This is a genomic window from Pseudoxanthomonas sp. SGT-18 (genome assembly GCF_003931645.1).
Lineage (GTDB): Bacteria > Pseudomonadota > Gammaproteobacteria > Xanthomonadales > Xanthomonadaceae > Pseudoxanthomonas.
This window is the reverse complement of record NZ_RRYJ01000002.1, coordinates 442564-497746: the sequence shown is the minus strand read 5'-3', so window position 1 is coordinate 497746 and position 55183 is coordinate 442564. Positions and strand designations below refer to the sequence as shown.

53 protein-coding genes and 1 other RNA gene (1 of these 54 cut by a window edge) are annotated in these 55183 nt (G+C 70.9%); 22 read left to right on the top strand and 32 right to left on the bottom strand.

Features of this window, described 5'->3' with window-relative positions; genetic code table 11:
- The 4 genes from dnaJ to hrcA all read right to left on the bottom strand — a co-directional run.
- Positions 1-603 carry the 5' portion of a molecular chaperone DnaJ gene (gene dnaJ / locus EIM47_RS05335; protein ID WP_019399503.1) on the bottom strand. The gene continues 516 nt to the left of window position 1, outside the view, so only the first 603 of its 1119 coding nucleotides appear in the window; the start codon lies at positions 601-603; its stop codon lies beyond the left edge, outside the window.
- A gap of 120 nt (positions 604-723) precedes the next feature.
- Positions 724-2649, bottom strand: coding sequence for a molecular chaperone DnaK (gene dnaK, locus EIM47_RS05330; protein WP_019399502.1), 1926 nt, complete (start codon positions 2647-2649; stop codon positions 724-726).
- A gap of 105 nt (positions 2650-2754) precedes the next feature.
- Positions 2755-3270 (bottom strand): nucleotide exchange factor GrpE, encoded by a 516-nt coding sequence (grpE, locus tag EIM47_RS05325; RefSeq protein WP_019399501.1) that lies wholly within the window; start codon positions 3268-3270, stop codon positions 2755-2757.
- 70 nt (positions 3271-3340) lie between these two features.
- A complete protein-coding gene (gene hrcA, locus EIM47_RS05320; RefSeq protein WP_125076317.1) occupies positions 3341-4405 on the bottom strand; it encodes a heat-inducible transcriptional repressor HrcA in 1065 nt (354 codons plus the stop codon).
- 118 nt (positions 4406-4523) lie between these two features.
- Between hrcA and recN the strand changes: the two genes are divergently transcribed.
- Positions 4524-6260 carry a DNA repair protein RecN gene (recN, locus tag EIM47_RS05315; RefSeq protein WP_028915613.1) on the top strand — a complete coding sequence of 579 codons (1737 nt, stop codon included), beginning with the start codon at positions 4524-4526 and terminating at the stop codon, positions 6258-6260.
- A gap of 57 nt (positions 6261-6317) precedes the next feature.
- On the opposite strand, the gene fur is transcribed toward recN, so the two are convergent.
- Positions 6318-6725: a ferric iron uptake transcriptional regulator gene (gene fur / locus EIM47_RS05310; RefSeq protein ID WP_019399498.1), complete on the bottom strand. Its 408-nt coding sequence runs from the start codon at positions 6723-6725 to the stop codon at positions 6318-6320.
- Between the two features lie 117 nt (positions 6726-6842).
- Here fur and bamE point away from each other — a divergent pair, with 117 nt between their 5' ends.
- Complete coding sequence (bamE, locus tag EIM47_RS05305) at positions 6843-7235, top strand: outer membrane protein assembly factor BamE (protein ID WP_198006227.1); 393 nt, start codon at positions 6843-6845, stop codon at positions 7233-7235.
- 2 nt (positions 7236-7237) lie between these two features.
- Here the strand turns inward: bamE and EIM47_RS05300 are convergent, their stop codons facing one another.
- Positions 7238-7510 carry an RnfH family protein gene (locus EIM47_RS05300; RefSeq protein WP_026010713.1) on the bottom strand — a complete coding sequence of 91 codons (273 nt, stop codon included), beginning with the start codon at positions 7508-7510 and terminating at the stop codon, positions 7238-7240.
- Positions 7507-7935, bottom strand: coding sequence for a type II toxin-antitoxin system RatA family toxin (locus tag EIM47_RS05295; protein WP_028915615.1), 429 nt, complete (start codon positions 7933-7935; stop codon positions 7507-7509). The genes EIM47_RS05300 and EIM47_RS05295 overlap by 4 nt, the downstream gene beginning before the upstream one ends.
- Positions 7936-7982: 47 nt before the next feature.
- Here EIM47_RS05295 and smpB point away from each other — a divergent pair, with 47 nt between their 5' ends.
- On the top strand, positions 7983-8498 hold the full coding sequence (gene smpB, locus EIM47_RS05290) for an SsrA-binding protein SmpB (RefSeq protein WP_019399494.1): 516 nt from the start codon (positions 7983-7985) through the stop codon (positions 8496-8498).
- Positions 8499-8537: 39 nt separating this feature from the next.
- Here the strand turns inward: smpB and EIM47_RS05285 are convergent, their stop codons facing one another.
- Entirely contained in the window at positions 8538-9449 is a 912-nt protein-coding gene (locus tag EIM47_RS05285; protein ID WP_028915616.1) for a LysR family transcriptional regulator, read from the bottom strand.
- A 97-nt stretch (positions 9450-9546) separates the two neighbouring features.
- On the opposite strand from EIM47_RS05285, the gene EIM47_RS05280 reads away from it, so the two are divergent.
- The gene (locus tag EIM47_RS05280; protein WP_164514542.1) at positions 9547-10629 is read left to right on the top strand and encodes an efflux RND transporter periplasmic adaptor subunit; all 1083 of its coding nucleotides are present in this window, start codon (positions 9547-9549) and stop codon (positions 10627-10629) included.
- Positions 10619-11656, top strand: a complete 1038-nt coding sequence (locus EIM47_RS05275; protein WP_083852453.1) for a DUF2955 domain-containing protein — start codon at positions 10619-10621, stop codon at positions 11654-11656. The genes EIM47_RS05280 and EIM47_RS05275 overlap by 11 nt, the downstream gene beginning before the upstream one ends.
- 62 nt (positions 11657-11718) lie before the next feature.
- On the opposite strand, the gene ssrA is transcribed toward EIM47_RS05275, so the two are convergent.
- Positions 11719-12073: a transfer-messenger RNA gene (ssrA, locus tag EIM47_RS05270) on the bottom strand.
- A 148-nt stretch (positions 12074-12221) separates the two neighbouring features.
- Between ssrA and EIM47_RS05265 the strand changes: the two genes are divergently transcribed.
- Positions 12222-12875: a UdgX family uracil-DNA binding protein gene (locus EIM47_RS05265; protein ID WP_125076315.1), complete on the top strand. Its 654-nt coding sequence runs from the start codon at positions 12222-12224 to the stop codon at positions 12873-12875.
- Positions 12876-12970: 95 nt separating this feature from the next.
- Positions 12971-13207 carry a hypothetical protein gene (locus EIM47_RS05260; RefSeq protein ID WP_028915618.1) on the top strand — a complete coding sequence of 79 codons (237 nt, stop codon included), beginning with the start codon at positions 12971-12973 and terminating at the stop codon, positions 13205-13207.
- A gap of 7 nt (positions 13208-13214) precedes the next feature.
- Here the strand turns inward: EIM47_RS05260 and EIM47_RS05255 are convergent, their stop codons facing one another.
- The 7 genes from EIM47_RS05255 to EIM47_RS05225 form a co-directional block, all read right to left on the bottom strand.
- Positions 13215-13688, bottom strand: coding sequence for an MgtC/SapB family protein (locus tag EIM47_RS05255; RefSeq protein WP_125076314.1), 474 nt, complete (start codon positions 13686-13688; stop codon positions 13215-13217).
- A gap of 42 nt (positions 13689-13730) precedes the next feature.
- Entirely contained in the window at positions 13731-15182 is a 1452-nt protein-coding gene (locus tag EIM47_RS05250; protein ID WP_125076313.1) for a TolC family protein, read from the bottom strand.
- Positions 15176-15907, bottom strand: a complete 732-nt coding sequence (locus EIM47_RS05245) for an SDR family oxidoreductase (protein WP_125076312.1) — start codon at positions 15905-15907, stop codon at positions 15176-15178. The genes EIM47_RS05250 and EIM47_RS05245 overlap by 7 nt, the downstream gene beginning before the upstream one ends.
- A gap of 113 nt (positions 15908-16020) precedes the next feature.
- A complete protein-coding gene (locus EIM47_RS05240; RefSeq protein WP_125076311.1) occupies positions 16021-19203 on the bottom strand; it encodes a multidrug efflux RND transporter permease subunit in 3183 nt (1060 codons plus the stop codon).
- A gap of 114 nt (positions 19204-19317) precedes the next feature.
- Positions 19318-20520, bottom strand: a complete 1203-nt coding sequence (locus EIM47_RS05235; RefSeq protein ID WP_125076310.1) for an efflux RND transporter periplasmic adaptor subunit — start codon at positions 20518-20520, stop codon at positions 19318-19320.
- A 59-nt stretch (positions 20521-20579) separates the two neighbouring features.
- On the bottom strand, positions 20580-21377 hold the full coding sequence (locus tag EIM47_RS05230) for an SDR family oxidoreductase (protein ID WP_125076309.1): 798 nt from the start codon (positions 21375-21377) through the stop codon (positions 20580-20582).
- The gene (locus EIM47_RS05225) at positions 21374-21601 is read right to left on the bottom strand and encodes a hypothetical protein (protein WP_019399482.1); all 228 of its coding nucleotides are present in this window, start codon (positions 21599-21601) and stop codon (positions 21374-21376) included. Before EIM47_RS05225 ends, EIM47_RS05230 begins: the two co-directional genes overlap by 4 nt.
- Before the next feature lie 132 nt (positions 21602-21733).
- Between EIM47_RS05225 and EIM47_RS05220 the strand changes: the two genes are divergently transcribed.
- Positions 21734-22753 carry a LysR family transcriptional regulator gene (locus EIM47_RS05220; RefSeq protein ID WP_028915622.1) on the top strand — a complete coding sequence of 340 codons (1020 nt, stop codon included), beginning with the start codon at positions 21734-21736 and terminating at the stop codon, positions 22751-22753.
- Between the two features lie 108 nt (positions 22754-22861).
- Here the strand turns inward: EIM47_RS05220 and EIM47_RS05215 are convergent, their stop codons facing one another.
- The 6 genes from EIM47_RS05215 to EIM47_RS05190 form a co-directional block, all read right to left on the bottom strand.
- Entirely contained in the window at positions 22862-23542 is a 681-nt protein-coding gene (locus tag EIM47_RS05215; RefSeq protein WP_019398974.1) for an OmpA family protein, read from the bottom strand.
- Positions 23543-23647: 105 nt separating this feature from the next.
- Positions 23648-25063 (bottom strand): replicative DNA helicase, encoded by a 1416-nt coding sequence (locus EIM47_RS05210; protein WP_019398973.1) that lies wholly within the window; start codon positions 25061-25063, stop codon positions 23648-23650.
- Positions 25064-25265: 202 nt separating this feature from the next.
- On the bottom strand, positions 25266-25715 hold the full coding sequence (gene rplI, locus EIM47_RS05205) for a 50S ribosomal protein L9 (protein ID WP_019398972.1): 450 nt from the start codon (positions 25713-25715) through the stop codon (positions 25266-25268).
- A gap of 142 nt (positions 25716-25857) precedes the next feature.
- A complete protein-coding gene (gene rpsR / locus EIM47_RS05200) occupies positions 25858-26088 on the bottom strand; it encodes a 30S ribosomal protein S18 (RefSeq protein WP_019398971.1) in 231 nt (76 codons plus the stop codon).
- Between the two features lie 12 nt (positions 26089-26100).
- Entirely contained in the window at positions 26101-26529 is a 429-nt protein-coding gene (gene rpsF, locus EIM47_RS05195) for a 30S ribosomal protein S6 (protein WP_026010598.1), read from the bottom strand.
- Positions 26530-26702: 173 nt separating this feature from the next.
- On the bottom strand, positions 26703-27035 hold the full coding sequence (locus EIM47_RS05190) for an iron-sulfur cluster assembly accessory protein (protein ID WP_019398969.1): 333 nt from the start codon (positions 27033-27035) through the stop codon (positions 26703-26705).
- Positions 27036-27203: 168 nt separating this feature from the next.
- On the opposite strand from EIM47_RS05190, the gene asnS reads away from it, so the two are divergent.
- The 11 genes from asnS to EIM47_RS05135 all read left to right on the top strand — a co-directional run bounded on the left by asnS (position 27204) and on the right by EIM47_RS05135 (position 36715).
- Positions 27204-28604, top strand: a complete 1401-nt coding sequence (gene asnS / locus EIM47_RS05185) for an asparagine--tRNA ligase (RefSeq protein ID WP_019398968.1) — start codon at positions 27204-27206, stop codon at positions 28602-28604.
- A gap of 73 nt (positions 28605-28677) precedes the next feature.
- Entirely contained in the window at positions 28678-28983 is a 306-nt protein-coding gene (locus EIM47_RS05180; protein WP_019398967.1) for a hypothetical protein, read from the top strand.
- Positions 28980-29279: a hypothetical protein gene (locus tag EIM47_RS05175; protein ID WP_019398966.1), complete on the top strand. Its 300-nt coding sequence runs from the start codon at positions 28980-28982 to the stop codon at positions 29277-29279. Before EIM47_RS05180 ends, EIM47_RS05175 begins: the two co-directional genes overlap by 4 nt.
- A 3-nt stretch (positions 29280-29282) precedes the next feature.
- A complete protein-coding gene (locus EIM47_RS05170; RefSeq protein WP_125076308.1) occupies positions 29283-29915 on the top strand; it encodes an FMN-binding negative transcriptional regulator in 633 nt (210 codons plus the stop codon).
- A 37-nt stretch (positions 29916-29952) separates the two neighbouring features.
- A complete protein-coding gene (gene can, locus EIM47_RS05165) occupies positions 29953-30618 on the top strand; it encodes a carbonate dehydratase (protein ID WP_028915626.1) in 666 nt (221 codons plus the stop codon).
- A gap of 23 nt (positions 30619-30641) precedes the next feature.
- Entirely contained in the window at positions 30642-31199 is a 558-nt protein-coding gene (locus EIM47_RS05160; protein WP_019398963.1) for a 3-hydroxyanthranilate 3,4-dioxygenase, read from the top strand.
- Positions 31196-32464, top strand: a complete 1269-nt coding sequence (gene kynU / locus EIM47_RS05155; RefSeq protein WP_125076307.1) for a kynureninase — start codon at positions 31196-31198, stop codon at positions 32462-32464. The genes EIM47_RS05160 and kynU overlap by 4 nt, the downstream gene beginning before the upstream one ends.
- 81 nt (positions 32465-32545) lie before the next feature.
- Positions 32546-33928 carry an NAD(P)/FAD-dependent oxidoreductase gene (locus tag EIM47_RS05150; RefSeq protein ID WP_205948687.1) on the top strand — a complete coding sequence of 461 codons (1383 nt, stop codon included), beginning with the start codon at positions 32546-32548 and terminating at the stop codon, positions 33926-33928.
- A 73-nt stretch (positions 33929-34001) separates the two neighbouring features.
- Positions 34002-35441 (top strand): exodeoxyribonuclease I, encoded by a 1440-nt coding sequence (sbcB, locus tag EIM47_RS05145; RefSeq protein WP_125076306.1) that lies wholly within the window; start codon positions 34002-34004, stop codon positions 35439-35441.
- Positions 35438-36124 carry a DUF2461 domain-containing protein gene (locus EIM47_RS05140; protein ID WP_125076305.1) on the top strand — a complete coding sequence of 229 codons (687 nt, stop codon included), beginning with the start codon at positions 35438-35440 and terminating at the stop codon, positions 36122-36124. The genes sbcB and EIM47_RS05140 overlap by 4 nt, the downstream gene beginning before the upstream one ends.
- Before the next feature lie 3 nt (positions 36125-36127).
- Positions 36128-36715, top strand: a complete 588-nt coding sequence (locus tag EIM47_RS05135; protein WP_125076304.1) for a DUF2939 domain-containing protein — start codon at positions 36128-36130, stop codon at positions 36713-36715.
- 127 nt (positions 36716-36842) lie between these two features.
- Here EIM47_RS05135 and acnB read toward each other — a convergent pair whose 3' ends face one another.
- The 3 genes from acnB to EIM47_RS05120 are packed head-to-tail and all read right to left on the bottom strand — an operon-like array spanning position 36843 to position 40097.
- On the bottom strand, positions 36843-39434 hold the full coding sequence (gene acnB / locus EIM47_RS05130) for a bifunctional aconitate hydratase 2/2-methylisocitrate dehydratase (RefSeq protein ID WP_125076303.1): 2592 nt from the start codon (positions 39432-39434) through the stop codon (positions 36843-36845).
- A 37-nt stretch (positions 39435-39471) separates the two neighbouring features.
- Complete coding sequence (locus EIM47_RS05125) at positions 39472-39870, bottom strand: type II toxin-antitoxin system VapC family toxin (protein WP_019398794.1); 399 nt, start codon at positions 39868-39870, stop codon at positions 39472-39474.
- Positions 39867-40097 carry an AbrB/MazE/SpoVT family DNA-binding domain-containing protein gene (locus tag EIM47_RS05120; protein WP_019398793.1) on the bottom strand — a complete coding sequence of 77 codons (231 nt, stop codon included), beginning with the start codon at positions 40095-40097 and terminating at the stop codon, positions 39867-39869. Before EIM47_RS05120 ends, EIM47_RS05125 begins: the two co-directional genes overlap by 4 nt.
- Before the next feature lie 185 nt (positions 40098-40282).
- Between EIM47_RS05120 and acnA the strand changes: the two genes are divergently transcribed.
- Positions 40283-43036, top strand: a complete 2754-nt coding sequence (gene acnA / locus EIM47_RS05115) for an aconitate hydratase AcnA (protein WP_125076302.1) — start codon at positions 40283-40285, stop codon at positions 43034-43036.
- Between the two features lie 66 nt (positions 43037-43102).
- On the opposite strand, the gene EIM47_RS05110 is transcribed toward acnA, so the two are convergent.
- On the bottom strand, positions 43103-43573 hold the full coding sequence (locus tag EIM47_RS05110; protein WP_240626160.1) for a nuclear transport factor 2 family protein: 471 nt from the start codon (positions 43571-43573) through the stop codon (positions 43103-43105).
- A gap of 92 nt (positions 43574-43665) precedes the next feature.
- On the opposite strand from EIM47_RS05110, the gene EIM47_RS05105 reads away from it, so the two are divergent.
- Positions 43666-45372, top strand: coding sequence for a long-chain fatty acid--CoA ligase (locus tag EIM47_RS05105; protein ID WP_125076301.1), 1707 nt, complete (start codon positions 43666-43668; stop codon positions 45370-45372).
- A 170-nt stretch (positions 45373-45542) separates the two neighbouring features.
- Complete coding sequence (locus EIM47_RS05100; RefSeq protein ID WP_028915635.1) at positions 45543-46409, top strand: crotonase/enoyl-CoA hydratase family protein; 867 nt, start codon at positions 45543-45545, stop codon at positions 46407-46409.
- A 62-nt stretch (positions 46410-46471) separates the two neighbouring features.
- On the opposite strand, the gene EIM47_RS05095 is transcribed toward EIM47_RS05100, so the two are convergent.
- The 6 genes from EIM47_RS05095 to EIM47_RS05070 all read right to left on the bottom strand — a co-directional run bounded on the left by EIM47_RS05095 (position 46472) and on the right by EIM47_RS05070 (position 55163).
- Complete coding sequence (locus EIM47_RS05095) at positions 46472-48667, bottom strand: ATP-binding protein (protein ID WP_125076300.1); 2196 nt, start codon at positions 48665-48667, stop codon at positions 46472-46474.
- Positions 48660-49790, bottom strand: coding sequence for a two-component system response regulator (locus EIM47_RS05090; RefSeq protein WP_240626158.1), 1131 nt, complete (start codon positions 49788-49790; stop codon positions 48660-48662). The genes EIM47_RS05095 and EIM47_RS05090 overlap by 8 nt, the downstream gene beginning before the upstream one ends.
- A gap of 49 nt (positions 49791-49839) precedes the next feature.
- Complete coding sequence (lysS, locus tag EIM47_RS05085; protein WP_019398786.1) at positions 49840-51366, bottom strand: lysine--tRNA ligase; 1527 nt, start codon at positions 51364-51366, stop codon at positions 49840-49842.
- A gap of 124 nt (positions 51367-51490) precedes the next feature.
- A protein-coding gene (prfB, locus tag EIM47_RS05080; protein WP_125076298.1) for a peptide chain release factor 2 occupies positions 51491-52619 on the bottom strand; the annotation gives its coding sequence in 2 pieces (ribosomal slippage) (positions 51491-52543 and positions 52545-52619; 1128 coding nt in all).
- 69 nt (positions 52620-52688) lie between these two features.
- On the bottom strand, positions 52689-54551 hold the full coding sequence (locus EIM47_RS05075) for a hypothetical protein (protein ID WP_125076297.1): 1863 nt from the start codon (positions 54549-54551) through the stop codon (positions 52689-52691).
- Between the two features lie 15 nt (positions 54552-54566).
- Positions 54567-55163 carry an NfuA family Fe-S biogenesis protein gene (locus EIM47_RS05070; RefSeq protein WP_019397835.1) on the bottom strand — a complete coding sequence of 199 codons (597 nt, stop codon included), beginning with the start codon at positions 55161-55163 and terminating at the stop codon, positions 54567-54569.
- Positions 55164-55183: the final 20 nt, after the last annotated feature.

Below are 55183 nucleotides of genomic sequence, written 5' to 3'. Positions count from 1 at the left end.
CACGCGCCCGGCGCCATGGCACTTGCGGCACGGGTTGCGCACCACCTGGCCCCGCCCACCGCAATCGGGGCAGGTCTGCTGCATGGCGAAGATGCCGCGCTGGAAACGGACCTGGCCGTGGCCGTGGCAGGTGCCGCAGGTCTCGACCTTGCCGTCCTCCGAGCCGCTGCCCTTGCAGGCCTCGCACTCGGACAGGGTCGGGATCTCGATGCGCTTCTCGACGCCGGCGACCGCCTCCTCCAGGTCCAGCTCCATGACGTAGCCGATGTCCGCGCCGCGCCGTGCGCCGCGCCCACCACCGCCGCCGAAGATGGTCCCGAAGATGTCGCCGAAGATGTCGTTCATGTCCGGCGCGGGGCCACCCCCGCCACCCATGCCATGCTCGAACGCGGCATGGCCATGGGCGTCATAGGCACGGCGCTTGCCCGGGTCGGACAGGACCTCGTAGGCCTCCTTGCATTCCTTGAACGCGGCTTCCGCGGCGGCGTCCCCCGGGTTGCGGTCCGGGTGGTACTTCATCGCGCAGCGGCGATAGGCCTTCTTCAGCTCCTCGTCGCTGGCGGTGCGGGACACGCCGAGGACTTCGTAGTAGTCGCGCTTCATCGGGAGGCAGTGATTCGTGATTCGTTATTGGTGATTCGAGGGTACACGTCCACGGCGATCCGCCGGGAAAGAGCGGGGCCGGGGCCCCGCTCTTTCCAGCCACGAATCACCAGTCACCAATCACGGCTTCTTGTCGTCCTTGACCTCGGTGAACTCGGCGTCGACCACGTCGTCCTGGGCCGTGCCACCCGGGGCCGCACCGCCGGCCGCGCCGGCATCGCCCTGGCCGGCGGCCGCGGCCGCCGCGTACAGCGACTGCCCGGCCTCCTCCAGCGCCTTGGCCTTGGCCTCGATCTGGGCCTTGTCGTCGCCCTTGAGCGCGGTCTCCAGGTCGGCGATCGCCGACTCGACGCGGCCGATCACGTCGCCCGGCACCTTGCTGCCGTGTTCGGTGATGGCGCTGCGGGTGGCGTGGATCAGGCCATCGGCCTGGTTCCGGGCCTGGACCAGCTCCTGGAACTTCTTGTCTTCCTCGCGGTGCGCCTCGGCGTCGGCGACCATCCGCTGGATCTCCTCCTCGGACAGGCCCGAGCCGGCCTTGATCTCGACCTTCTGCTCCTTGCCGGTCTTCTTGTCCTTGGCCGACACGTGCAGGATGCCGTTGGCGTCGATGTCGAAGGACACCTCGATCTGCGGCATGCCGCGCGGAGCGGGCTCGATGCCGGTCAGGTCGAACTTGGCCAGCGACTTGTTGTAGCGGGCCTGCTCGCGTTCGCCCTGCAGCACGTGCACGGTCACGGCCGACTGGTTGTCCTCGGCGGTGGAGAACACCTGCGAGGCCTTGGTCGGGATCGTGGTGTTCTTCTCGATGATCTTGGTCATCACCCCGCCCAGGGTCTCGATGCCCAGGCTCAGCGGGGTCACGTCCAGCAGCAGCACGTCCTTGACGTCGCCGGCCAGCACGCCACCCTGGATCGCGGCGCCCAGCGCCACGGCCTCGTCCGGGTTGACGTCCTTGCGCGGCTCCTTGCCGAAGAACTCGGCCACGGCCTGCTGCACCTTGGGCATGCGGGTCTGGCCACCGACCAGGATCACCTCGCCGATGTCGGAGGCGCGCAGGCCGGCGTCCTTGAGCGCCACCCGGCACGGCTCGATCGAGCGCTTGATCAGGTCGTCGACCAGCGCCTCGAGCTTGGCCCGGGTCAGCTTGATCGCCAGGTGCTTCGGGCCGGTCGCGTCGGCGGTGATGTACGGCAGGTTGACCTCGGTCTGCTGCGCGCTGGACAGCTCGATCTTGGCGCGCTCGGCCGCGTCCTTCAGGCGCTGCAGGGCCAGCGGGTCCTTGCGCAGGTCGATGCCCTGGTCCTTCTGGAACTCCTCGACCAGGTAGTCGATGACGCGCGAGTCGAAGTCCTCGCCGCCGAGGAAGGTGTCGCCGTTGGTGGCCAGCACCTCGAACTGCTTCTCGCCGTCGATCTCGGCGATCTCGATGATCGACACGTCGAAGGTGCCGCCGCCCAGGTCGTAGACCACGATCTTGCGGTCGCCGCCGGCCTTGTCCAGGCCGTAGGCCAGGGCCGCCGCGGTCGGCTCGTTGATGATGCGCTTGACGTCCAGGCCGGCGATGCGGCCGGCGTCCTTGGTCGCCTGGCGCTGGCTGTCGTTGAAGTATGCCGGGACGGTGATCACCGCCTCGGTGACCGTCTCGCCCAGGAAGGCCTCGGCGGTCTTCTTCATCTTCTCCAGCACCTTGGCCGAGATCTCCTGCGGGGCCATCTTGCGGCCCTCGCTGGTCTCGACCCAGGCGTCGCCGTTGTCGTGCTGGCGGATCGCGTACGGGACCAGGCCCAGGTCCTTCTGGACTTCGGCGTCGGTGAACTTGCGGCCGATCAGGCGCTTGACGGCGTAGAAGGTGTTCTTCGGGTTGGTGACGGCCTGGCGCTTGGCCGGCGCGCCGACCAGCACCTCGCCGTCCTTGGTGTAGGCGACGACCGACGGGGTGGTGCGATCACCCTCGGCGTTCTCGATCACGCGGGCCTTGCCGCCCTCCATGATCGCGACGCACGAGTTGGTCGTGCCCAGGTCGATGCCGATGATCTTGCTCATTGATTGGGTGCTCCCTGGAATGTGTTGGGCCGGTGCTGCCTTGGCCTTTGATCGCTAGATAAGGGTGGGCCGGCGCCGTTCAAGTAGGCGCATTCAGCCGGATGTTCAGTCGTGGCGGGCCACCACCACCAGCGCCGGCCGCAGCAGGCGCTCGTTGAGCAGGTAGCCCTTCTGGAAGACCTGCAGCACGGTGCCCGGGGCGGCGTCGCCCGGATCGGCCTGGCTGATGGCCTGGTGGTGTTCGGGGTTGAACGGCTGGCCGGCAGGATCGACCACGACCAGGCCGTTGTCGGCGGCGACCTTCAGCAGCTGGCGCTTGGTCAGCTCCAGGCCCTCGCGCAGCGGGCTTTCCTGCTCGCCGGCGGCGGCCAGGCCGGCATCCAGGCTGTCCAGCACCGGCAGCAGCTCGCCCAGCAGCTTCTCGTTGGCGAAGCGGCGGGCCTGCTCGATGTCGCGCGCCACGCGCTTGCGCTGGTTCTCCAGGTCGGCTCGCTCGCGCAGGGAATCCATGCGCAGCTGCTCGATCTCGCCCCGCAGGGCCTCGATCTCCTCGCGCAGCTGGGCCTCGATGCTGGCCTCGGCTTCCTGCGGCTGGGGGGACTGGATGTCGTTTTCGGTCATTGCAAATCGGCTCCGTGGCGGCGCTCCCGGCCGCCCATCCCCGCCCCAATGGGGGCCGGAACGGAGCGATTCAAGGCTGGGACGGTCCGGCCGAGCCCTCCAGGGCCGCCCCGAGCACGTCGGCGGCCGCCTGGACCACCGGGATCACCCGGTCGTAGGCCATCCGCGTCGGGCCGATCACCCCCAGCACGCCCAGCACCTGCCCGCCGCTGCTGTAGGGGGCGGTGACCAGGGACACCCCGTCCAGCGGGGCCAGGCCGGTCTCCTCGCCTATGAATATGCGTACCCCGGGGGCACGCTGGGTGCGCTCCAGCAGCTGCAGGATCTCGCGCTTGCGGGCGAAGGCCTCGAACAGCTCGCGCAGGCGCTCCAGGTCCGACAGGTCCTGCAGGCCCAGCAACCGCGTCTGGCCGGCCACGACCATGTCGTCCCCCGGCGGCTCCAGGGCCTGTTCGGCCAGCTCCACCGACTGCGCCAGCAGCTGCTCCAGCTCGTCCCGGGCCTGGCGCAGCTCATGCACCAGGGTGGCGCGGATGTGCGCCAGCGGACGCCCGGCGAAATGGGTGTTGAGGTAGTTGGCGACCCGCTCCAGCTCGTCCTGGCCGAAGGCCCGCTGCGGCTCGACCACCCGGTTCTGCACCTCGCCGTCGGCGAACACCACGATGGCCAGGATCCGGCGCCCGCCCAGCGGCACGAAGTCGATCTGGCGGAAGGCGAACTGGCTGCGGCGCGGCGCGCTGACCACCCCGACAAAGTGGGTCATGGCCGACAGCAACTCCGAGGCGTTGCCGAGCAGGGCCTGGGTCCCAGCCGCGGCGGTCAGCTCCGCGCGCAGCCGGGCCAGCTCGTGCTCGCCCAGCGAGCGCACCTGCAGCAGGCTGTCCACGAACACCCGGTAGCCCTGGGCGGTCGGCACCCGCCCGGCCGAGGTGTGCGGCGAGCTGAGCAGGCCGATCTCCTCCAGCTCGGCCAGGATGTTGCGGATCGTCGCCGGGCTGACGTCCAGGCCCGAGTGCTTGGCCAGGGTCTGCGAGCCGACCGGCTCGCCATCGCGGATGTAGCGGCCGATCAGGGTGCGCAGCAGCTGGCGGGCACGCGGATCGAGCTGGACCTGGGCGGACGACGGGGTTGCCATGGGCAATAGATAGCGCCAGCCACCAGGGGGGGCAAGGCCGGCCGGGCCCTGCGTCTCAGCCGGCGCGACGGCCTGCGGCGAGCATCGCGCCGGTATCGGCCACCCCTACAATGTGACCATGCTGACCCATCTCGCCCTGAAGGATTTCGCCGTCGTCCGCGCCACGGAACTGGAGTTCGGACCCGGCATGACCGTGATCTCCGGCGAAACCGGCGCCGGCAAGTCGCTGCTGGTGGACGCCCTGGGGTTCCTGTCCGGACTGCGCGCCGACAGCGGCGTGGTCCGCCACGGCAGCGAGCGCGCCGAGCTGGCGGCCGGCTTCGACCTGTCCGGCAACCCCGCCGCGCGGCAGTGGCTGCGCGAACAGGAGCTGGACGAGGACGACGAGCAGTGCCAGCTGCGCCGGGTGATCCGCGCCGACGGCGGCTCGCGGGCCTGGATCAACGGCCGCCCGGTGACCCTGGCACAGCTGGCCGAACTGGCCGGGCTGCTGGTGGAGATCCACGGCCAGCACGAGCACCAGTCCCTGCTCTCGCGCGCCAGCCAGCTGGCACTGCTGGACGCCCATGCCCGCAACGAGGCCGAGCGCGCCGCCGTGCGCGCGGCGGCCGTGGCCTGGCAGGCGCTGCTGGACGAGCGCGCGGACCTGCAGTCGCGCGGCGACGTCGGCGACCGCATCGGCTGGCTGGAGCACCAGCTGGCCGAGCTGGAACGCGAGGACCTGGACCCGGCCGCGCTCGAGGCGCTGGACCAGGCCCACCGCCGCCAGGCCAATGCCGCCGGGCTGATCGCCGCCTGCGAAGAGGCGCTGGCCCGGATCGACGGCGACGAAGGCCCCTCGCTCACCGGCCTGCTGCAGCAGGCGCGCAGCGGCCTGGCCCGCGCCGCTGGCGACGAGCCCCGCCTGGGCGAGGTCGACAGCCTGCTGGAAGGCGCGGCGGTGCAGCTGGAAGAAGCGCTGGCCCTGCTCGGCCGGATCCGCGACGACCTGGACCTTGACCCGGACCGCTTCGAGGAACTGGAACGCCGCCTCACCCGGGTCCACGACCTGGCGCGCAAGCACCGCCTGCCAGTGGCCGAGCTGGCCGCGCACCGCGACGCGATCGCGGCCGAGCTGGAACTGCTGCGCGGCGCCGGCGACCGCCTGCTGCAGCTGGATGCGGAGATCGCCAAGGCCAGCGCCCGCTGGCAGGAAGCCGCGGCGGCGCTGGGCGCCACCCGTCGTGCCGCCGGCGAGGCCCTGGCCGCGGCCACCACGGCGCTGATCGACGAGCTGGGCATGGGCGGCGGCCGTTTCCTGGTCGAACTGGAACCGGTGGCCGACGCCGGTTCGCGCCCGGACCCGAACGGCGCCGAGCGGGTCGAGTTCCTGGTCGCGGCCAATGCCGGGCAGCCGCCGCGTCCGCTGCGCAAGGTCGCCTCCGGTGGCGAGCTGTCGCGCATCTCGCTGGCGATCGAGGTCGCCGCGCTGGGTTCGGACGCGGTCCCGACCATGGTGTTCGACGAAGTCGACTCGGGCATCGGCGGCGCGGTGGCCGAGATCGTCGGCCGCAAGCTGCGCGCCCTGGGCCGCTCACGCCAGGTACTGTGCGTGACCCACCAGCCGCAGGTCGCGGCCCAGGGCCATGCCCACTACCGGGTCAGCAAGGCGCCGGTGGAAGGCATCACCCGCAGCTCGGTCGAGCGCCTGGACGGCGAAGGCCGGCTGGCCGAGGTGGCGCGCATGCTGGGCGGCGTCGAGGTCGGCCCGGAAGCGTATGCCGCGGCGCGGCGCCTGCTGGAGGAGGCGGTGGCCGCGGACGCCACTGCAACCGCGCCGAAGCGGACGCGCCAGCGCGCCACCGCCGCCGGCTGAGGCCATGCATGGAAACGGCGCCGCAAGGCGCCGTTTCCGCATCGGGCACCGGGAGGATCAGCGGCGCGGCTTGCGCACGTACAGGACCAGCGAGTGGTCCTCCAGCTCGTAGCCGTGCCTGGCCGCGATCTGGCGCTGCAGCTCCTCGATCTCCGCGCTCTCGAACTCGATGATCTTGCCGGTATCCAGGTCGACCATGTGGTCGTGGTGGCCGCCGCGGTCCAGTTCGTAGATCGCCTGCCCGCCCTCGAAGTTGTGCTTGATCACCAGGCCGGCGGCCTCGAACTGGGTCAGCACCCGGTACACGGTGGCCAGTCCGATCTCGTCGCCCTGCTCCAGCAGGCGGCGGTAGATGTCCTCGGCGGTCAGGTGGTGCTGGGGCTGCTTTTCCTCCAACAGCTCGAGGATGCGCATCCGCGGATGGGTCACCTTGAGGCCCACGCGGCGAAGGTCGTTGGATTCCATTGGCCCTAGCTCCATTCACTACCGGTTTACCGCCGGCGGGCCGGCGACGGGCCGTTCGGCGCGCCGGGAGTGTATCATCGGCCCATTCTCCACCCCCGCGTAGACGCAATGCCAAGCCTGTCCCGCCTGCTGCTGATCGCTCCCGCCTGCCTGGCCCTCGCCGGTTGCGGCATCCTGTACAAGCAGCCGATCTACCAGGGCAACCTGATGGAAAAGGAGGCGGTGGACCAGCTGCGCCCGGGCCTGAGCAAGCAGCAGGTCGCCGGCCTGCTCGGCACCCCCTCGCTGGCCGATCCCTTCCACCACCAGCGCTGGGACTACGCCGCCAGCGAGCGCACCGACCGCCAGGGCAACGTGGAGATCAAGACCCTGACGCTGCACTTCGAGAACGACACCCTGGTGCGCTGGGAAGGCGAGTACTTCCCCGAGCAGGACCTGGAGCTGGCGCGCAAGTCGCTGCGCCAGTTCGGCCCGAACATCCCCAAGGACAAGGACAAGCGCCGCCGCTGAGGCTAGCGTCCGCCGCGCTGCGCGCCCGCCCGGCGCCGGCGCGCTTCCTTCGGGTCCAGCAGCAACGGCCTGAGCAGTTCCACCCGGTCGCCGTCGCGCAGCGGCGTCTCCGGCCGCGCCGCCGCCCCGAACACCGCGTAGCCGGCCACCTCGCCTTCGTGGCCCAGCGCCGCCGCGCGCACCGCGTCGGCCACGCTCGCGCCCTCCCGCAGTTCCAGCTCGCGCTGCTCGAAGCGGTGCGGCCAGGCGATGACGACCTGCACCCGCATCCTCAGGCCTCGCGGTCGGCCACGCGCACGAAGTCGTCGACCATGCGGTCGGCCAGGCCCTGGAAGCCCAGCGCGAACACCGGCCCCAGCAGGCGCGAGGCCGGCTCGAACTCCAGGGTCAGGCTGACCTTGCAAGCCGCTTCGTCCAGAGCCTGGAAGGTCCACACGCCGTGGAGCTTGCGGAACGGGCCGTCGCGCAGCTGCATGTCGATCCGGTGCGGCCGCTCCAGCCGGTTCTCGGTGGTGAACCAGGTGCGCAGCGAGCCCAGGCCCAGGTCCAGGCGGGCGACCATGCGGTCCTCGCCCTGCTCCAGGACCTGCGCCTGCTCGCACCACGCGAAGCGCCGCGGATAGGCGGCCACGTCGTTGACCAGGTCGAACATGCGGGCCGCCGTATGGCCGACCAGGGCACTGCGGGTGATGCTTGGCATTTGGACCGGGGCGTCTGCGGCCGCCCGATTTGGGCGACAATGGATGGATGAGCAAGAAAGCGCCCAATGATAAGGCAAAGGCCAAGTCCAAGGCCGAGCCGGCCAACCGCACCATCGCCCTTAACAAGCGCGCCCGCTTCGAATACCACCTGGTGGAACGGTTCGAGGCCGGCCTGGCGCTGCAGGGCTGGGAGGTCAAGGCGATCCGCGCCGGCCGCGCCAACCTCACCGACGGCTACGCCTACGTGCAGGACGGCGAGATCTACCTGATCGGCGCGCAGATCACGCCGCTGATCCAGGCCTCCACCCACGTGGTGGCCAACGACCGCCGCACGCGCAAGCTGCTGCTGCACCGGCACGAGATCGACAAGCTGATCGGGCGGGTCGAGCGCGACGGCTACACCATCGTGCCCACCGCCATGTACTGGAGCGGCAACAAGGTCAAGCTCGAGATCGCCCTGGCCAAGGGCAAGAAGGAGCACGACAAGCGCGATACCGCGCGCGACCGCGACTGGCAGCGCGAGAAGCAGCGCGCCCTGCGCCGCCACAACAAGGACGCCTGAGCCGCCGCGCGGGCCGGCCGCCGGCGGCGCCGGCCCGGCTCAGGTGCCGGCCTGCAGCTTCTCGGCGATGAAGTCGAGGAACAGCCGCATCCGCTGCGGCAGGTGGGCGCGCGAGGCGTAGACCGCGTACAGGTTGATCTGGTCGCATTCGAAGGCCTGCAGCGGGCGCACCAGGCGCCCCGCGCGGAGGTCGCTTTCCACGTCCCACAGGGCCTTGTATGCAACGGCGCGTCCCGCCAGCGCCCACTGGTGGACGACCTCGGCGTTGTTCGAAAGCAACGTTCCACCGACGCGGATTTCCCGCAGCTGGCCTCCCTCCCGGTACAGCCAGCGGTCGAACACCCGGCGGCCGCGCACCAGGCGCGCGCAGTCGTGTTGCAGCAGGTCCTCGGGCCTGCGGATCGGCGCGTGCCGCTCCAGGTATTGCGGCGAGACCACCGTCACCCGCTGGCTGCGCAGCAGCGTGCGCGTGACCAGGTTGCCGTCGTTGGGCAGGTCCAGCAGCAGGCCGATGTCGATCTCTTCCTCGACGATGTCGACGTGGGCGTCGTTGAGGAAAAGCTCGATGCTGATCCGGGGATAGCGCGCGGTGAACTCCGCCACCAGCGGCGCGACGCGGTTCCTGCCGATTTCCAGCGGCGCACAGATGCGCATGTGCCCGCGCGGGTCCCTGGCGCGCTCGGTGAGCTGGGCCTCGGCGGCGTCGAGCTCGCGCAGGATCGCCTCGGCGCGCTCGAGCAGGAAACTGCCTTCCTCGGTCAGGGTGAAGCGGCGCGGACCGCGCTCGATCAGGCGCACGCCCAGCCGCTGTTCCAGCGCCGCCAGGCGGCGGCTTACGACCGGCAGCGAGCTCTGCAGGCGCCGCGCGGCCTCCGAAAGGCTGCCCGCCGCGGCGATGCGCACGAACAGCCTGAGGTCGCCAAAAGCATCGGTCGCGCGCCAGCCTTCCATTTTCCGCAAGGCTATCTTCCTTTTTTTTCCCCTACAAGGCGCCAGGGGCGGCCACCACAATTGCGCCGGATCCAACGGAATACCGAGCGTTTCAACCATGGCCGACCAGACTTCACGCCCCGAGCCGACCCCCGAGCAACGCTTCCGCCGGAGCGTCTACATCGCCACGGCGATTGGGGTCCTGCTGCTGCTTTACGTGGTCGTCGCCGACCAGTTCATGCCCCTGACCCCGGAGTCGCGGGTGCTCTACGACACCACCCGGATCGCGCCGGAAGTGCCCGGCACGGTGGTCCGGGTGAACGTCGCCAACGGCCAGGCGGTGAAGGCCGGGCAGGTGCTGTTCGAGATCGATTCCACCCGCTACGAGCTGGCGGTGCGGTCCGCCAAGCTGGCCCTGGAGGAAACCGAGCGGACCATCCGCCAGCGCGACGCCGACATCGCCGCGGCGCGCGCGGCCGTGGCCAGCGCCAGGGCGGTGGCGGACGACGCGGTGCGCCAGGCCAGGCGGCAGGTCGCCCTGGCCCAGCAGCGCGTGGTGCCGGCCAGCGCCGCCGAGGCGGCCGTCGCCAGGCGCGACGAAAGCCTGGCCGCGCTGCGGGCGGCCGAGGCGCGGCTGCAGGCGGTGCTGGTACAGCGCGGCGAGCAGGGCCCGGACAACCTGTACCTGCGGGAAGCGAAGAACAACCTGGCCATCGCCCAGCGCGACCTCGAGCACACCCGCATCGTGGCGCTGGAGGACGGCATCGTCACCAACATGCGGTTGCGCCCCGGCAACTACGTGCCGGCCGGCACGCCGGTGCTGGCGCTGGTGGGGCTCAAGCCCACCATCACCGCCGATTTCCGCGAGAAGGCGCTGAACCGGGTCAACCCGGGCGACCCGGCCATCGTCAGCCTCGATGCGCTGCCCGGGCGCGTGTTTGTCGGCCGGGTGGTCTCGGTGGACGCGGGCATCGCCCAGGGACAGCTCAACCCGGATGGCTCGCTGGTGGAGACCGTGGAGACCGACCGCTGGATCCGGCGCGCGCAGCGCGTGCGGGTGAACGTGCAGCTGGAGGATCCACCGCAGCTGGTCAGCGGCTCGCGCGCCACGGTGCAGCTGGTGCCGCACAGCTCGACCATCGCCCGCGTCTTCGCGGAAGCCCAGATCCGCCTGCTGGCCGCGCTGCGCTATGTCTACTAACCCTGCCCAGGTGCTGACCGCCAACGACTGGCGCCAGGCCTGCCGCATGGCCTTCGGTGGCTTCGTCGGCTGGGCGCTGGCGACCCTGCTGTCCCTGCCCTACGCGGCCTATTACGCGGTCTACCCGCTGGTACTGCTCGGCCTGTCCCCGGTCTACGACCGGCACGTGGCGCTGCAGTTCATCGCCAGCGCACCGACCGGGATGATCGCCGCCAGCCTCATGATCGGCGTGTTCTCCACCCACCCGGTGGTGATGACCGCGATCTACCTGGGCTACGCCCTGTTCTGCTTCGCGGTCATGACCAGCCCGCGCAAGCTGTTCATGTACGGCGCCATGTGCCTGGCGGTGTGCAGCGGCCTGGTCCACTACGGCAGCTACCCGGAGATGGCGTGGCAGCAGCTGTTCTGGGCCATCGCCGGTTCGCTGGCCTGCAGCGTGGTCCTGTACGTGCTCTCGTTCGCCCTGTTCCCGGACGTGGAGCCGCGCGCCCCGCGCATCCCGCCGAAGCGCACCCCGACCCAGCGCCGCCACCTCGTCCTGCTGTGCGCGCTGGGCGCGACCGGCTCGTTCGCGTTCTTCCAGCTGGTCGAGATGAGCGATTCGCTGAGCGCGCAGATGGCCACGGTGCTGATCCTGCTGGGCCTGACCCACGAGGGCATCTGGAGCTTCGGGCGCACCCGCATCGTGGGCTCGGTCATAGGCTCGATCCACGCCTCGGTGACGCAGCTGCTGATCACCCACTACTCCAGCTTCTGGCCCCTCACCGCGAGCGCCCTGCTGGCCGGGCTGCTGTGGTTCAGCGCCAGCCACACCCGCGACAAGTCCGGTTCGATGACGGGTTTCTCGGCGGTCACGGCGCTGGCGATCCTGTTCGGCCTGCTCAGCCCCACCGACGACCTGATCGGCAACTCCCTCTATCGCGGCGTCTCGGTGGTGATCTCGGTCTCGGCGATGCTGGTGTTCATCTCGCTGCTGCACTACGCGCTCAACCGCTTCCCCTCGACCCGCTGGGAAACCCCGGCCTGATCGCGCCGGCCACCGCGCGGGCAAGAAAAAACCCCAGCCCGCGGGGGCTGGGGTTTCGTCATTGGTGGAGGTGGGCGGAGTTGAACCGCCGTCCGAAGGCACTCCATCTCCGGCACTACATGCTTAGCCCGCCGTTGGGTCTCGTCCCGTTGCAGCACGGCGTGCGAAGCGCGCCCCGGGACCAGCCTGTTTTGTTTTGACCATCAGCTGACAGGCAGCCGCCGATGGCGATCCCGTGATGATGACCCTACATCCACGAGCACGGGCACAAGTGGGTTCGGGGCTAGGCCTTAGGCGGCCAGAGCGTAGTTGTCGTCGTTGGCAACTATGAGTTTTGCCGCTGGATTAACGAGGAAAGCTGCCCCCTCGGCATGCGCCAGTCGACTTCGCAACCCCCGTCGAAACCAGGACACCCCCGGGAACTTCGGGCGAGCTTCATCGCCAGACGGTAGCCAGTGTAGGGACGCCGGCGGCGCCAGACAAGGCGTGCGTGGCCGCAGGCGCGGCCGCGGTTCATGCGCCGGCGTTCACCCGGCGCGCGCGATGCCTGCCCTAGCCTGCGGCCATGCCGCGACCAGACGATCCCGTGCGCGGCGCGCCGCGGCTGGCGCGCCCGGTGGACGACGTACCGGAAGGCAGCCTGTCCGCGCTGCGCCGTCAGGCCGCCGGATGCCGGCGCTGCCCGCTGTGGCGTCCGGCCAACAGGACCGTGTTTGGCGCCGGGCCGGCGGGCGCACGCACCCTGCTGGTGGGCAAGCAGCCCGGCGACCGCGAGGACCTGGAGGGCAAACCCTTCGTCGGCCCGGCGGGGCAGCTGCTGCGCCGGGCGCTGGCCGAGGCCGGGCTCGAGCCAGCGTCCCTGTACCTGACCAACACGGTCAAGCACTTCAAGTTCCAGCCGCGCGGCAAGCGCCGGCTGCACCAGCGCGCCAATGCCGCCGAACAGGCCGCCTGCCGGCCATGGCTGGCTGCCGAGCTGGAGCGGGTGGATCCGGACGTGGTCGCCGCGCTGGGCGCGATGGCCGCAAACGCCGTGTTCGGGACGGCGTTCCGGCTCACCCGCCAGCGCGGGCAGTGGCAACGCATCGGCCCGCACACCCACGCGCTGGCGACCTGGCATCCCTCCGCCATCCTGCGCATGCGCGGCCCGGAGCGCGAGCGCGCGTACGCGCAGCTGCTGGAGGACCTCCGCCGCCTGCGGCAGCCGCCCGCGGGCTGATGGGATCGCCTGGATTGCAGCGCTTTCCGCAGCCCTCGCCCCGCGTTCACGGCGCCGGCGCTGCAATGCCCGCTTCCAACCTGCGGAGGTGCCCCATGGCCCGGTGCGACGTATGCGGCAACGACTACGACAAGGCTTTCCGGATCACCCTGGCCGACGGCAGCAGCGGTACCTACGATTCCTTCGAGTGCGCCATCCACGCGGTCGCGCCGACCTGCGAGCACTGCGGATGCCGGATCATCGGCCACGGCGCCGAGAGCGGCGGGCGCTTCTTCTGCTGCGCGCACTGCGCCTCGCACGCCGGGGTCGAAGGCATCGAGGACCGCGCCTGAGCGGCGCCTATTCCTCCGGCCCGTCCTCCGGCGGCAGCAGCCGGCGCCGCTCGAACCAGCGCAACACGGTCAGCACCGCCAGCGTCAGCAAGGCGATCGCCAGGCCAAGGGCCAGGTAGCCGAAGCCGACGGTGATGCCGATCGCCGCCACCGTCAGCAGCGAGGCGGCGGTGGTGATGCCCTGCACGCCGTCGCCCTTGCGGCTGGCGAAGATGGTGCCGGCGCCGATGAAGGAGACGCCGGCCACGACTGCCTCGACCAGCCGCAGCGGATCGATGCGCAGCCCCGTGCCGGCATAGTGGTCGTCCTCGAGCACCATCCGGCTCAGGCCGAGCAGCAGGGCCGAGGTTCCGGCCACCAGCATGTGGGTACGGAACCCGGCCGGTCGATCCTTCAGCTCGCGCTCGTAACCGATGGCTCCGCCCAGCGCCATCGCGTAGACGACGGCCGGCAGCACCCGCAGCTGTTCGATCCATTCCATGCCGCGCACGATTGCCAGACCGCCGGCTACGCGCCGTGAAGGTCAGTTCCCCAGGGGTGGCGCCCATGTGGCGGCGGCGATTCCCTGCCCCTCCGACTGGTCGCCATTGCCAGCATGGGCGTTGGCGCCTCCCAGCGCCTTGTAGACCGCCACCGCCGCGATGTTCACCGAGGCCTCCGCATCGGCCAGGGCATCGTCGGCGGCCAGTTGGGTACGTTGCGCATCCAGCAGCGTGAGGAAGTCGGTCGCGCCCTCGCGATAGCCAACGCGGGCCAGCCGCTCGGCTTCCCGGGCAGCCTCGGCCTGCTCGACCACGATGCGCAGGCGCTCCTGCCGGCGCGCATAGTCCTGCAAGGCATTCTCGGCGTCTTCCAGCGCCGCCAGCACGGCCATCTCGTACTGCACGGCGGCGGCGTCGGCTCCCGCCTCGGCAGCGCGCAACCGCGCACGCACGCTGCCCATGTCAAACGCAGCCCAGCTGATGGTCGGGCTCACCGACCAGGCTTCGTTGCGCCCGGCGACCAGCGAGGAGAACTCGCCGGACAGGAAACCGGCGAAGCCGCGGATGCTGATCCGCGGGAACAGGTCGGCCGTGGCTACGCCGACGCGCGCGGTGGCCGAAGCCAGGCGCCGTTCGGCCGCACGCACGTCCGGCCGGCTGCGCAGCAGCTCCCGGGTATCCCCCAGCGGCAGCCCCCGCGCGAATGCGGGCACCGGCTTCGGCGCCAGCAGCTCGTCCAGCGCCCCCGGCTGCAGTCCCTGCAGCACCGCGAGCCTGTGCCGCGCGGTGGCCTCGATCGAACGCAGCAGCGGGATGTCGGCCTCGATCGCCTTAAGGCGCGCGCGGCTGCTGTGCACGTCCAGGGCGCTGCCCGCGCCAAGGTCGCGACGGGTTTCGGTCAGGCGCTGGGTCTGGTCGAGGTTGCGCAGGGTCTGCTCGGCTACCTCGATCCGCTTCTGGGTGCCGCGCAGGAGGAAATAGTTGCGCGCCACCTCAGCGGCGAGGCTCACCTGCACGTCCTCCAGCCCTGCCTGCTCGGCCTGCAGGTCGGCACGGGCCGCCTCCGCGCCGCGGCGCAACCGGCCGAACAGGTCCAGCTCCCAGGCTGCGTCGAAGCCCAGGGTATAGACCTCGTCGATGCCGCCGCCTGCGGCATCCGGCTGGCGCGTCCGCTCGCCGGTCGCCGCGGCACCGACGTGCGGCCATGGGTCCAGGCGACGTTCGCTGAACACCGCGCGCGCGGCACGCACACGGGTCGTGGCAAGGCGCAGGTCCGGACTGGCCAGCAGCGAATCGTTGACCAGCTTTTCCAGCACCGGGTCATCGAACTGCGCCCACCACTGGACGACGGCGACGCCGGGGGCGAAAGCGTTGCCGGCGGCGTTGCCCAGGTTCACGTCCGGCGGGACCGGCGCGCGGTAATCGGGGCCGACGGCGCATGCCGACAGGGCGACGGCGGTGGCCACGGCCAGTGCGATCGTGCGGATCACCATGGCAGCGTTTCTCCCAGGTGGGTGAACGTTCCGGTCGGTCCGTCGGCTCCGAGCAGCGCCATCTCGACACTGCTCCTCGCGCCGACGCCGACATCGAGTTCTGCATTGGGGTTCATGTCGGTCTTGATGTTGCCTGGGTGGATGGCATTGACCTTGATCCCGGTGTCGCGAAGCTCGTAGGCAAGCTGGATGGTCCAGGCGTTCACCGCGCTCTTGGAAACGTTGTAGGCCGGCAGCTTGATCGCGTAATAGTCCGAAGCCGGGTCCGCCTGCAGGGCGCTCGAGCCCAGCACGCTGGACACGTTCACGATGCGCCCGGAGCTGGAGGCCCGAAGCAGCGGAAGAAACGCATGGGTGACCTCGACCAGGCCAAACACGTTGGTTTCGAAAGTCTGGCGCCAGGTTTCCAGCGGCTGCTCGGAGGGGGCCTTGTTCCAGTCATCGAGGGCGATGCCGGCGTTGTTCACCAGGATGTCCAGCCGGCCGTGGCGGCGTTCCACCTCGCGGACGGCTTCGCGGATGCTGTGGCCGCTGGTGACGTCGAGCGCGATCGCCTCGACCGGCAGGCCCTCCGCCTGCAACTTCAGGGAGGCCTCGACCGCGCGTGAGCGGTCGCGCCCGGCCAGGAGCGTATGCACCCCGGCCTGCGCGAGCTGGCGCACGGTCTCCAGGCCGATGCCGCGGGTGGCACCGGTGACCAGGGCAATGCGGGAAGACGTGTTCATGGATGGGGATTCCTTGTCGTTCGGGATGGGAGCGGCGCGGTCGCCGCTTCCGGGCCAGGTTGGTGCCCGGGACCCGGCGGTTCACGCCGGATCCGGACCAGGCTTTCTTCGCCTCATGCGTGCACCTCCGCGGCATGCGCCCCGTCCTCGGCATGCGGCGCGTGGGACACCAGCGGGCGGTTGGCCAGCTTGCGCAGGGCCACGTAGAACACTGGGGTCAGGAACAGGCCGAACAGGGTCACGCCGAGCATGCCGGCGAACACGGTCACGCCGGTGACCGAGCGCACCTCCGCGCCCGCCCCGCTGGACAGCACCAGCGGCACGGTGCCGGCGATGAACGCCACCGAGGTCATCACGATCGGACGCAGGCGCAGGCGGCAGGCCTCCAGCGCGGCCTCCAGGATGCCCTTGCCCTGCAGCTCCAGTTCGCGGGCGAACTCGACGATCAGGATCGCGTTCTTGCACGCCAGGCCCATCAGCACCACCAGGCCCACCTGCACGAACACGTTGTTGTCGCCGCCGGTCAGCCACACCCCGGCCAGGGCCGAAAGCATGGTCATCGGCACGATCAGGATCACCGCCAGCGGCAGGGTCCAGCTCTCGTACAGCGCGGCCAGCACCAGGAACACCAGCAGCACGGCCAGCGGGAACACCACCAGCGAGGCCTTGCCCTGGGTGGCCTGCTGGTAGCTCAGGTCGCTCCAGTCGATCGCCATGCCCGGCGGCAGGACTTCCCGCGCCAGCCCGGCCACCGTGGCCATGGCCTCGCCCGAGGACAGCACCCGCGGGTCGGCGTCGCCCATCAGGTCGGCGGCCGGGTAGCCGTTGAAGCGGATCACCGGGTCCGGGCCGTAGGCCTGGCGGATGTCGACCATCGAGCCCACCGGCACCATCTCGCCGGCGGCGTTGCGGGTGCGCAGGTTGGCGATGTCGCTGACGTCGTCGCGGAACGGCGCGTCGGCCTGGGCGATCACCTGCCAGGTGCGGCCGAACATGTTGAAGTCGTTAACGTAGGCCGACCCCAGGTACACCTGCAGGGTCTCGAACAGCTCGGTCAGCGGCACGCCCTGCGCCTTGGCCTGGACGCGGTCGACCTCGGCCTCCAGCTGCGGCACGTTGGCCTGGTAGCTGGAGATCGGGAAGCCCATGCCGGGCACCTGCGAGACCGCGCCCTGGAAGGCCTGCACCGCGTTCTGCAGCTCGCCGTAGCCCAGGCGTGTGCGGTCCTCGACGAACAGCGACCAGCCCGAACCGTTGCCCAGGCCCTGGATGGCCGGGGGCATGAAGGCGAAGGTGAAGCCGTCCTGGATCGTGGAGAAGCGGCGGTTGAGCTCGGCGGTGATCTCCTCGGCGCTGGCCTTGCGCTCGCCGAACGGCTTGAGGGTGAAGAACACCACGCCATTGTTCGGGGTGTTGGTGAACTGCAGCGGGTTCAGGCCCGGGAACGCCACCTCGTTCTGCACGCCCTCGACCTCGGCCGCCATCGCCGCCATGCGCTTGAGCACCGCGTCGGTGCGCTCGATCGAGGCACCCTCCGGCATCTTCACGCCGGCGATGACGTACAGCTTGTCCTGCACCGGGATGAAGCCGGCCGGCACCGCGTTGAACACCACCCCCGCGCCGACCAGCAGCAACGCGTACACCGCGAACACCGCGCCGCGGCGGCCCAGGGCGCGCGATACCGCGCCCTGGTAGCGCTCGGAACTGGTGTTGAAGAAGCGGTTGAACGGGCGGAACACCCAGCCAAACAGGCGCTCGATGATGCGCGTGGGCCGGTCCTTCTCCGCGTCGTGCGGCCGCAGCAGCTTGGCCGCCAGCGCCGGCGACAGGGTCAGCGAGTTGATCGCCGAGATCACCGTGGAGATGGCGATGGTCACCGCGAACTGCTTGTAGAACTGGCCGGTGACGCCGGTGAGGAAGGCCATCGGCACGAACACCGCGCACAGCACCAGGGCGATGGCGACGATCGGCCCGGACACCTCGCGCATGGCCAGGTGCGCCGCCTCCAGCGGACTGGCGCCCTCCTCGATGTGGCGCTCGACGTTCTCCACCACCACGATCGCGTCGTCGACCACGATGCCGATCGCCAGCACCAGGCCGAACAAGGTCAGGGTGTTGATCGAGTAGCCCAGCACGTACAGCACCGCGAACGTGCCCACCACCGACACCGGCACCGCCAGCAGCGGGATGATCGAGGCGCGCCAGGTCTGCAGGAACAGGATCACCACCAGCACCACCAGGAACACCGCTTCCATCAGGGTGCTGATCACCGACTTGATCGAGTCGCGGACGAAGATCGTGGTGTCGTAGATCGACTGGATCTCCACGCCGGGCGGCAGCCGCGGCCGGATCTCGTCCATCTTGCGCACCACCGCGTCGCGGATCTCCAGGGCGTTTGCACCCGGCGCCTGGAAGATGCCGATGGCCGCCGCGTTCTTGCCGTCCAGGCGCGCGCGCAGGGTGTAGTCGCCGGCGGCCAGCTCGATGCGGGCCACGTCGGACAGGCGCACGACCTGGCCGTCTTCGCCGTTCTTGAGCACGATGCCGCCGAACTCCTCCACGCTCTCCAGGCGGCCCTTGGCGTTGATCGGCAGCAGGAAGTCGCTGCCGCCGGGCATCGGTTCGGCGCCGATCTGGCCGGCGGAGACCTGCACGTTCTGCTCGCGGATCGCGCGCAGCACGTCGCCGGCGGTCATCTGCCGCGCGGCCACCTTGTCCGGGTCCAGCCAGATGCGCATGGCGTAGTCGCCGCCGCCGAACAGCTGGGCCTCGCCCACGCCTGGGATGCGCGCCAGCTCGTCCTTGACGTGCAGGCGCATGTAGTTGCGCAGGTACAGCGAGTCGTAGCGGCCGTCGCTGGAAGTCAGGTGCACGACCATCAGGAACACCGGCGACTGCTTCTGGGTGGTCACGCCCTGGCGGCGCACGTCCTCGGGCAGGCGCGCCTGCGCCTGGGCGACGCGGTTCTGCACGCGCACCGCGGCCTCGTCCGGGTCGGTCCCGGGGCGGAAGGTCACGGTCAGCTGCAGCACGCCGTCGGAACCGGCCACCGACTTGAGGTACATCATGTCCTCGACGCCGTTGATCGCCTCTTCCAGGGGCGTGGCCACCGTCTCGGCGATGACCTTGGGGTTGGCGCCCGGGTAGACGGTGCGGACCACCACCGAGGGTGGCACCACGTCCGGGTATTCGCCGATCGGCAGCAGCGGGATCGAGATCAGGCCAGCGGCGAAGATCACGATCGACAGCACCGCCGCGAAGATCGGCCTGTCGATGAAGAAGCGCGAGAAGTCCATGGGGGTGGTTCCTGGATTCCGGGAAAGAAAGGGCCCGCCCTCCCCTGGGGGAGGGGGATTCGGGGAGGACGGGCGCCTTGGGGGAAGCCGCGCCTTGGGCGCAGGCCGGTCAGGTCATCGCGCCGCCAGGGAGGACGAAGCGGACGCCGGCTCGCCCATGGCAACGGCCTGGGCCTGCACCGGCATGCCGGGGAAGAACACCTTCTGCACGCCCTTGACGATCACCTTGTCGCCGGCCTGCAGGCCCTGTTCGACGATGCGCAGGCCCTCGACCAGGCGGCCGACGACGACGTCGCGCCGCTGCGCCTTGCCCTCCTCGTCGACCACGTACACGTACTTGCGGTCCTGGTCGGTGAGCACGGCCTTGTCGTCCACCAGCGCGGCCTCGAAGCGGCCGCTGCCCGGCAGGCGCACCCGCGCGTACAGGCCGGGGGTGAAGCGGCGGTCGGCGTTGTCGAGCACGGCGCGGGCGCGGATGGTGCCGGTGCTGCGGTCGACCTGGTTGTCGAGGAAGTCGATCGTGCCGCGGTGGGGGAAGCCGTCCTCGTTGGCCAGCGCGACCTGCACCGGCAGCGTGCCCTCGCGCTCGCTGGCGCGCTTGCCGCTGCGGGCCAGCTCGGCGTAGCGCAGGAAGCTGCGCTCGTCGGCGTCGAAGTGCACGTGCACCTTGTCCAGCGACACCACGGTGGTCAGCACGCTGGCGGCATCGCCGGCGCCGACCAGGTTGCCCGCGGTCACCAGCGCCCTGCCGGCGCGTCCGTCGATCGGCGCGCGCACCCGGGTCCATTCCAGGTTGAGCCGCGCCGCGTCCACCGCGGCCTGCGCCGCGGCGAGGTCGGCCTGGGCCTGCTGCGCGGCGGCGCGCCGCTGCTCCCAGGTTTCCACCGAAATGGCCTGTTCGTCGGCCAGGCGACGGGCGCGCTCGGCCTCGCTGCGCGCCACTCCGGCCTGCGCCCGCGCCCGCGCCAGCGCGGCCTCGGCACGCGCCAGCTCGGCGCGGTAGCTGCGGTCGTCGATGGTGAACAGCACGTCGCCCTTCTTCACTTCCTGGCCTTCGCGGAAGTTCACCGATTCGATGTAGCCGGAAACGCGCGGACGCAGCTCGACGCTCTCGACCGCCTCGATGCGGCCGCTGAATTCGTCCCACTGCTGCACCGGGCGCACCGGCACCTCGGCCACGGCCACTTCCGGCGGCGGCATCTGCTCGGCCGCGTGGCCGCCGTCGCAGCCGGCCAGCAGGGTCAGCGCGATCGCGCCGATGGCGCCGAGCGCCAGCAGGCGTCGGGTCCTGATACGGGGTCGGATCGTCCTGGTCATGGGGGTGTCCTTGTAATCCGTGGGGGAAAGGGGGAGGAACGGTTGGCTGGCGGGCGCGCTCATGCGGCACGTCCCGCGTCGGAGGCGCCTGGGGCGCCGGAAGCCGCGTCGAGCACGCTGGCGAACTCGCGGCCGAGCAGGCCCGGCGGCATGGCGCCGGCGTTGTCGGCGTAGGTGACGATGCAGCGTGCGTCCGGGCTGCTGCGCGCCAGCAGCGAGACCATCGCGCGGCCCACGCCCAGGGCGCTGTGCCAGCCGGGACAGGCCCTGGCGGTGTTCTCGGCGGTCCACACCGGCGCGTCGATCGACAGCATCTGCACGCGCACGCCCAGCGGCTGGGCTTCCTCGTGCAGCACCTGCACCAGCATGCGGGTGGCCGCGATCGCGACCGAGGCATGGCCATAGCCGGCCCAACCGCAGCGCGCATGCGGACCACCGGCCACCAGGTAGCGGTCGCCGCCCCGCTGCTGCAGCAGCGGCAGCAAGTGGCGGGCAGCGGCCAGGTGGGGCAACACTTCCTGTTCCAGGCTGGCCGAAAGCACCGGCACCGCCTGGTCCAGCAGGCGCGAGGCGCGGCGCACGCCGGCGGTGGCATCCACCACCGCGCGCAGGGGCCGCGGCCGCCGCGCGATGCGGCGGGCCAGGTCCTGGGCGGCGCCGTCGTCGGCTACCGAGGCCACCATCACCTCCAGCCCGGGCTCGTCGGCGTGCATCGCCGCCAGGCGCTGCAAGCGGGCCGCGTCGCGCGCCACCGCCAGCACCGGACTGCCCGCCTCCAGCAGCGCGGCGACCACGCCCGAACCGACCCGGCCGCTGGCGCCAAGCACCAGCACCTCGGGAGCGAGCATCCCGTTCATGGGATTTTTTCTCCCATCGCCGGGATAATCCCGCCGGAGCGACCATGCCGGTGCTTGTGCGTGGCCGGCAGCGACAGCCCGCCCTGCTGCAGCCGGCGGGACACGGTGAACTCGCGGAAATGCCCGCGGGGCCTGCTTTCCCCGAGTTTCGGCAGGTGCAAGTCCTTGTCGCCATTCGGGGCACTGGGCGGAGCAAACAGGATCTTGAGGCGCCGGATCAGCATGGCATCCCTCCTTCGGTGGGCACGGGATGCAAAGCTACGCTTCGAATCAGGACTTGATTAGTCCCGATTTGGGGGAATAATCGTCCCGCAGCAGGTCCAATCCTGCGCGCCCCCTCCCCCTCGGAATCCCCCATGGCGTACGACCTCAACGACACCCTCGTCTTCGTCAAGGTGGTCGAGCAAGGCAGCTTCATCGCCGCAGCCCGGGCCCTGGGCCTGCCCAAGACCACCGTCAGCCGCAAGGTGCAGGACCTGGAAGCGCGCCTGGGCGCGCAACTCCTGCACCGGACCACGCGCCGGCTCGGCCTCACCGAGGCCGGCAACGTGTACTTCGAGCATTGCCAGCGCATCGCCCAGGAACTGGAGGAAGCCGAAGGCGCGGTCGGCCAGCTGCAGGGCGGCCCGCGCGGCTGGCTGCGCTTCACCGTGCCCTACTCCATCGGCATCGCCTGGATCTCGCCGCTGCTGGGGCAGTTCCACGCGCAGTACCCGGAGATCCGGCTCGACATGCACATGAGCAACGACCCGGTGGACCTGATCGGCAGCGAGATCGACGTGGCCCTGCGCATCGGTCCGCTGCCCGACTCGACCCTGATCGCGCGGCGGCTGGCCGGCTTCCGCACCCAGGTGTTCGCCAGCCCGTCCTACATCGAGCGCCACGGCGAACCGCTGCATCCGGACGAGCTGCAGCACCATCGCATCCTGGCCGTGCGCAAGCACTACCACTCGCACCCGACGCGCATCACCTGGCCGCTGAGCGACGGCAACGGCGTGACCGACTACCCGATCAACCCGCTGATGGTCGCCAACGATCCCTCCGCGCTGATCGGCGCGGTGCTGTGCGGCGAGGGCCTGACCCTGGCCACCGACGTGGCCGCCAAGCCGTACGTGGAAAGCGGCGCGCTGCGCCGCGTGCTGGCGGGCTGGACCGGACCCGAGGTGGACTTCAGCGCGGTGTTCCCGCGCGGCCGGGTGATGTCGCCGAAGGTGCGCGCGTTCGTCGATTTCCTGGTCGAGCGCCTGAGCTCCAACGCCGACTACATGCTGGTCCATTGCCCCTCGCGCTGCGCCGCCGAGGCGGCCAGGGAGGACGGGAAGGAAGAAGCCAGCGTGCGCGAGGGCAAGCGCATCCTCGAGGAAGTGGTGGGCTGAGCCCGGCGCCCGGCGCGGACGCGGCGGTTCCCGGCAACCCCGGCACCGCCGCGCAAAAGGAAAGGGGCCGCTTGCGCGGCCCCTTCGGGTGCGGCATCCGGTCCCGGATCAGGAACGCACCGGCACCAGGGTGATCTCGACCCGGCGGTTGGCCGCGCGGCCGGCCTCGGTGTCGTTGCTGGCGATCGGATAGCGCTTGCCGGCGCCGATGGTGATGAAGCGCTGCGAGTTGATGCCCTGCGCGACCAGGAACTGGGTGACCGCGCTGGCGCGCTGCTCGGACAGGCGCTGGTTGACCTCGTCGCTGCCGATGCTGTCGGTGTGGCCGGCGACCTCGACCACGGTCTTGTCGTACTCCTTGAGCACGTCGGCCACGCTGCTCAGCACCGGGTAGAACTGCGGGTCGAGGTTGGAGCTGTTGAACGCGAAGGTCACGTTGCCCGGCATGTTCAGGGTGATGTTGTCGCCGTTGCGGGTGACGCTCACGCCGGTGCCCTGCAGCTTGGCGCGCAGCGCGGCCTGCTGGCGGTCCTGGTAGGCGCCGACCGCGCCGCCGGCCAGGCCGCCGACGCCGGCGCCGATCAGCGCATGCTGGCGGCGCTCGACCGCGCTGTTGCCGGTCAGCAGGCCGGCGGCGACGCCGATGCCCGCGCCGATCAGCGCGCCCTTGCTGGTGCGGTTCATCTGCTGCTCGCCGGTGTACGGGTTGGTGGTCTGGCAGCCGGCGGCCACGGCCGCGACCAGGGCGGCGGTGCCGAGCAGGGTCAGGGTCTGCTTGCGGATGTTCATGACGGTTCCTTGATGCGTATGGGGCGGCCAGGGCCGCTGCGTGCGGCATCGTATGCCGGGCCCCGTGAACGGACAATGTTCGCCGGGGCCGCTTCCGACGGACGGCTACTCGAACGAACCGACCGCGTCGTTGGCCAGGTTGTCGAAGCGGGTGTACTCGCCGAAGAACTTCAGCTTCACCGAGCCGGTCGGACCGCTTCGGTGCTTGCCGATGATGACCTCGGCCAGGCCCTTGTCCGGCGAGTTTTCCTTGTTGTAGTACTCGTCGCGGTAGATGAACAGGATGATGTCCGCGTCCTGCTCGATGGCGCCGGATTCGCGCAGGTCGGCCATCACCGGGCGCTTGTCGGTGCGCGTTTCCAGCGAGCGGTTGAGCTGCGACAGCGCGATCACCGGCACGTTCAGCTCCTTGGCCAGGGCCTTGAGCGAACGGCTGATCTCCGAGATCTCGGTGGCGCGGTTCTCGCTGTTGCCGGGCACCTGCATCAGCTGCAGGTAGTCGATCACCACCAGGCCCAGGCCGTGCTCGCGCTTGAGGCGGCGGCACTTGGAGCGCAGCACGTCCGGCGACAGCGCCGGCGTGTCGTCGATGAAGATCTTGGTCTCCTTGAGCATGCGGATGGCCGCGGTCACCCGGCTCCAGTCCTCGTCCTCCAGCTGGCCGGTGCGCAGGCGCTGGGCGTTGACCCGGCCGTTGGAGGAGATCAGGCGCAGCGCCAGCTGCGCCGCGGACATTTCCATCGAGAACACGGCCACCGCCTTCTTCGACTTGATCGCCGCGTACTCGGCGATGTTCAGCGCGAAGGTGGTCTTGCCCATGGCCGGGCGCGCGGCCAGGATGATCAGGTCGGTCGGCTGCAGGCCGGCGGTGATGTTGTCGAACTCGGTGTAGCCGGTCGGCAGGCCGGTGATGTTGCCGCCGCTCTCGAAGCGCTTCTGCAGCACCTCGAAGGCGTCGCGCAGCGCGGTGTTCAGTCCGGTGAAGTCGCTGCGCCCGCGCGCGCCGGCCTCGGCGATCGCGAACACCTCCTGCTCGGCCCTGGCCAACAGCTCGGCGCTGTCGCGGCCTTCCGGCTGGAAGGCGTCGTTGACGATCCCGGTGCCGACCTCGATCAGCTGCCGCAGCACCGCCTTGTCGCGCACGATCTCGGCGTAGGCGCGGATGTTGGCCGCCGACGGCGTGGTGGTGGCCAGCTCGACCAGGTAGGCGCCGCCGCCGATCTGCTCCGAATACCCCTGCGAATCGAACCACTCGCCCAGGGTCACCGCGTCGAACGGCTGGTTCTTCTCGGCCAGTTCGCGGATGGCGCGGTAGATCAGCTGGTGGTCGCGGCGGTAGAAGTCCTTCTCGACCAGCACGTCGCCGACGGTGTCGTAGGACTCCGGCGCCAGCATGAGGCCGCCGAGCACCGCCTGCTCGGCCTCCACCGAATGCGGCGGGACGCGCAGCTGCTCGATGCGGCCGTCGCCGCCATCGCGGTCGCGTTCGCGGTCTTTGCGGAAGCCGGGGCGTGCGGACATTCGGTCGGTTCCTCGGGTGGCCGGCGCGGGCGGCGCCCGGCCGGGTGGATCAGGTGAAACGGCTAGCCATCCTATGCGGGGGCCCGGGCCTCCGCCATGGATAACCCTGTGCATAACGCGTGGACATCTCGCCGGGCGAGACGGCCACAAAAGCGAAGGGCGCCTTGCGGCGCCCTCCGTGGGGTCCTGCGGCCGGGGCCGATCAGGCTTCCGGCTCGACCACGACCTTGACCGTGGTCTCGACGTCGGCGTGCAGGGCGACCTGCACCTCGAACTCGCCGACGTGGCGGATCGGGCCCTCGCCCATGATGACCTCGCTCTTCTCCAGCGGCAGGCCGGCGGCGGTGAAGGCCTCGGCGATGTCGCGCGGGCCGACCGAACCGTACAGCTTGCCCTCGGTCGAGGCGTTGGCCTTGACCGTGACGCTGGCGCCTTCCAGCTTGGCCAGGCGGGCCTGGGCCTCGTCCAGCAGCGCCTTGGCCTTGGCCTCGTACTCGGCGCGCTTGGCCTCGAACTCGGCCAGGTTGGCGGCGGTGGCCGGCACGGCCTTGCCCTGCGGGACCAGGTAGTTGCGGCCGTAGCCCGGCTTCACGGTGACCTTGTCACCCAGGTTGCCGAGGTTGACGACCTTCTGCAGAAGGATCAGTTCCATGGTGTTGCTCCTCTATCCGTTAGCCGCGGCATGGGGCGCGGCAACGCGTGCTGTCCGGATCGGACGGTATGGGGTGCAGCCAGGCAGCTGGCGCGGACGCGCCGGGAGCCGCACGCGGGTGCGGCTCCGGCGGGGCCACGCATCAGATGTCGTGGTTGTCGGTGTACGGGATCAGGGCCAGGAAACGGGCGCGCTTGATCGCGGTGGCCAGCTGGCGCTGGTAGCGCGACTTGGTGCCGGTCACGCGGCTCGGGACGATCTTGCCGTTCTCGGTCAGGTACTGGCGCAGGGTGTTGAGATCCTTGTAATCGATCTCCTTGACGCCCTCGGCGGTGAACTTGCAGAACTTGCGGCGGCGGAAGAACTTGGACATGGGATGTGCTCCTTAGGCGGCTTCGGCGTTGTCGCCGTCGGTTTCGGCGGAGGCGGCGTTGCCCTCGCCTTCCTCGTCACGGCGGCGGCGCTCGCCACGCTCGGGCTTGTCGCCCTTCTCGTCCTTGCTCTTCATGATCAGCGACTGCTCGGTCTCCGGGCCGTCGCGGCGGATGACCAGGTGGCGCAGGATCGCGTCGTTGAAGCGGAAGGTCTCGACCAGCTCGTCGATGGCGGCCTGGCCGACCTCGGCGTTGAACAGCACGTAGTGGGCCTTGACCAGGTTCTGGATCGGGTAGGCCAGCTGGCGGCGGCCCCAGTCCTCGAGGCGGTGGATGGTGCCACCGGCGTTCTCGATCAGGCCCTTGTAGCGCTCAATCATCGCCGGCACCTGCTCGCTCTGGTCCGGGTGGACCAGGAACACGACTTCGTAATGACGCATTGTGTTTTCCTTGTGGATGCTGCCCTTGCGGGCCTGGCAGCCCCCCGTCGACCTGGCGGAAGCGGTGGGGCAAGGGACCCCGGCGCCTGCGCACAGGCGCGGGGAAGCCGGAAATTATGCCGGCTCAGGGACTTGGACGCAATGGGCCGACCGCGGCGGCCGGCGGTCCGTGCTCAGGCGTGCTCGGTGGTGAAGCTTTCGCCGCAGCCGCACTCGGCCTTGGCGTTGGGGTTGCGGAACAGGAAGGCCTCGCCCAGGCCCTGGCGGGCGAAGTCGATCTCGGTGCCGTCCACCAGCGGCAGGCTGGTGGCGTCCACGAAGATGCGCACCCCGTCCTGCTCGAACACGGTATCGCCGTCGCGCTGGTCGCGGGCCAGGTCGGCCACGTGGCCCCAGCCGGAGCAGCCGGTGCGTTCCACGCCGAAGCGCAGCCCCAGCGCCTGCGGGTCGCGCTCCAGGAAGCGGCGGACGCGCTCCAGGGCGGCGGGAGTAAGGGTGACGGCCATGCGGAACCTCCGGAAAACTGCATGCCCATTATAGGCGCCTGCGGCCCGGGCCGCGGCCCGGGGACTGGAACGCAGCGGGCCGGACGGCACGGCGCCTCGCCTGCCACCGCTTGCAACCGCTACACTTCCGCCCTTCCAGTTGGGCTCCACGACACAAGGATTCAAGCCATGACGGTGGTCAGCGTCGAACATGCACTCGCGGGCAAGGTGGCCGCCGGCGGCGAGGTCACGGTACGCGGCTGGGTGCGTACCCGGCGCGATTCCAAGGCGGGACTGAGCTTCGTCAACGTCAGCGACGGCTCCTGCTTCGCCCCGATCCAGGTCGTGGCCCCGGCCACGCTGCCCAACTACGAATCCGAGGTGAAGCACCTGACCACCGGTTGCTCGGTGGTGGCCACCGGCACCCTGGTGCCGTCGCAGGGCCAGGGCCAGAGCTTCGAGATCCAGGCTTCCAGGATCGAGGTCGTCGGCTGGGTCGAGGACCCGCTGACCTACCCGATGCAGCCCAAGCAGCACTCGCTGGAATACCTGCGCGAGTACGCCCACCTGCGCCCGCGCACCAACCTGTTCGGGGCGGTCACCCGCATCCGCCACTGCCTGGCCCAGGCCGTGCACCGCTTCTTCCACGAGCGCGGCTTCTACTGGATCAGTACCCCGATCATCACCACCTCCGACGCCGAGGGCGCCGGCCAGATGTTCCGGGTCTCGACCCTGGACCTGGCCAACCTGCCGCGCACCAAGGACGGCGAGGTCGACTTCTCCCGCGATTTCTTCGGCAAGGAAACCTTCCTGACCGTGTCCGGCCAGCTCAACGTCGAGGCCTACGCCCTGGCGCTGAGCAAGGTCTACACCTTCGGCCCGACCTTCCGCGCCGAGAACTCCAACACCACCCGCCACCTGGCCGAGTTCTGGATGATCGAGCCGGAGGTGGCCTTCGCCGACCTCAACGACGACGCCGACCTGGCCGAGGACTTCCTCAAGTACCTGTTCCGCACCGTGCTGTCCGAACGCGCCGACGACATGGCCTTCATCGCCGAGCGGGTGCAGAAGGACGCGATCACCCGCCTGGAGTCGTTCGTCAACTCGCCGTTCGAGCGCATCGACTACAGCGAAGCGATCAAGCTGCTGCAGGCTTCCGGCAGGAAGTTCGACTTCCCGGTCGAATGGGGCCTGGACCTGCAGACCGAGCACGAGCGCTGGCTGACCGAGGAGCACGTCGGCCGCCCGGTGGTGGTGATGAACTACCCCGAGCACATCAAGGCCTTCTACATGCGCCTGAACGACGACGGCAAGACCGTCGCCGCGATGGACGTGCTGGCCCCGGGCATCGGCGAGATCATCGGCGGCTCCCAGCGCGAGGAGCGCCTGGACGTGCTGGACGCGCGCATGGCCCAGTTCGGCCTGGAGGCCGAGCACTACCAGTGGTACCGCGACCTGCGCCGCTACGGCGGCGTGCCGCACGCCGGCTTCGGCCTGGGCTTCGAGCGCCTGGTGGTCTACACCTGCGGCCTGTCCAACATCCGCGACGCCATCGCCTACCCCCGCGCGCCCGGCAACGCCGAGTTCTGATCCGCGTGGCCCGCGCGCTCCCCCGGGGCCAGCGGGCCGCCATCCACCAGTCACGAACCACCAATCACGCCCCATGCTCCTATTCCTTGCCCTCTGCTTCGTGGGCGTGGCCATCGCCGGGGCAACGGCCTTCGTGATCTTCTGGCCGCTGACCCTGGTCCACATCCGCGATCGCCACGCCGGCACCGCGGCCGACTTCGGCGCCGGCGCGTTCCTGGCGCCGGCGGCGCTGGCCTGGCTGCTCAGCGGGCGTTACCGCGCCGTCGGCGACCGTTCCCTCAGCGGCCTGGCCACCCCGGCCCGGGTCGCGCTCATCACCGTTTTCGCGGGGCTGGCCATGGCCGCCCTGCTCTGGCTGGTCTCGGAGGCAAGCCCATGACACACGACACCTGGTGGCTGGCCACCCTCGGCCGCACCCTGCACTGGGCCCGCCTGCGCGAGCGCGAGGCCGGCACCGCCGAGGTCCTGGACCACGCCGGCACCGTGCACGCCTACGACAGCGAGGACACCGCCCGCTCGATGCTGCTGGACGCCGGCTTCGTCGAGTTCGGCGGCCTGGACGAGGAGGACGCGCTGGAGCGCGGCTTCTCGCTGGACGAGGTCGCCCCGCCGCGGGCCGCGGACGACGCCGCCCTGATCCCCCTGATGACGCTGAGCCTGGGCAAGCGGGCCTGAGCCATGTACGCGCCGCGCGCCTTCGCCGAAACCGACCTGGCGGGGCTCGACGGCCTGCTGGCGCGCGATCCGTTCGTCACCCTGGTCACCAGCGGCGGCGACGGGTTGCCGTTCGCCTCGCACCTGCCGGTGCTTTACCGCCGCCAAGGCGAGGCCGTGGAACTGGAGGGCCACTGGGCGGGCCCCAATCCCCAGGCGGGACATGGCGGCCAGGCGCTCGCCATCGTGCACGGCCCGCACCACTACATCCCCCCCGGCTGGTATCCGGACAAGGCGGAAGCGGCGCGGGTGCCGACCTGGAACTACGCCGCCGCGCACCTGTACGGCACGCTGGAGCCGTTCACCGACGAAGCCGCGCTCGCCGGCCTGGTCGCGCGGCTGGGCGAACGCTTCGAGCGCGAGGTTGGCGGCGACTGGGCCTACGACCACGCCGATCCGCGCCAGCGATCGCAGCTGCGCGGCATCGTCGGCTTCCGCTTCCGCGCGCAGCGGATCGAGCTGAAGTTCAAGCTCAACCAGAACCATCCGCCAGCGAATGTGCAGGGCGCGATCGACGGCCTGCGCGCCCTGCCCGGCGAGGATGCGGCACGGGTTGCCGCGCTGATGGCTGAACGCCTGGCGCGGCGCCGGGGGTGAACGTGTCGCGCGCGCCCGGCTCGTAGATAATGCGGCGATGAGCGAAGACCTCCACGACCTGATCCTCCGCAACCACGCCTGGTCCGAGCGCGTCCGCGCCGAGGACCCGGAGTTCTTCACCCGCCTGTCCAAGCAGCAGGCCCCCGAATACCTGTGGATCGGCTGCTCGGACTCGCGCGTGCCGGCCAACCAGATCATCGACATGGCCCCGGGCGAGGTCTTCGTCCACCGCAACGTCGCCAACGTGGTCGTGCACACCGACCTCAACTGCCTGTCGGTGATCCAGTTCTCGGTGGACGTGCTGAAGGTCAAGCACATCCTCGTCGTCGGCCACTACGGTTGCGGCGGCGTGTACGCCGCGCTGACCCGCCAGCGCCTGGGCCTGGTCGACAACTGGATCCGCCACGTGACCGACGTGGCCGAGCACCACGCCGACTGCCTGCACCAGGCCGGCGACACCGAGCTGCAGCACGCGCGCCTGTGCGAGCTCAACGTGCTCGAGCAGGTGGTCAACGTGTGCAAGACCCACGTGATCCGCGACGCCTGGGACCGTGGCCAGGAACTGACCGTGCACGGCTGGGTCTACAGCCTGCGCGACGGCCGCGTCCACCACCTGGGCATGGACGTGGACCGGATCGAGGACCTGGAGCCGAAGTACGAGGCCGCCCTGGCCCGGATCCGCCAGGACCACGAACTGCGCTGACCCCTTCCCCAGCAAGAGCCGCCATGTTCTCCGCCCCGATCAACCTGCAGGCCTGGATCGAGGAACACCGCCACCTGCTCAAGCCCCCCGTGGGCAACAAGTGCATCCACGACGGCGACTTCATCGTGATGGTGGTCGGCGGCCCGAACGCGCGCACCGACTTCCACTGGGACGAGGGCCCGGAGTGGTTCTTCCAGCTGGAAGGCGAGATGGTGCTGCGGGTGCAGGAAAACCGCGAGGGTGGCCCCGGCTCGCTGCGCGAGATCCCGATCCGCGCCGGCGAGGTGTTCATGCTGCCGCCGCGGGTGCCGCATTCGCCGCAGCGCATGGCCGGCGGTGTCGGCCTGGTGGTGGAGCGCAAGCGCCTGGCGCACGAGCGCGACGGCCTGCTGTGGTACTGCGAGCGCTGCAACCACAAGCTGTACGAGGAGTTCTTCCAGCTGCAGGACATCGAGCGCGACTTCCCCCCGGTGTTCGAGCGTTTCTACGGCTCGCTCGACAGGCGCACCTGCGGCCAGTGCGGCCACGTGCATCCGCCGCGCGCCGCCGCGCCGCGCCCGGCCGTGGAGGAGGCCCGATGAGCGACATCGCCGCGCAGGTGCGCGAACTGGACGCCGCCGACCCGCTGCGCGGCTTCCGCGACGAGTTCCTGATCCCGCCCCACGGCGGCGGCGAGCAGCACTACTTCGTCGGCAACTCGCTGGGCCTGCAGCCGCGCGCGGCGCGCGCGCACGTGCTGGAGGTGCTGGACAAGTGGGCCGCCGAGGCGGTGGAAGGCCACTTCAACGGCGACACCGCGTGGATGGACTACCACCGCCTGGTCCGCGATCCGCTGGCGCGCCTGGTCGGCGCGCTGCCGGAGGAAGTGGTGGCGATGAACACGCTGACGGTGAACCTGCACCTGATGCTGGCCAGTTTCTACTGCCCCGACGCCCGGCGCAGCGTCGTGCTGATGGAAGCCGGCGCCTTCCCCTCCGACCGCCACGCGGTGGAATCGCAGATCCGGCTGCACGGGCTGGACCCGGCGCAGTGCCTGGTCGAGGTCGAGGCCGACCAACCCGACGGCACGCTGTCGGACGAAGCCATCGCCCGGGCCATCGCCGCGCATGGCCCGCGCCTGGCCCTGGTGCTGTGGCCCGGCATCCAGTACCGCACCGGCCAGGCCTTCGACCTGGCGCGGATCGCGGCGCTGGCGCACGCCCAGGGCGCCCGGGCCGGCTTCGACCTGGCCCACGCCGTCGGCAACCTGCCGCTGGCGCTGCACGACGCCGGCGCCGACTTCGCGGTGTGGTGCCACTACAAGTACGTCAATGCCGGCCCCGGCGCGGTGGCTGGCTGCTTCGTCCACCAGCGCCACGGCAACGCCGGGCTGCCGCGCATGGCCGGCTGGTGGGGCCACGAGGCCTCCACCCGCTTCCGCATGGCGCCGGAGTTCGTGCCGGCCGCGGGCGCGGAGGGCTGGCAACTTTCCAACCCGCCGGTGCTGGCGATGGCGCCGCTGCGCGCCTCGCTGGAGCAGTTCGAGCGCGCCGGCGGCATGGCCGCGCTGCGCGCCAAGTCCGAGCGCCTCACCGGCCTGCTCGAGCGGCTGATCCACGAACGCCTGGCCGATACCCTGCAGGTGGTCACCCCCGCCGATCCGCAGCGCCGCGGCTGCCAGCTGTCGCTGCGCGTGACCGGCGGCCGCGAGCGCGGCCGGGCATTGTTCGAGCACCTGCGCGAGCGCGGCTTCCTCGGCGACTGGCGCGAGCCGGACGTGATCCGCATCGCCCCGGTACCGCTGTACAACCGCTACGCCGAAGTGCTGGCGCTGGTCGAGGAAGTGGAACGCTGGCGTTCCGCCTGACCGCGCGGCCCCGCCCCCCCCACCCCGCGCACCGCGTCGGCGCCGCCCACGCCGCGCGCGGATGCACAGGAATCCCCCCGCTTGGACAGCAACGATTCCCGCTCCCTGACCCTGATCGGCGCCGGCCTGGCCGGCTGCCTGCTGGCGATCCTGCTCTCGCAGCGCGGCTGGAAGGTCACCATCTACGAGCGCCGCGGCGACCCGCGGATCAAGGGCTACGAATCCGGCCGCTCGATCAACCTGGCCCTGGCCGAGCGCGGCCGCCACGCCCTGCGCGTGGCCGGGGTCGAGGAAGCGGTGATGCGCCAGGCGGTGATGATGCGCGGGCGCATGGTGCACGCGCTGGACGGCAGCACCATGCTGCAGCGCTACGGCCGCGACGACTCGGAGGTGATCTGGTCGGTGCACCGCGCCGACCTCAACATGACCCTGCTGCAGGCGGCCGAGCGCGCCGGGGCCAGCATCCACTTCCACCGCCGCCTGCACACGGTGGATTTCGACGCCGGCTACGCGCGCCTGATCGACGACCGCGACGACCAGCCGCACGACATCCGCTTCCAGGTACTGATTGGTGCCGACGGCGCTGGCTCGGCGCTGCGCGCGGAGATGGTCCGCCGCGCCGGGATCGGCGAGCGCACCGAGTTCCTGGACCACTCCTACAAGGAGCTGACCATCCCGCCGGCGCCGGATGGCGGCTTCATGATCGAGCCGCACGCCCTGCACATCTGGCCGCGCGGCCGCTACATGTGCATCGCCCTGCCCAACGACGAGCGCACCTTCACCGTCACCCTGTTCCTGCCCAACCACGCCGCGCCCGGCAGCGGCGACCCGTGCTTCGCCAGCGTGCGCAGCGGCGCCGAGGTACGCGCCCTCTTCCAGCGCGACTTCCCCGATGCCCTGCCGCTGATCCCGGACCTGGAGCGCGACTGGGAGAACCACCCGCCGGGCCTGCTCGGCACCCTGTACCTGGACACCTGGCACATGGGCGGGCGCGCGGTGGTGCTGGGCGACGCCGCGCACGCCATGGTGCCGTTCCACGGCCAGGGCATGAATTGCGCGTTCGAGGACTGCGTGGCCCTGGCCGAGGCGATGGACCGGCACGCCACCCTGGAGGACGCGTTCGCCGCGTTCGAGGCCGAGCGCAAGCCCAACGCCGCGGCGATCCAGGCCATGGCCCTGGAGAACTACGTCGAGATGCGCGACCGGGTGGACGACCCGGACTTCCTGCTGCAGCGCGAGCTGGAGCAGGCCCTGCAGGCGCGCCATCCCACCCGCTTCGTCCCGCACTACACCATGGTCACCTTCATGCGCGTCCCGTACGCGCTGGCGCACGCGCGCAGCCAGCTGCAGCGGCGCATCCTGGTGGAAGCCACCGCCGGGCGCAGCGACCTGTCCGGCATCGACTGGGACGCGCTGGCGCGGCGCATCCACGCCGAGCTGCCCGAGCTGGAAGGCGCGCGTTGAGCCGGCGCCGCACGCGCCGCGACGGCGTCGCGGGCTTGCGGCATGGCGCCGCGCCGCGTCCAATACCGGCACCATGACCGACAGCTTCCTGTTCTACGACCTGGAGACCTTCGGCGCCGACCCGCGCCGCAGCCGCATCGCCCAGTTCGCCGCCGTGCGCACCGACCGCGAGCTGCAGGTCGTGGAAGAGCCGATCAGCCTGTTCGTCAGGCCGGCCGACGACCTGCTGCCCTCGCCGACGGCCACCCTGATCACCGGCATCACCCCGCAACAGGCCGCGCGCGAAGGCATCAGCGAGGCCGAGGCGGCCGCGCGCATCGTCGAGGAGATGGCGCGCCCGGGCACCTGCACCCTGGGCTACAACTCGCTGCGCTTCGACGACGAGTTCGTGCGCCACACCCTGTTCCGCAACTTCTTCGACCCGTACGAGCGCGAGTGGCGCGGCGGCAATTCGCGCTGGGACCTGCTGGACGTGCTGCGCCTGGCCCACGCCCTGCGCCCGGACGGCATCGCCTGGCCGAAGCGCGAGGACGGCGCCACCTCGTTCCGGCTCGAACACCTGGCGGAGGCCAACGACGTGCGCGAGGGCGATGCCCACGAGGCGCTGTCGGACGTGTTCGCCACCATCGGCATGGCCCGGCTGCTGCGCCGCGCGCAGCCGCGCCTGTGGGACTACGCCCTGCGCCTGCGCGACAAGCGCCATGCCGCCAGCCTGCTGGATACCTTCGCCATGCAGCCGGTGCTGCACGTGTCCCAGCGCTACCCGGCCGCGCGCCTGTGCGCGGCGGTGGTGCTGCCGCTGGCCGTGCACCCGCACATCAACAACCGGGTGATCGTGTTCGACCTGGACGGCGACGTGGACGCGCTGCTGGAGCAAGGCCCGGAGGAGATCGCCGACCGCCTGTACACGCCGGTGGCCGACCTGCCGCCGGGCGTGGCGCGGGTGCCGCTGAAGGAAGTCCACCTCAACCGTTCGCCGATGCTGGTGCCGTGGGCGCACCTGCGCGCGCCGGACTTCCAGCGCCTGGGCATCGACCCTGACCAGGTATTGGCCCGCGCCGCGCGCCTGCGCGCGCACGGCCCGGAGCTAGCCGAGAAGGCCCGCCAGGTCTATGCCGGCACCCGCGAGGCCGGCCAGGAGGACGTGGACGGCTCGCTGTACTCGGGCTTCTGCGGCGACGGCGACCGCCGCCTGTGCACCCAGGTGCGCGCCACCGCCCCGGCCGAGCTGGGCCGCCGCGCCTTCGATTTCCGCGATCCGCGCCTGCCGGAGCTGCTGTTCCGCTACCGCGCCCGCAACTGGCCGGAAACCCTCGGCGCGGACGAGCGCAGCCGCTGGGACGATTACCGGCGCCTGCGCCTGCAGGCCGACAGCGGCCTGTCCGAGTACACCTTCGACACGTTCTACGCCGAGATCGCCACGCTGCGCGCGGCCCATGCCGGCGACGGCCAGCGCCTGGTGCTGCTGGACCAGCTGGAAGCCTGGGGCCGCGCACTGCAGGACGGATTATGAGCAGCTACTTCAGCGAGGCCAGCCTGCGCTTCCTGCGCGGCCTGGCGCGACACAACGAGAAAGCCTGGTTCCAGGCGCACCGCGCCGACTACGAGGAGCACGTGCGCCAGCCGTTCCTGCGCCTGGTCGCCGACCTGCAGCCGGCACTGGCCGCGATCAGCCCGCACTTCCGCGCCGACCCGCGCCCGGTGGGTGGCTCGCTGTTCCGCATCCACCGCGACGCGCGCTTTTCCAGCGACAAGTCGCCATACAAGACCTGGCAGGGCGCGCGCCTGTTCCACGAGCGCCGGCGCGAAGTGGCGGCGCCGTCGTTCTACATCCACCTGCAGCCCGGCGAGAGTTTCGTCGGCGCCGGCCTTTGGCACCCCGAGCCGGATACCCAGCGCAGGGTCCGCCAGTTCATCTTCGAAAACCCCGGCGCCTGGCGCCGCGCCGCGCACGATCCTGCCTTCCGCCGCCGCTTCGACCTCGACCACTCGGAGATGCTGGTGCGCACGCCGCGCGGCTTCCCCGCGGAGTTCGAGTTCATCGACGACCTGCGCCACCGCAACTGGGTGTTCTGGCGCCCGCTGGAGGACGCCACCATGACCGGCCCGCGCCTGCGCGCGACCCTGGAGAAGGACCTGGCCGCGCTGGGTCCGTTCATGGACTACCTCTGCGCGGCGCTGGACCTGGAGTTCTGACGCATGCCCGCCTCCAGCCACCGCCGGCGTCGCCGGGCCCTGCTGCCGGCAACGGCCGTGGCCGCCCTGCTCCTGCTGGCGGCGTGGATCGCCGCCGGGCCCTGGCTGGCCGTGCGCGCCATCGCCGATGCGCTGGAACGGCGCGACACCGTCGCCCTCGCCCGCCACGTCGACTTCCCGCAACTGCAGGCCAACCTGCGCGCCCAGGTCCAGGACCGGCTGGCGCGCGCGGCTGGCGCCGGGCTGGCTTCGCATCCGCTGGGCGCGCTGGCCGTGGCCGCCGCCGGCAGCCTGGCTGGTGCAGGCATCGAGCTGGCCGCCACGCCCGAAGGCGTGGCCGCGCTGCTGCAGGGCCATGTGTTGTGGCAGCGGCTGGGCGGCCGCGACCGCGGTCCCGGCGAAGCCTGGTCGGTGGAGCCGGCGCGGCCGCTGCACGACGCACGCCTGCGCTACGAGTCACTTTCGCGGGCAACGGTCACCGTGCGCCACGCGCCTGGCACCACCAGCGTCTGGGAGCTGCAGCGCCAGGGCCTGCGCTGGCGCCTGGTGGACATCCGCCTGCCGGGGGATCCGGCCACGCCGCCGGGCTGACGCGTCCCGCCCCTTCCGGTGCGGATCGGGCTCGCCGCCGCGGATCCGCGGGCCGGCTCGCGCGGACCCGCAAAAAGCGAACGCCCGGCACGGGGCCGGGCGTTCGCGGTTGCGGCTGCCGGATGGATCAGGCGGCCACGGTCTCGGCCGTCTTCCGGTACTCCTCGATCTGGTCGAAGTTCATGTAGCGGTAGATCTCGGCGCCCTTCTCGTTGATCACGCCGATGTCGGCCAGGTACTCCTCGCGGGTCGGGATGCGGCCCAGGCGCGAGCAGATCGCCGCCAGCTCCGCCGAGCCCAGGAACACGTTGGTGTTGCGGCCCAGGCGGTTGGGGAAGTTGCGGGTCGAGGTGGAGAACACCGTGGCGCCCTCGCGCACCTGCGCCTGGTTGCCCATGCACAGCGAGCAGCCCGGCATTTCCATGCGCGCGCCGGCCACGCCGAAGGTGCCGTAGTGGCCTTCCTTGGTCAGCTCGGAGGCGTCCATCTTGGTCGGCGGCGCGACCCACAGGCGGGTCGGGATGTCGCGCTTGCCTTCCAGCAGCGTGGCCGCGGCGCGGAAGTGGCCGATGTTGGTCATGCACGAGCCGATGAACACCTCGTCGATCTTGGTGCCGGCGACCTCGGACAGGGTCTTCACGTCGTCCGGGTCGTTCGGGCAGGCCACGATCGGCTCGACGATCTCGTTGAGGTCGATCTCGATCACCGCCGCGTACTCGGCGTCGGCATCCGGCTCCAGCAGCTGCGGGTTGGCCAGCCACTCCTCCATCTTGCGGATGCGGCGGGCCAGGGTGCGGGCGTCCTGGTAGCCCTCGGCGATCATGTTCTTCAGCAGCACGATGTTGCTGTTGAGGTATTCGATGATCGGCTCCTTGTCCAGGCGCACGGTGCAGGCGGCGGCCGAGCGCTCGGCCGAGGCGTCGGACAGCTCGAACGCCTGCTCCACCTTCAGCTGCGGCAGGCCTTCGATCTCGAGGATGCGGCCGGAGAAGATGTTCTTCTTGCCGGCCTTGGCCACGGTCAGCAGGCCCTGCTTGATCGCGTACAGCGGGATGGCGTTGACCAGGTCACGCAGGGTGACGCCCGGTTGCATCTGGCCCTTGAAGCGGACCAGCACCGACTCCGGCATGTCCAGCGGCATCACGCCGGTGGCCGCGGCGAAGGCGACCAGGCCCGAACCGGCCGGGAACGAGATGCCCACCGGGAAGCGGGTGTGGGAGTCGCCGCCGGTGCCGACGGTGTCCGGCAGCAGCATGCGGTTGAGCCAGCTGTGGATCACGCCGTCGCCCGGGCGCAGGGACACGCCGCCGCGGGTGGAGATGAACTCCGGCAGGGTGTGGTGGGTCTTGACGTCCACCGGCTTCGGGTAGGCCGCGGTGTGGCAGAACGACTGCATCACCAGGTCGGCCGAGAAGCCCAGGCAGGCCAGGTCCTTCAGCTCGTCGCGGGTCATCGGGCCGGTGGTGTCCTGGGAGCCGACCGAGGTCATCTTCGGCTCGCAGTAGGTGCCCGGGCGCACGCCCTTGCCTTCCGGCAGGCCACAGGCGCGGCCGACCATCTTCTGCGCCAGGGTGTAGCCCTTGCCACTGTCGGCCGGCTGCTGCGGCAGGCGGAACAGGGTCGACGGGGCCAGGCCCAGCGACTCGCGGGCCTTGGCGGTCAGGCCGCGGCCGATGATCAGCGGGATGCGGCCGCCGGCACGCACCTCGTCGAACAGCACCTCGCTCTTGACCTTGAACTCGGCGATCACCTCGCCGTTCTTCAGCGCCTTGCCCTCGTACGGGCGCAGCTCGACCACGTCGCCGTGGTCCATCTTCGACACGTCCAGCTCGATCGGCAGGGCGCCGGCGTCTTCCATGGTGTTGTAGAAGATCGGGGCGATCTTGCCGCCCAGGCACACGCCGCCGGCGCGCTTGTTCGGGATGTACGGGATGTCGTCGCCGGTCCACCACAGCACCGAGTTGGTGGCCGACTTGCGCGAGGAACCGGTGCCGACCACGTCGCCGACGTAGGCGACCAGGTGGCCCTTCTCCTTGAGCTTGAGGATCTCGCCGATCGGGCCGCGCTTGCCGTCCTCTTCCGGCTGGAACGGCGCGTCCGGACGCTTGTTCTTCAGCATCGCCAGGGCGTGCATCGGGATGTCCGGGCGGGTGGTGGCGTCCGGGGCCGGCGACAGGTCGTCGGTGTTGGTCTCGCCCGGCACCTTGAACACGGTGATGGTCAGGCTCTCCGGCACTTCCGGGCGGCTGGTGAACCACTCCGCGTCCGCCCAGCTCTGCAGCACGGCCTTGGCGTTGGCATTACCGGCCTTGGCCTTCTCCTCCACGTCGTGGAACTGGTCGAACACCAGCAGGGTCTTCTTCAGGCCCTCGGCGGCAATGGTGCCGACGACGGTGTCGTCCAGCAGCTCGATCAGCGGCGAGACGTTGTAGCCGCCGAGCATGGTGCCCAGCAGCTCGGTGGCGCGCTCGCGCGAGATCAGCGGGTTCTTCTCGCTGCCGAAGGCCAGCGCCGCCAGGTAGGAGGCCTTGACCTTGGCCGCGTCGTCGACGCCGGCCGGCACGCGGTGGGTGAGCAGGTCGACCAGGAACTGCTCCTCGCCCGCCGGCGGGTTCTTCAGCAGCTCGATGACCTCGGCCGTCTGCTGCGCGCTCAGCGGCAGCGGCGGGATGCCGAGGGCGGCGCGCTCGGCGACGTGGTGGCGATAGGCTTCCAACATGGACAACTCCGGAGTGGTAACGGAAAGCGGTGGTGAATCAGGCCTGCGGCACGATCAGCCGCAGCCCCTTGAAGTAATCGCGGTAGAAGGCGTCGTTCCAGGTGACCAGGCCGTCGCACTGCAGCAGCGCGTGGGCGCCGACCAGGAAGGCGCCGATGCCGCGGTGGCGGCCGCCGCGCTGGCGGTGGCGGCGGTGCATCTCGCCGGCGCGCAGCGCGGACTTGGCCTCCAGCGCGCTGAAGTGGATGCCCATCTCCTCCAGCGCCTCCTGGACCTCGGCGCCGCCCCGGAGGGCGGCGCACAGCTCGGCCAGGGTGGTGCCGCACACGACCACGCGGCCGCCCACCAGCGCCTGGCGCAGGCAGGCCTCGACCGCGTCGGCGCGGGGGCCGTCGCTGAGCAGCTCGATCAGGACCGGGGAGTCGACGGCGATCATGCCCCGCCTTCGTCGCGCAGGCGCTCCACCGCCTCGGTGGACGATTCGAAGCCGTCCAGCGCGAACTTGCCGCGGGCGCGGGAAATGGCGTCATCCACGCTCTTGCGCAGGATGATGCGGCTGCCGTCCAGCTCCACCTTCAGCAGCGTGCCCTTGGTCAGCCCGAGGGCGTCCCGGACGGGCTTGGGCAGCGTGATCTGGCCGCGTTCGGCCACGGTCGCTTCCATGGGTGGAATCTCCACCTGACGGTATGCGGGCATGATACATACCATTTCATGCATACTCAATCCGTCGTACCGGCATTGTCCGACAATGGCCCCGCGAAGACGGTCCTGTCATGCCAGCCGGCCAATAATGACCGGCTGAAACCTTCAGCCGCCTCCCCCGGCGGCACCAGCCAGAGGAGCCCGCAATGCGCGATTCCTTCGCCACCCGCAGCCGCCTGGACGTCGGCGGCAAGTCGTACACCTATGCCAGCCTGCCCCGGCTGGGCGAGCGCTTCGACCTGGCCCGCCTGCCCTACTCGATGAAGATCCTGCTGGAGAACCTGCTCCGCCACGAGGACGGGGTGACGGTGCTGCCGGAGCACATCGAGGCCGTGGCGACCTGGGATCCCAAGGCCGAGCCGGACACCGAGATCGCGTTCATGCCCGCGCGCGTGGTCCTGCAGGACTTCACCGGCGTGCCCTGCGTGGTCGACCTGGCCGCGATGCGCGACGCGGTGGTCAGGCTCGGCGGCGACGCCAGCCAGATCAACCCGCTGATCCCGTCTGAGCTGGTGATCGACCACTCGATCCAGGTCGACGTGTTCGGCAAGCCCGACGCGCTGGACATCAACGGCCGCATCGAGTTCGAGCGCAACCGCGAGCGCTACGCCTTCCTGCGCTGGGGCCAGAAGGCGTTCAAGGGCTTCCGCGTGGTGCCGCCGAACACCGGCATCGTCCACCAGGTGAACCTGGAGAACCTGGCCCGGGTGGTGATGACCGGCGAGAAGGACGGCGAGGCCTGGGCCTACCCGGACACCGTGTTCGGCACCGACTCGCACACCACCATGATCAACGGCATCGGCGTGCTGGGCTGGGGCGTGGGCGGCATCGAGGCCGAGGCGGCCATGCTCGGCCAGCCCTCCTCGATGCTGATCCCGCAGGTGGTCGGCTTCAAGCTCACCGGCAAGCTGCCCGAAGGCTCCACCGCCACCGACCTGGTGCTGACCGTCACCCAGATGCTGCGCAAGCACGGGGTGGTGGGCAAGTTCGTCGAGTTCTTCGGCGATGGCCTGCAGCACCTGCCGCTGGCCGACCGCGCCACCATCGGCAACATGGCCCCGGAGTACGGCGCCACCTGCGGCATCTTCCCGATCGACGCCGAGTCGCTGACCTACCTGCGCCTGTCCGGCCGCAGCGAGGAGCAGATCGCCCTGGTGGAGGCCTACGCCAAGGCCCAGGGCCTGTGGCACACCCCGGACAGCCCGCACGCCAGCTACAGCTCGGTGCTGGAGCTGGACATGGGCGAGGTGCGCCCCTCGCTGGCCGGCCCCAAGCGCCCGCAGGACCGCGTCCTGCTGGGCGACATGAAGCAGAACTACCGCGAGAACGTGGCCCTGCTGACTGCCAACCGCGACCGCCGCGCCCCGGAGGTGGCCGACTTCATCGCCGAGGGCGGCACCGCCGCGGTCGGCAACGAGGCCCTGCACAAGGGCGTGGCCCACATCGAGATCGACGGCCAGCAGGTCAAGCTCAAGGACGGCGCGGTGGTGATCGCCGCGATCACCTCCTGCACCAACACCTCCAACCCGGCGGTGATGGTCGCCGCCGGCCTGCTGGCGCGCAACGCCGCCGCGCGCGGACTCAAGCGCCAGCCCTGGGTCAAGACCTCGCTGGGTCCGGGCTCGCGCGTGGTCACCGATTACCTGCAGAAGGCCGGCCTGCTGGAGGAACTGGAGAAGGTCGGCTTCTACATCGTCGGCTACGGCTGCACCACCTGCATCGGCAACTCCGGCCCGCTGCCGCCGGAAGTCAGCGCCGGCATCGCCGCCGGCGACCTGGTCGTCACCTCGGTGCTGTCGGGCAACCGCAACTTCGAGGGCCGCGTCCACCCCGAGGTCAAGATGAACTACCTGGCCAGTCCGCCGCTGGTGGTGGCCTACGCCCTGGCCGGCACCACCGACATCGACCTGACCTCCGAGCCGATCGGCACCGGCAGCGACGGCCAGCCGGTGTACCTGCGCGACATCTGGCCCAGCAGCAAGGAGATCGGCGACGTCATCGCCTCGACCATCGGCCCGGAGATGTTCAAGCAGAACTACGCCGACGTGTTCAAGGGCGACAACCGCTGGAACACCATCGAATCGCCCGACGGCGAGCTGTACGCCTGGGACGAGTCCTCCACCTACATCAAGAACCCGCCGTACTTCGAGGGCATGACCATGGAGGTCGGCTCGATCGGCGACATCCACGGCGCGCGGGTGCTGGGCCTGTTCGGCGATTCGATCACCACCGACCACATCTCCCCGGCCGGCAACATCAAGAAGGACTCGCCGGCGGGCCGCTTCCTGCAGTCGCGCGGGGTGCAGCCGGCGGACTTCAACAGCTACGGCAGCCGCCGCGGCAACGACGACGTCATGGTCCGCGGCACCTTCGCCAACATCCGCATCAAGAACCTGTTCTTCGGCGGCGAGGAAGGCGGCAACACCCTCTACTTCGGCTCCAACCCGCCGGAGAAGATGTCGATCTACGACGCGGCCATGCGCTACAAGGCCGAGGGCACGCCGCTGCTGGTGATCGCCGGCAAGGAGTACGGCACCGGTTCCTCGCGCGACTGGGCGGCCAAGGGCACCAACCTGCTGGGGGTCAAGGCGGTGATCGCCGAGAGCTTCGAGCGCATCCACCGTTCGAACCTGGTGGGCATGGGCGTGCTGCCGCTGCAGTTCAAGGACGGCCAGAACGCGCAGTCGCTGGGCCTGGACGGCACCGAGGTGTTCGACGTCTCCGGCCTGCAGGATGGCGCCAGCAAGAGCGCGAAGGTCACCGCGCGCAAGGCCGACGGCCGCGTGGTGGAGTTCGAGGTCCACGTGCTGCTGCTGACCCCGAAGGAAGTGGAGTACTTCCGGCACGGCGGCCTGCTGCAGTACGTGCTGCGCCAGCTGGCCACCCGCAAGGCGGCCTGAGCCGCCGCCGCCACGGAAGAGCCCCGCGCATGCGGGGCTTTTTCCTTCCCGGGCGGCCCGCGGGGCTCAGCGCCGCTCCCAGCGGGCGTAGTGCAGGCGCCAGTCGCCGCCCTCCTCGCGCCAGCCGGTGGTGACGTCCCAGCTGCCGCCGCGCTCGGGCAGCCAGCGTCCGCCGCTTCCGGTCGCCAGCGCGGAAAACCGTACGGTTGCGCTGCCCTGGCGCATCTCCACCTCGGCCGGCCCGAGCACCAGGCCGATACGCTGGTTGGCCAGGACCTGCGCGCGCACGGCCTGCTGCAGTGCATCACGATCGACCCCGTCATTGCCGACGAAGTCCGCGGCCACGTACTCCATGAACCGCGCCGGGGCCCGTTCCTCGAGTGCCTGCTGCATCCGCACAAGCGTGTCCCGCAAGCGTTCTTCCGGTGGATCCCGGCTGCAGCCGGCGGCCGGAAACAGCAGCAAGAGCAGCGCCAGGGCCCGCCACGCGGGGCTTGCGGATCGATTGATAGGCACTATCTGCTTCGACTTTTCCATCCGTAACGGTATGCTCCGCAGCGGACGCCGGCATGACCCACGGCGTGGCAGAACTGATGCAGACGCAAGACTACTCCTCGGGAGGGAGCTCAATGAATCCGGATCGCCCCTGGCTGCAGAGCTATCCGCAAGGCGTGCCCGCTGAAATCGATCCGGACCAGTACCGGTCTGTAGCCGCGGTCTTCGACGCGACCGTCGCCCGCTACGCCGACCGCCCCGCCTACCGCAACTTCGGCAAGACCCTGACCTACGCCGAGGTCGACCGGCTGGCGACCCAGTTCGCGGCCTACCTGCTGGGCGAGCTGGGCCTGAAGAAAGGCGACCGCGTCGCCCTGATGATGCCCAACTGCCTGCAGTACCCGATCGCGACCTTCGGCATCCTGCGTGCCGGCCTGACCGTGGTGAACGTCAACCCGCTGTACACCGCGCGCGAGCTCAAGCACCAGCTGGTGGACGCCGGCGCCGCGGCGATCGTGGTGGTCGACAACTTCGGCCACACCGTGCAGGAAGTGCTGGCCGAGACCCCGCTGAAGCAGGTGATCACCACCGGCCTGGGCGACATGCTGGGCTTCCCCAAGGGCGCCATCGTCAACTTCGTGCTCAAGTACGTGAAGAAGATGGTGCCCGAGTACGACATCCCCGGCGCGGTGCGCTTCCGCGACGCGCTGGCCGCCGGCAAGCGCCACGCGCTGCCGCAGGTGGACATCGATCCGTCGGACATCGCCTTCCTGCAGTACACCGGCGGCACCACCGGCGTGGCCAAGGGCGCCATGCTCACCCACCGCAACCTGGTGGCGAACATGTGCCAAGCCTCGGCCTGGCTGCGGCCGAACGACCTGCGCCCCGGCGAGGAGGTGATCATCACCGCCCTGCCGCTGTACCACATCTTCGCGCTGACGGCGAACTGCCTGGTGTTCATGGAGCTCGGTGGCCTCAACCACCTGATCACCAACCCGCGCGACATGCCGAACTTCGTCAAGGAGCTGAAGACTTCCGGCTTCACCGCGATCACCGGCGTCAACACCCTGTTCAACGGCCTGCTCAACACGCCCGGCTTCGACGAGGTGGATTTCTCGAAGCTCAAGATCACCCTGGGCGGCGGCATGGCGGTGCAGCGCGCCGTGGCCGAGCGCTGGAAGAAGGTCACCGGCGTGACCCTGGTGGAGGCGTACGGCCTGACCGAGACCTCGCCGGCGGCCTGCATCAACCCGCTGGACCTGAAGGAGTTCAACGGCTCCATCGGCCTGCCCATCCCCTCGACCGACGTTTGCATCAAGGACGAGGACGGCAAGGAAGTGGCGCTGGGCGAGATCGGCGAGCTGTGCATCAAGGGCCCGCAGGTGATGAAGGGCTACTGGCAGCGCCCGGAGGAGACCGCCAAGGCCATCGACGCCGACGGCTGGCTGCGCACCGGTGACATGGCCCGGATCGACGAGAAGGGCTTCGTCTACATCGTCGACCGCAAGAAGGACATGATCCTGGTCTCCGGCTTCAACGTGTACCCGAACGAGATCGAGGACGTGGTCGCGGCCATGCCCGGCGTGCTCGAGGTGGCCGCCGTGGGCGTGCCGGACGAGCGTTCCGGCGAAGCGGTCAAGCTGTTCGTGGTCAAGAAGGACCCGGCGCTGACGGCCGAGGACATCAAGGCCTACTGCCGCCAGGCCCTGACCGGGTACAAGCAGCCGCGCCACATCGAGTTCCGCGACGAGCTGCCGAAGAGCAACGTCGGCAAGATCCTGCGCAAGGAACTGCGCGACCAGGCCCCGGCCGGCAAGCCGGAAGCCGCGGCCACGCACTGAGGCTGGCAAGCCCGGCGGGCCCCGCCCGTCCCGGACCGCACCAGGCGCGCCCCCGGGGGGCGCGCCTTTTCTTTTGCCCGGCCGCGGCCGCCGGGGCGGCGGTGCCGGTAGGATCGGCGCGTACGGGCGGCGTCGCCCGTCGTCCACCACCCCTACCCGGAGAACTGGCCATGACCACCATCGAGAAGCTGCGCGTCGCCGAATACCCCACCATTCGCGTCGAGGGCCCGGCGGACGGCAGTGCCCACTGGCTTTACATGCATGCCGACGCGCACACCGGCGTGCGTCCCTGCTGCCGCTTCGAGATGCTGGAGGACATGTGGCGCTACATGAGCGCCATGACCCTGCCGCCGGAGCAGCAGGTCCCGGGCCGCCTGCGCCATTTCGTGCTGGCCTCGGCCGCCTCCGCCTACAACCTCGGCGGCGACCTGGACCTGTTCATGCGCCTGATCCGCGCCGGCGACCGCGCGCAACTGCTGGCCTATGCCAAGCGCTGCGTGGAGGGCGTGCACCACGTGCACACCGGGTTCGGCGGCGACGTGCACACCGTGGCCCTGGTCCAGGGCGATGCCCTGGGCGGCGGCCTGGAGATGGCCCTGGCCTGCCACACCATCGTCGCCGAGGAAGGCGTGGGCATGGGCCTGCCCGAGGTGCTGTTCGGGCTGTTCCCGGGCATGGGCGCCTACTCCTTCCTGTGCAAGCGGGTCAGCCCGCGCCAGGCCGAGCGCATGATCCTCAGCGGCGAGGTCTACAGCAGCGAGGAGATGTACCGGCTGGGCGTGGTCGACGTGCTGGTGCCCAAGGGCGAAGGCGAGGCCGCGGTGCGCGACCTGATCCGCCAGCACCAGCGCGCGCCGCACGCGCACCTGGCGATGAACGCGGTGCGCGGCATCGGCCAGCCGGTCGGCTACGAGGAATTGCTGCGGATCACCGAGGTCTGGGTGGACACCGCGCTGCAGCTGGGCGACAAGTCGCTGCGGACCATGGAGCGGATCGTCCGCGCCCAGACCCGGCGGGCCGGCCTGGCCGGGGGCTGAGCCAGCCGGGTGGCGGCCGGCCCGGCAATGCCGGGCCACGCCAGCCGCCGCTGCCCTGCCCCTCAGCTGTCCCCGCGGTCGCGGGCGCCGCCATCGCGGGCCGCGACCCGGGCATCCAGCGCCTGCCGGCCCTGGGCCAGGGCCTCGACCAGTCGCGCCAGGTGCTCGCGCCATTCGTTGCGCATCTGCCATTCCGGCAGGCGCATCAACACCCCGCCCAGTTCCGCGACCCGCACCAGGCCCATGTTCGCGGCCACGCCCTTGATCGCGTGCGCGTGGTCGCGCAGCCGCGACCAGTCCGCGTCCTCGCCGGCCTGCTGCATCGAGGCCAGGCAGCCCTCGGCGTCGCTCAGGCAGTGGCGGATGAACTCCTGCTCGAAGGCCAGGCCCATGCCCATCGCCGCCAGTTCGTCCAGCACCGAGGGATCGAGCACGGCACCGGGGCCGCCGGCCGCCGCCGGCTGACGCTCCTCGCGCGCGCCGGTACCGCCCGCTCCGGCGCGGCGACCGCGCCGGAGCGCCACGTCTGCCAGCACGTCCAGCAGCCGCGCCGCGGCCACCGGCTTGGCCAGGAAGGCGTAGGCACCGGCTTTCTCGCAGCGCTGGATCGACTCGGGGGTGACGTCGGCGCTGAGCACCACCACCGGGGTCTGGGTGACCCCGCCGGCCTGCATCACCCGCAGCTGGCGCAGCAGGTCCAGGCCGCTGAGGCCGGGCATGTGCAGGTCGACGATGGCCACGTCGTAGTCGCGCTCGGCCATGGCCTCGAGCACTTCCTCGCCGCCGGCGACGCAGGTCACGCGGTGGCCGGCCTTCTGCAGCAGGCGCTGCAGCACCATGCGGTTGGCTTCGTAGTCGTCGGCCACCAGCACCTGCATGCTGCGCACCCGCGCGCGGTGGCGCAGGAACGGGTCGGCGAAGGCGATCACCTTGCCGTCGCCGGCAGCCACGTCCTGGCCGCCCTCCTCCAGCACCGCGGGGCGCAGCGGGGCGGCGGTGGCCGGCTGGAACGGCACCTCGAACCAGAAGCGGCTGCCGCGCGGCTCCAGGTTCTCGTAGCCGATCCTGCCCCCCATGGCCTCGACCAGGCCGCGGGCGATGGTCGTGCCCAGGCCGGTGCCGCCGTAGCGGCGCGCCAGGCTGGCGTCGGCCTGCTCGAAGGCCTCGAACACGCGGCCGCGCATGGATTCGGGGATGCCGATGCCGGTGTCGCTGACCACGAAGCGCAGGCGCACGCCGCCGCCCTCCTGCACCCCGGCCACGGTCACGTCCACCCGCACCCGCCCGGCATCGGTGAACTTGACCGCGTTGCCGACCAGGTTGAGCAGCACCTGGCGCAGGTGCACGGCGTCGCCGCGTACCTGCTGCGGCACCGCGTCGTCGACCACCACCAGGTACTCCAGCTGCTTCTGCCGCGCCTGCGGGCGCAGGATCAGGCCGACCGAATCCAGCGCCTCGCGCGGGGAGAAATTCTCCGGGTTGAGCTTGACCTTGCCCGCCTCGATCGCGGAGATGTCCAGCACGTCCTCCACCAGGCCCATCAGGCTGCGGGTGGAGGCCTGGATGGTGCGCACGCACTCGCGCTGCTCGCCGTCCAGCTGGGTGGTCGACAGCAGCTCGGTCATGCCCGCCAGCCCGTTGAGCGGGGTGCGGAACTCGTGGCTCATGTTGGCCAGGAACCGGCTCTTGGCCTCGCTGGCGCGCTGCGCCTCCTCGGTGGCGCGGGTCAGCTGGCGCAGCAGGCTGGACAGGTACATCGGCACGGCCACCAGGCCGGCCAGCAGGCCCAGGCCCAGCGCGCGCACCTGGTGCCAGAACTCGGTGAACCACAGCACCGAGCCGAAGCTGGCCACCGCCATGGCCACCGCCGCCAGCAGGTAGCGGTTGCCGTAGCGCAGGCCGTTGCCGACGGTCACCCACATCACCACGATGTAGACCCAGGCCAGCGGCTCGCCCATGCGGATCATGCCGGCGGCCATCAAGCCGTAGTCGGCGAGCATGCCCACCGCGCGGCGCAGGTCCGAGCGGCCGGGTCGCGCCAGCAGCGCGCCGAAGATCGCCAGGCTCAGGGCCAGGCCGCCAAGCACGATCGCCAGCACGTCGCGGTACTGCTCCGCATCCAGGCCGCTGCGCGAGGACGGCAGCAGCACGTAGCACAGGATCAGCAGGATCAGGGCGACGCGCACCAGGGCCTGGCCGTGCTCGCTGTCCGGGCGGCCCGACAGGCGCTGCCTGGTCCATTCCAGCGGGTTACGCACCGGAAACCTCCCCGAGCGGCCGCGCCGAGGCGGCGGAGTACTGCTCGCAGATGTCCAGCAGGCGCTCGCGCACGCGCAGCAGCGCGTCCACGCAGGCCGGGTCGAACAGGCGGCCGCGCTGGGCGTACAGGTAGGCCAGCGCGGCATCGATGCTCCAGGCCTCCTTGTACGGACGGCGCGAGATCAGCGCGTCGAACACGTCGGCCACCGCCACGATCCGCGCCTCCAGCGGGATCGCCTCGCCGGCCAGCCCGTCGGGGTAGCCGCTGCCGTCCCAGCGCTCGTGGTGGCGCAGCGCGATCAGCGCGCCGGCCTGGATGAAGCGGTTGGGGCTGTCGGCCAGCAGCTCGTAGCCGATCCGCGGATGCCGGCGCATGATCGCCATTTCCTCGGGGCTCAGCTGGCCGGCCTTCATCAGCACCGAATCCGGGATGGCGATCTTGCCCATGTCGTGCAGCGGCGCGGCCGCTTCGATCATCCTGACCTCTTCCTCGGGCAGGCCCATCGACTCGGCGATCAACGAGGCCACGCGCGACATGCGTTCCAGGTGCGCGCTGGTGCCGGCGTCGCGGAACTCGATCGCCCGCGCCAGCCGCGACAGGGTCTCGCGCTCGCGTTCCTCGACCTCGTGCATGCTCGCCAGCAGCCGCTGCTCCAGCGACAGCGCGCGCTGCTTGACGGTCTCGGCCTGCTGCCGCAGCTGCAGCAGGTTGTGGCAGCGCGCGCGCAGCTCGCGCGGGCGCACCGGCTTGACCAGGAAGTCGATCACCCCGGCCTCGAGCGCGGCCTGGCGGATCGGCTCGTCGCCGACCACGGTGATCAGGATGATGGGGATGTCGCGGTGCCGCGGCAGGCGCCGGAAGCGGCGCGCGAACTCCAGCCCGTCGATGCCCGGCATGCGGTAGTCCAGCAACAGCAGGTCGACCGGGTGGTCCTCGCACCAGGCCAGCGCCTGGCGCGCGTCGCCGAAGTCGTGGACCTTCAGCTCCGGGGCGATGTCCTCGATGATGTGACGCAGCATCGTGCGTGCCGATGCCTGGTCGTCGACGATGGCGATGTCCAAGGCCTGCGTCCCGCCCTTGATCCGGCTTGCAGCATAACGCGGCGCCGGCGGGTGCGACATCCACGCCGGCGCAAGCGGAATTGGCGCGCGCCCGGCGGCGCGCGGGGGCTCAGCCGGGCTGGCCCGGGCGCATGTACGGGAACAGCAGCACGTCGCGGATCGAGGTGCTGCCGGTCAGCAGCATCACCAGGCGGTCAATGCCGATGCCCAGGCCGCCGGTCGGGGCCATGCCGTATTCCAGGGCCCGGATGTAGTCGGCGTCGTAGTGCATGGCCTCGTCGTCGCCGCCCTCCTTGGCCGCGACCTGGGCCTGGAAGCGCCGCGCCTGGTCCTCGGGGTCGTTGAGCTCGGAGAAGCCGTTGGCCAGCTCCTTGCCGTTGATGAACAGCTCGAAGCGGTCGGTGTAGCCCGGCTCGGTGTCCGAGGCACGGGCCAGCGGGCTGACCTCCACCGGGTGGTCGGTGATGAAGGTCGGCTGGACGAGGTGGTGCTCGACCGTGGCCTCGAAGATCTCCAGCAGCAGCTTGCCCCAGCCCCAGGCCGGCTTGACCTTGATCCCCAGGCGCTCGCAGTGGCGCAGCAGGGCTTCGCGGTCGGTGCAGTCGGCGGCGCTGATCTCCGGGTTGTGGTGGCGCACGGCCTCGTCCATGCGCCAACGGCGGAAGCGCGGGCCCAGGTCGATCTTCTGCCCTTCCCACTCCACCTCGGTGGTGCCCAGCACCGCCTGTGCGGTGTCGCGGATGACGTTCTCGGTCAGGTCCATGATCTCGTGGTACGTGGCGTAGGCCTCGTACAGCTCGAGCATGGTGAACTCGGGGTTGTGCCGGGTCGACACACCCTCGTTGCGGAAGTTGCGGTTGATCTCGTACACCCGCTCCAGGCCGCCGACCACAAGTCGCTTGAGGTACAGCTCCGGCGCCACGCGCAGGTACAGCTGCAGGTCCAGGGCGTTGTGGTGGGTGATGAACGGCTTGGCGGTGGCACCGCCGGGGATGTAGTGCATCATCGGCGTCTCCACTTCCAGGAAGCGGCGCTCGTCCAGCCAGGAGCGGATCGCGCGGATGATCTTGCTGCGCTTGACGAACACGTCGCGCGCCTCGGGGGTCACGATCAGGTCGACGTAGCGCTGGCGGTAGCGCTGCTCCACGTCGGCCAGGCCGTGCCACTTGTCCGGCAGCGGGCGCAGCGACTTGACCAGCAGCCGCAGCGAGGTGGCCTTGACCGACAGTTCGCCGGTGCGGGTGCGGGTCAGCCCGCCCTCGACCGCGACGATGTCGCCCACGTCGAACGACTTGAACGCCTCGTAGGCCTCGCCCAGGGCGTTGGCCTGCAGGAACAGCTGGATGCGGCCGGACTCGTCCATGACCTGGGCGAAGCTGGCCTTGCCCATCACCCGCTTGGCCATCAGCCGGCCGGCCAGGGCCACCTTGCGCGGCAGCGCCTCCAGGGCCTCGGCGGCCCACTTCTCCGCGTCGGCAAATTCGGCCTGCAGGTCGCCGGCGTAGTCGGCGCGCTTGAAGTCGTTGGGATAGGCGATGCCGCGCTCGCGCAGGGCGGCGAGCTTGGCGCGGCGCTCGGCGATCAGGTGGTTCTCGTCGGCGGGGGCGACGGCGGTGGTTTCGTTGGACTGGCTCATGCTCTGGACCGGACGTGGCGCGGGGCGCGCCTGGGTTCTGGGCGGCCCGGCGCGCGTGGCGGCCGGGCCGGTCGTCGGGGGAGGATGCGGACGCGGATCGGCGCGCGGCGCGGCGGCCGCGGCCTCAGGCCGCGTCGGTCCGTTTGGCGCCGACCTGCAGGCCGGCCTTGAGGCTGGCCTCGACGAACTCGTCCAGGTCGCCGTCCAGCACCTTCTGGGTATCGCTGCGCTCGATGCCGGTGCGCAGGTCCTTGATCCGGCTCTGGTCGAGCACGTAGTTGCGGATCTGGCTGCCCCAGCCGATGTCGGACTTGGTGGCCTCCACCGCGTCCTTCTCGGCGTTGCGCTTCTGCAGCTCCAGCTCGTACAGCTTGGCCGCCAGCATCTTCATCGCGCGGTCGCGGTTGGCGTGCTGGCTGCGCTCGGTCTGGCAGGCCACCACGATGCCGCTGGGCACGTGGGTGATGCGCACCGCCGACTCGGTCTTGTTGACGTGCTGGCCGCCGGCGCCGGAGGAACGGTAGACGTCGGTCTTCAGGTCGGCCGGGTTGATCTCGATGTCGATCTTGTCGTCGACCTCGGGGCTGACGAACACCGAGGTGAAGCTGGTGTGGCGGCGGTTGTCCGAGTCGAACGGGCTCTTGCGCACCAGGCGGTGCACGCCGGTCTCGGTCTTCAGCCAGCCGTAGGCGAACTCGCCTTCCACGCGGAAGGTGGCGGACTTGATGCCGGCTACGTCGCCGCCGGAGACCTCCAGCAGCTCGGTCTTCCAGCCGCGCGACTCGCACCAGCGCAGGTACATGCGCAGCAGCATCTCGGCCCAGTCCTGGGCCTCGGTGCCGCCGGCGCCGGCCTGGATGTCGACGAAGGCGTTGGCGCCGTCCATCTGCCCGGAGAACATGCGCTGGAACTCCAGCTTCTCGATCTCCTTCTCATAGCGGTCGACGTCGGCCACCACCGCCAGGGCGGTCTCCTCGTCCTGCTCGCTCTCGGCCAGCTCGAGCAGTTCGGTGGAGCCCTCCAGGCCCTCCAGCACCGCGGCGATGCCGCCGACGGTCTTGTCCAGCATCGCGCGCTCGCGGCCCAGGGCCTGCGCACGCTCCGGGTCGTCCCAGACGTTGGGCAGCTCCAGTTCGCGGTTTACTTCTTCCAGACGCTCTTTCTTGGCGTCGTAGTCAAAGATACCCCCGTAGCGAGACCACGCGACCGGTAAGGTCGGCGATGCGCTGGCGGACGGGATTGAGCTCGATCATGGCGGCAACTGGCAGGTGAAAAGCGGTCGCCGATTCTAGCAGGATGCCGGGCGCGGCCCAGCAGGCGGCTCACGGGCGCACGCTGCCGTTGTCCTCCTGCAGCTCCGGCTTGAACGGAACGTCCGGCGGTGGCCGCGCCTCGGCCGCCTGCTCGTTGAGGTTGGGGTCGCTGATCCCGCAGCCGCCACCCAGCTGCAGCAGCGAGACCACGCAGGTGATCCGCTTGCCGTTGGTGCCCGGGATCGGGATCGCCACCGACTTGATGCCCTTGCGCACCCATTCGGCCAGCAGCGACGCGTTCGGCACCCAGTAGCGGTCGAAACTGGTCGGCTCGTAGTCGTACGGCGGGCGCTTGAGCCAGGTACCGGATTGCTCGATGCGCTCGCGGGTCCAGGCATCGCTGTCGCCCCCGGGAGCACCGCGCTCGGCCAGGCCCTCGCCCGCTCCGCCCCCTGGGCCCTGCCCCGGCGCCTCGCCCGCGCCAGGCAGGCGCGCGCGCCCCTGGGCGTCGAACAGGCCCGGGCCGGGCCCCGCGGATTGGGCCTGTCCGCCCCAGCGGTCATCCGCCAGCACATTGGCCCAGGGATCGCTGCCCGGCGCCGTGCCACGCTCCTGGCGCGGCGCGGACGACGCCGCGCCGGGTGCCGCCGGTTCCGCGGCCGCAGCCGGCGCAGGGGCTGCCGCCGTAGCCGGCGACGGCGCCGCGGCCGACTCCCCAGGCTGGGACGCAGGCGCGGCGGCTGCCGGGGCTGGCTGGGCCACGGCCGGCGCCGGTGCAGCGGCGCTCGGCGCGGCCGGCATCGGGACCTCGCGCGGGCGCAGCGCCGGGGCAGCCGACGGGCGCGGCTGCACCTGCGGCAGGCGCACCGGCGGAGTGGGCAGTGCGGTGGCGGCGACTGGCGCGGGCACCTCGCGCTGGCGCACCTCGGGCAGGCGCACCGGCGGCGCGGGCACCTCCAGCGGACGCACCGCCGGCGCCGGCAGCGCCGGCACATCGACCACGACGACCTCGCGCGGGCGCAGTTCCGGCTCGCGCGCCCGCGGCGCGGGCAGGTCCACCTCGCGCGGACGCGGCGCCTGGATGGCCGGAGCCGTGACCACCACCACCTCGCGCTCGCGCAGCTGCGGTTGCGGCTCGCGCACCGCGACCTCGCGGACCGGCAGCGGCACCTGTGGGACAGGCACGCTGGCCACCTCGACCGGTTCCGGGAGTTCCACCTCGCGCAGCGCCACCTCCGGCAACCGCGGGGCTGGCGCCCGGGGCTCGATCAGCGGAACCGGCGGGACCTCGAGCGCGGCTTCGGCCGGATCGGCCTGCGCGCTCGCGACGGGTTCGGTTGCTGCGGCGGACTGTCCCGCCGCGGCCGCCGCATCGGCCACCTGCGGCGCGGGCGTCGGCGGGGTCGGCCGCTGCCGTGCCTGGCCGGGCTGGCGCGCCGCGGCCGGCGTCACGGAGGCCTCGCCCTGCGCCGAATCGCCAGGCGTGCCCGCGGCACCCTCGCGGCCAACGAAGCCAATGCCCACGCGTTCCCCGCCGCCGCCGCCGGCCGCGCGCGGCGGGGGCGGCAGCAGCGACTGCAGGTAGGCGATCCAGGACAGCAGCAGCACGAATACCAGGTGCAACGCGGCGCTGCCGGCCCAGGACAGGGCGCGTAGCGGGCGTTCGTCGCGCGGCGCCGGCTGCCAGCCCTGGCGGAACAGCGCCAGCAGGGCCTGCCAGCGGGTCAGCTCCTCGCCGCGCGGCCAGGGCCCGGGCGGGCGCGCGGCCAGCAGTGCCACGAGTTCGTCCGCACGCAGCGCCGGAGCGGCGGCGGCCGGGGCGGCCTTCATCCACAGCGCCCAGCCGTAGGGCAGGCCGGTGCTGCGCTCCAAAGGCACGCGCACGCGCTCGCGCGCGTTGAGCAGCTGGATGATTTCGGCCCCCCGCGTCACCGCAAGGCCGCCGGGTCAGCCTGCGCGGCCGCGCGGCATGTACGGCGCCGAGCCGGAGTCGTGGTCGGTGGCGTCGCGCACCGCGGTCACCCCCGGCACCCGCGCCATCAGGGTCTTCTCGATGCCCTGCTTGAGGGTGACGTCGGCCATGCCGCAACCGTGGCAGCCGCCGCCGAAGCGCAGCCACACCACGCCGTCGGCGGAGACCTGCTCCACCGCGGCGCGGCCGCCGTGGGAGGCCAGCTGCGGGTTGATCTCGTTGTCCATCACCCAGCGCACGCGTTCGACCAGGGAGGCGGCCTCGCCGGGCGCCTCGCCCTTGATCTTGGGTGCGCGGATGGTCAGTTGCGCGCCGGTGCCCTGGTAGACGTAGTCGATCTCGGCGCCGTCCAGCCACGGCACGCTGTCGGCGGCCACGTACAGGGTGAAGCCCTCGCAGTCCACCGCCCACTCGTCGCCGGCCAGCTCGGACGGCTCGGCGAACTCCAGCCGCGCGTCGGCGCGCGGCGTGCCCGGGTCGACCGCGCTCAGGCGCACCCCCAGCCCGGGGATGCCCTCGCGTTCGACCAGCTTGCGGAAATGCGCCTGCGCGGTGTCTGAGATGTTGATCATGCGGGTATTCTAGCCGGGTC

Bases quoted from the DNA above. Each gene is read 5' to 3' on its own strand.
- dnaK (WP_019399502.1), bottom strand. From the start codon at position 2,649: ATGAGCAAGATCATCGGCATCGACCTGGGCACGACCAACTCGTGCGTC.
- grpE (WP_019399501.1), bottom strand. From the start codon at position 3,270: ATGACCGAAAACGACATCCAGTCCCCCCAGCCGCAGGAAGCCGAGGCC.
- hrcA (WP_125076317.1), bottom strand. From the start codon at position 4,405: ATGGCAACCCCGTCGTCCGCCCAGGTCCAGCTCGATCCGCGTGCCCGC.
- recN (WP_028915613.1), top strand. From the start codon at position 4,524: ATGCTGACCCATCTCGCCCTGAAGGATTTCGCCGTCGTCCGCGCCACG.
- fur (WP_019399498.1), bottom strand. From the start codon at position 6,725: ATGGAATCCAACGACCTTCGCCGCGTGGGCCTCAAGGTGACCCATCCG.
- EIM47_RS05295 (WP_028915615.1), bottom strand. From the start codon at position 7,935: ATGCCAAGCATCACCCGCAGTGCCCTGGTCGGCCATACGGCGGCCCGC.
- smpB (WP_019399494.1), top strand. From the start codon at position 7,983: ATGAGCAAGAAAGCGCCCAATGATAAGGCAAAGGCCAAGTCCAAGGCC.
- EIM47_RS05285 (WP_028915616.1), bottom strand. From the start codon at position 9,449: ATGGAAGGCTGGCGCGCGACCGATGCTTTTGGCGACCTCAGGCTGTTC.
- EIM47_RS05280 (WP_164514542.1), top strand. From the start codon at position 9,547: ATGGCCGACCAGACTTCACGCCCCGAGCCGACCCCCGAGCAACGCTTC.
- EIM47_RS05275 (WP_083852453.1), top strand. From the start codon at position 10,619: ATGTCTACTAACCCTGCCCAGGTGCTGACCGCCAACGACTGGCGCCAG.
- EIM47_RS05265 (WP_125076315.1), top strand. From the start codon at position 12,222: ATGCCGCGACCAGACGATCCCGTGCGCGGCGCGCCGCGGCTGGCGCGC.
- EIM47_RS05260 (WP_028915618.1), top strand. From the start codon at position 12,971: ATGGCCCGGTGCGACGTATGCGGCAACGACTACGACAAGGCTTTCCGG.
- EIM47_RS05255 (WP_125076314.1), bottom strand. From the start codon at position 13,688: ATGGAATGGATCGAACAGCTGCGGGTGCTGCCGGCCGTCGTCTACGCG.
- EIM47_RS05250 (WP_125076313.1), bottom strand. From the start codon at position 15,182: ATGGTGATCCGCACGATCGCACTGGCCGTGGCCACCGCCGTCGCCCTG.
- EIM47_RS05245 (WP_125076312.1), bottom strand. From the start codon at position 15,907: ATGAACACGTCTTCCCGCATTGCCCTGGTCACCGGTGCCACCCGCGGC.
- EIM47_RS05240 (WP_125076311.1), bottom strand. From the start codon at position 19,203: ATGGACTTCTCGCGCTTCTTCATCGACAGGCCGATCTTCGCGGCGGTG.
- EIM47_RS05235 (WP_125076310.1), bottom strand. From the start codon at position 20,520: ATGACCAGGACGATCCGACCCCGTATCAGGACCCGACGCCTGCTGGCG.
- EIM47_RS05230 (WP_125076309.1), bottom strand. From the start codon at position 21,377: ATGAACGGGATGCTCGCTCCCGAGGTGCTGGTGCTTGGCGCCAGCGGC.
- EIM47_RS05225 (WP_019399482.1), bottom strand. From the start codon at position 21,601: ATGCTGATCCGGCGCCTCAAGATCCTGTTTGCTCCGCCCAGTGCCCCG.
- EIM47_RS05220 (WP_028915622.1), top strand. From the start codon at position 21,734: ATGGCGTACGACCTCAACGACACCCTCGTCTTCGTCAAGGTGGTCGAG.
- EIM47_RS05215 (WP_019398974.1), bottom strand. From the start codon at position 23,542: ATGAACATCCGCAAGCAGACCCTGACCCTGCTCGGCACCGCCGCCCTG.
- EIM47_RS05210 (WP_019398973.1), bottom strand. From the start codon at position 25,063: ATGTCCGCACGCCCCGGCTTCCGCAAAGACCGCGAACGCGACCGCGAT.
- rplI (WP_019398972.1), bottom strand. From the start codon at position 25,715: ATGGAACTGATCCTTCTGCAGAAGGTCGTCAACCTCGGCAACCTGGGT.
- rpsR (WP_019398971.1), bottom strand. From the start codon at position 26,088: ATGTCCAAGTTCTTCCGCCGCCGCAAGTTCTGCAAGTTCACCGCCGAG.
- rpsF (WP_026010598.1), bottom strand. From the start codon at position 26,529: ATGCGTCATTACGAAGTCGTGTTCCTGGTCCACCCGGACCAGAGCGAG.
- EIM47_RS05190 (WP_019398969.1), bottom strand. From the start codon at position 27,035: ATGGCCGTCACCCTTACTCCCGCCGCCCTGGAGCGCGTCCGCCGCTTC.
- asnS (WP_019398968.1), top strand. From the start codon at position 27,204: ATGACGGTGGTCAGCGTCGAACATGCACTCGCGGGCAAGGTGGCCGCC.
- EIM47_RS05180 (WP_019398967.1), top strand. From the start codon at position 28,678: ATGCTCCTATTCCTTGCCCTCTGCTTCGTGGGCGTGGCCATCGCCGGG.
- EIM47_RS05175 (WP_019398966.1), top strand. From the start codon at position 28,980: ATGACACACGACACCTGGTGGCTGGCCACCCTCGGCCGCACCCTGCAC.
- EIM47_RS05170 (WP_125076308.1), top strand. From the start codon at position 29,283: ATGTACGCGCCGCGCGCCTTCGCCGAAACCGACCTGGCGGGGCTCGAC.
- can (WP_028915626.1), top strand. From the start codon at position 29,953: ATGAGCGAAGACCTCCACGACCTGATCCTCCGCAACCACGCCTGGTCC.
- EIM47_RS05160 (WP_019398963.1), top strand. From the start codon at position 30,642: ATGTTCTCCGCCCCGATCAACCTGCAGGCCTGGATCGAGGAACACCGC.
- kynU (WP_125076307.1), top strand. From the start codon at position 31,196: ATGAGCGACATCGCCGCGCAGGTGCGCGAACTGGACGCCGCCGACCCG.
- sbcB (WP_125076306.1), top strand. From the start codon at position 34,002: ATGACCGACAGCTTCCTGTTCTACGACCTGGAGACCTTCGGCGCCGAC.
- EIM47_RS05140 (WP_125076305.1), top strand. From the start codon at position 35,438: ATGAGCAGCTACTTCAGCGAGGCCAGCCTGCGCTTCCTGCGCGGCCTG.
- EIM47_RS05135 (WP_125076304.1), top strand. From the start codon at position 36,128: ATGCCCGCCTCCAGCCACCGCCGGCGTCGCCGGGCCCTGCTGCCGGCA.
- acnB (WP_125076303.1), bottom strand. From the start codon at position 39,434: ATGTTGGAAGCCTATCGCCACCACGTCGCCGAGCGCGCCGCCCTCGGC.
- EIM47_RS05125 (WP_019398794.1), bottom strand. From the start codon at position 39,870: ATGATCGCCGTCGACTCCCCGGTCCTGATCGAGCTGCTCAGCGACGGC.
- EIM47_RS05120 (WP_019398793.1), bottom strand. From the start codon at position 40,097: ATGGAAGCGACCGTGGCCGAACGCGGCCAGATCACGCTGCCCAAGCCC.
- acnA (WP_125076302.1), top strand. From the start codon at position 40,283: ATGCGCGATTCCTTCGCCACCCGCAGCCGCCTGGACGTCGGCGGCAAG.
- EIM47_RS05110 (WP_240626160.1), bottom strand. From the start codon at position 43,573: ATGGAAAAGTCGAAGCAGATAGTGCCTATCAATCGATCCGCAAGCCCC.
- EIM47_RS05105 (WP_125076301.1), top strand. From the start codon at position 43,666: ATGAATCCGGATCGCCCCTGGCTGCAGAGCTATCCGCAAGGCGTGCCC.
- EIM47_RS05100 (WP_028915635.1), top strand. From the start codon at position 45,543: ATGACCACCATCGAGAAGCTGCGCGTCGCCGAATACCCCACCATTCGC.
- EIM47_RS05090 (WP_240626158.1), bottom strand. From the start codon at position 49,790: ATGTCGCACCCGCCGGCGCCGCGTTATGCTGCAAGCCGGATCAAGGGC.
- lysS (WP_019398786.1), bottom strand. From the start codon at position 51,366: ATGAGCCAGTCCAACGAAACCACCGCCGTCGCCCCCGCCGACGAGAAC.
- EIM47_RS05070 (WP_019397835.1), bottom strand. From the start codon at position 55,163: ATGATCAACATCTCAGACACCGCGCAGGCGCATTTCCGCAAGCTGGTC.